The following is a 49328-nucleotide window of genomic DNA, read 5'->3' on the forward strand; positions in this document are numbered from 1 at the left end:
GCCGAGACGCCGGCGGCGGCGGCGATCTTGCGGACTCCGACCTGGAATCCGTGTTCCCCGAACACCTCGATCGCGGTATCACGAATGCGCGCCGCGGTGCTCAGATCGTCGGCGGATCCTTGCGGAACGGGCTGTTGGTTAAACACATGTTCAGTATATTAAACAGCCGTTCAACGGTCTAGCAAGACCCTGTCGCCGACTTGTCGCGCATCACGGTTTGCCGCCCGTGTACCGGGCTATCGTCGAGACATGACTAGCGGCACGGCAACGACGGCGGACCACCTACGCGCGGCACTCGACGGACCTTGGGCGGCCGTCCGGGACGAAGCCAGGACCCTGCTGGCCGGCGAGGAGTTCACCGCCGATCCCTACCTGGACTACAAGGCCGCCCGGGCGCGCGTGCTCGAGCAGATGAAGGCGATCTCCACGATGGGATTCGCCGAACGCGGCTTCCGCCGGGAGAACGGCGGTACCAGTGAGCCGGGCGCCGCGGTGGTCGGCCTGGAGATGCTCGCGTACGCGGACCTGTCGTTGTGGGTGAAATCGGGCGTGCAGTGGGGTCTTTTCGGCGGCGCCGTGGAGAATCTCGGCACCGAACGGCACCGGGAGTACATCGAGCGCTTGATCTCGCTGGATCTGCTCGGCTGCTTCGCCATGACCGAGTCCGGCCACGGCAGCGACGTCGCGAACCTGGAGACCACGGCGACCTACGACCCGCAGACCCAAGAGTTCGTGGTGCACTCGCCGACGCCGTCGGCGCGCAAGGACTACATCGGGGGCGCGGCCGAACACGCCAGGATGGCCGCGGTATTCGCGCAGCTGATCACGCAGGGCGAGAACAAGGGCGTGCACTGCCTGCTGGTGCCCATCCGCGACGAGAACGGCGCCGACCTGCCGGGCGTGACCACCTATGACGACGGCCTCAAGGGCGGCCTGCCCGGCGTGGACAACGGGCGCATCGTCTTCGACCACGTGCGCGTCCCCCGGGAGAACCTGCTCAACCGCTACGCCGACGTCGCCCCGGATGGCACCTACAGCTCCGAGATCGACAACCCCAGCCGCCGGTTCTTCACCACGCTCGGCACCCTGGTGCGCGGCCGGGTGAGCGTCGGCGGCGCCGCGGCGGCGGGCGCGCGGGTCGCCTTGAGCATCGCGGTGCGCTACGCGCTGCTGCGCCGCCAGTTCTCCGACCCGGACACCGGGGTGGAAACCGTGTTGCTGGACTACCGCAGCCACCAGCGCCGTCTGCTGCCGCTGGTCGCGAAGTCGTATGCGCTCGCGTTCGCGCAGAACGACCTGGTGCGGCGGATGCACCTGGTGCAGACCGGCCAGAATCTCGAGCCGGGCGCACAGCGCGCACTGGAGAAGCGCGCGGCAGGCCTCAAGGTCGCGCAGACCAACCACGCCACCCGCGCCATCCAGGAGTGCCGCGAAGCGTGCGGCGGCGCGGGTTATCTCACGGAGAACCGGCTGGTGACCTTGAAGGCCGACACCGACGTGTTCACCACCTTCGAAGGTGACAACGTGGTGCTCACCCAGTTGGTGGCCAAGGAACTGCTCACCGCCTACGCCGACGAGGTGCGCGACCTGGACGCTCTGGGCTGGGTGCGCTTCGCCGCGACCATGGCCGGTGACGTGGTACGCAAGCGTTCGGGCGTGCGCCAGCTGATCCAGACCCTCCGTGACCGCGGCGACGATTCCATCGATGAGGGCGATCTGTCCCGCCGGGCGGTGCAACTGCAATTGTTCGCCGACCGTGAGGACTACCTGGTCCGCACCGCGGCGCACCGGCTGCGCGCCAGGGCTGAGGAGACCGGCCCGTTCGAGGCGTTCAACAATGCCCAAGACCACATCCTGGCCGCGGGCTCGGCGCACATCGACCGGCTGGTGCTCGAGGCGTTCATCGAAGGGATCTCGGACATCGAGGACCCGGCCGCGCGTGAACTCGCCGACTGGATGTGCGACCTGTTCGTCTACTCCACCATCGAGGAGAACCAGGCCTGGTACATCATGCACCGGTTCATGTCGGTGGACCGGGCGAAGGCGGTGCGCCGCGGCGTCAACGAACTGGTCGACCGGCTGCGCCCGCACGCTTCGACCCTGGTCGAGGCCATGGGCGTGCCGGAGCGGATGCTGCGCGCGGCCATGCTCGACGACGCGAGCGTCTTCCAGCGGGACCAGCCGATCTCGGCGTCGTCCTAGCGGCCGGGCGGTCGCACCCGTCGGCGGCCGCTCAGCCCGGTCCGTACGCCGTGAGCGCGGTGACCACGAACCACACGACCCAGACGAAGGCGACGATCATGCCGATTGCCAGGACGGTACGCATCACCGCGCGCCCGAAGTCGAGGTCGCCGGACTCGCGTGGATACAACTTCCACGGGCTGTACCAGGGCGCCCGGATGACGAAGGCGGACGCCTGCGCTTCCCGCTCGGCCTGCGCGAGTTCCTCCGCGTAGGCCTCGGCCTGCGCCTGGTTGGGCCCACCGTGCCAGAGCGTGATGTCGATCGGGCCGAGGAAGCCCTCGTTGAGCAGTTCCTGCGGCGCGGGCAGGTAGGGCAGGATGCCGAGACCGCGGAACGCGACGGCGACGTCGTTGGCCGTCCAGAGGAACTTCTCCTCCGTGGCGAGCGAGTCGAAGTAGTGCCGCAGCCGACCTGGGTCGTCGCCGATGATCACGTCGAAACTCGGATCAGCCCACCGCTGTTCGAGTCGCAACTGGGCGCCTGACAACGGGACGACCAGCGCGACGCCGTGCACGACCCGCTGCCCGAGGCCGCGGGCGGCCAGCCATTCCTGCAACGCGAAAGTGTGCTCGCGGGATTTGTCCAGCGGCGTGCTGCGGTCGCGGCTCTCCGTCGCCACCGGCTCGCCGTTGATGGTCCACTCGCCGTTGAGCGGGACCTCGAGCACGCCGTCCTGGCGGGCGACCAGCGCGTCGGCCTCGATCACCACGCAGCTGGTCGGGGTCCAGATCACGGCATCGAATTGGTGCAGCCGATCCTTGTGGAACAAGCTGCAGGTGATCGTCGCGACACCATGCGGACTCCCGGGGTCCTTCCAGGTGCGCAGCCAATCGATCAGCACCCGCTCGGCATTGGTACCTGCGGCGTTCTGGACTCGCACGAGCATTGGCGGCCACCCTTCGCGTCGACACTCGACAGTGGACAGGATACGAGGTGCCGCAACGGATTCGCCGCGCCCGTGCCGACGAACGGCGTGTCGGGCGCGAAGCAGGGCGGCCGGGCTACTCCGGTTCCTCGGCGGCGATCCGGCCCGCCCGCACGGCCCCGGCCAGTTCGGCGTGGTCGGCTTCGGTGCGGTCGGCGTAGCGCACCGCGAACGCGGCGACCGCCTCGTCGAAGCGTTCGTCGCCGTCCAGATATCCCGACAGCAAGCGCGGGTCCAGCGATCGGGAATGGGCCCTGGCCAGCAGCGCGCCCGCCAGCCGCCCGTAGTCGTCGAGGTCGTCCGCGGGCAGCTCGGCGGGATCGATGCCACCCTTCATATTGCGGAATTGCCGGACGATGAACGGCATTTCGACGCCGTCGCCGACCGGGTCGAGGGACGTCCACCCGAGCAGGAGATCCGACTCGGATTGAACGAGCCTGGCTCCCCGCACGATTCGCTCACCCTCGTGTCGTACGGCGGCCGTCGGCAGGAACGGGGCGAGCGCCGCCGCCGCGGCCTGCTTCACTTGCAGGACCAGCGCCTCGCCGTCGTTGCCGTGCAGCAGCGCGAGATAGCTGCGCAGCCCGACACTGCCGGTCCCGACGATCCGGAACGCGATGTCGGACACGGCGAATCGGGCCAGGAGATTGCGCCGCGACTCGGGCAAGGTGTCGGCATAGCGCTCCAGCCCGTCGATCACCGCCTCGGCGACGCGCTCGTCCACCGCGGTCAGAATCGGCGGATCGCTGACGAAGCGGTGCTTGCGGATACCGGTCTGGTGATCCTCGAGGTGCTCGGTCCACTTGGCCACAACCTTGGCGCTGGTGTTCTTGCGCGCCTTCTTGGCCGCCTTCTTGAAGTCGTCGAGCAGGTCGTCGGCCTCGGCCCTGGCGAGCACCGACTCGTCGGGCAGTGCGGACCAGGACGCGATGAACGGCATCGCGGCCAGATCCGCCACGGCCAGCCGATAGGAACGGGCGGCGTCGCGCGCCGCGATGCGGCACTCGTCGTCGTCGGCGCCCGCCTCGCGCCCGGCCAGCACCAGGCCTGCCGCGAGGCGCTCCAGATCCCATTCCCACGGCCCGGGCACGGTCTCGTCGAAATCGTTGATGTCCATGATGATCTCGCCGCGTGCGGTGCCGTACAGACCGAAGTTCGCCGGGTGCGCGTCGCCGCACAACTGGGCCGTGAGGCCACTGTCCGGGCCACCCGCCAGATCTGCCGCCATCAAACCTGCCGCGCCCCGATAGAAGGTGAACGGCGAGGCGATCATCCGCCCGATCCGCAGCGGTACCAGGTGCGGCAGCCGGCCCGCGTTGCTCGCCTCGACGAAGTCGAGCACGCCCGGGCGCCGGGCGCCGGTGGCCGCCCGATCCCGTGCGCCGACCGGAACCCGCTCACGCAACGCGCGTCCGCGGGCGCGCACCTCCTCCGCGGGCACGTAGGAGCGCAGGTCGATACCACTGTCTGACACAACGGATCACGCTAGCCGCAGGCGACCGTGCATGCCGCGTGGTGTCGGCCTCACTTCACCTGGGTACGGGGCGACGCAGGCTCGATCGGCAACCGCAGCGCGCCCGGCGCCTCGGCGGGCACCGCCGGTCGCGCGGGCGGCACCGGAGCGATGCGCTGGTAGGCCGACCCCAGTTGCGGCCGCGGGTCGGGTTCGTCGCGGCTGGGCCAGAACGCCATCGCGCGCTCGGCTTGCGCGGTGATCGTCAGCGACGGGTTGACGCCGAGATTGGCGGTCACCGCCGAGCCGTCCGCCACGTGCAGGCCGGGATGACCGTAGACCCGCTGGTACGGGTCGATCACGCCGCTGCGCGGGCTCTCGCCGATCACGCATCCGCCGATGTAGTGGGCCGTGGCCGGGATGTCGAACACGTCCATGATCAGCCCGTGGGTGTCGCCGTCGACCTTGGCGCCGAACCGTCTGCCGATGTCGTGGGCCAGGGGGATCCAGGTCGGGTTCGGCTCGCCGGTGCCCTGCCTGGTGCGCAGCCGCCCGCGCCGGCGGAACGAGGTCAGCGAGTTGTCCAGCGACTGCATGATCAGCAGGATCACCGACTTCTCCGAGGCGTGCCGTGCGTTCAGGCTGCGCAGGAACACCAGCGGGTGCAGCAGGATCGCCAGCAGGAAGCGCAGGAAGCGGAACGCGCCACCGTCCACGATGGGCACCGACATCGGGAACAGCGCGTTCTGGCCCTTGCCGTAGTGACACACCTCGACGTGGGTGTCGGGCTCCGGGTGGATCGATGAGGTGATCGCGATGCCCTCGGCGAAGTCGCGGCGGGCGCGGCTGACCACGTTGAGGATGGCCTCGGAGTTGCTCCGGGTCAGTTCGCCGAGCCGGGGCGACAGGTGCGGCAGCACGCCGTCGTCCCGCATCTCGAGCAGCAGCTTCTGGGTGCCGAGCGCGGCGCCCGCGAAGACCACCTGCTCGGCGGTGAAGGTTCTGCGCTGCTTGCGGATCCAGCGGCCGGACCGCTCGGTGCCGACGGCGTATCCGCCGCCGGGCAGCGGCCGCACGGCGGTGGCCGTGGTCAGCGGGTGAACCTGCGCACCGGCCTGTTCGGCCAGGTAGAGATAGTTCGTGGTGGTGGTGTTCTTGGCATTGTGCGGGCACCCGGTGAAGCAGCGCGCGCAGTGCACGCAGCCGTTGCGGCGCGGGCCCGCGCCGCCGAAGTAGGGATCGTCGACCTCCGTGCCCGGATCGCTCTCGTTGAAGAACACGCCGACATCGGTCGGATGGTAGGTGTCGGCCACACCGAGGTCCTCGGCGATCTCCCGGATCACCTCGTCGGCCGGGGTCGTGCGCGGGTTGGGCGCGACGCCGAGCATGCGCTTGGCCTGGTCGTAGTACGGCGCCAGTTCCGCGCGCCAGTCGGTGATGTGCGCCCACTGCCGGTCGGTGTAGAAGTTCGGCAGGGGCTCGTACAGCGTGTTCCCGTAGATCAGCGAGCCGCCGCCGACACCGGCGCCGGAGAACACGGCGCACTTGCCGAGCAGGCTGATCCGCTGCGGACCGGTGAGGCCCAGGCGTGGCGCCCAGATCGATTTGCGCACATTCCAATTCGTGCGCGGGATGTCCTCGGCGTTCCATCGGCGGCCTGCCTCGAGCACCCCGACGCGGTAACCCTTCTCGGTGAGCCGCAGGGCGCTGACGCTGCCGCCGAAGCCGGAGCCGATCACCACTACGTCGTAGTCGAATGCGGACATGACTTCCTCTCGCTCACCGGCCACATGGTGAGAAATATTCCAAATCATTCTGTCACCGTCGCGCTATGGCGGAAACCATCCTCGCACGGGCACGCCGCGTCGATATCCGGAAAATTCGGCCCGCGGAGATGGCGAGGAACGGGGTCGGTGGGGTATGCACGGGGCGTGACAACCGAATCGGGCGCAGCCCAACCGGAGGAACGCGCCGCCGACGGCGGAGTGCGGGGAGTCTTCGCCGACCGCATCCTGACCGTGCCGAATGTGCTGAGCGTGCTGCGCCTGCTGGGCGTCCCGCTGTTCCTGTGGTTGCTGCTGATCGAGCGGGCCGATGGCTGGGCGTTCGCCCTGCTGGTCGTCAGCGGCGTCACCGACTTCCTGGACGGCAAGCTCGCTCGGCTGCTGGGGCAGTCCTCACGGCTGGGAGCACTGCTGGATCCGTTCGTCGACCGGCTCTATCTGGTCACCACGCTGGCGGCTTTCGTGATCCGCGGCCTGATCCCGTGGTGGGTCGCGGCGATCCTGGTCGGCCGCGACCTCGTGCTGACCGCGACGTTGTCGGTGTACAAGCGCCGCGACCTGCCCCCGCCGGAGGTGATCTACCTGGGCAAGGCGGCCACCTTCGCGCTGATGTCCGCGCTGCCCTGGCTGCTGGCGGGGCAGATGGACTGGGCCGGGGCCGGTTTCGGGCGAGCCTTCGGCGGGGCACTGTTGATCTGGGGCACCGCGGTCTACGTCTGGACCGGCGTGCTCTATACCGGCAAAGCCATCGCGGTCGCAAGAGCGATACCGGCTGTGGGGCACCGGACGGCGTAGCCGATAGAGTTTGCGTGCAACGTTCAAACGAAAGGACGGCCTGTGACCCAGACCCCCGAGGATCTGCGCTACACCGAGGAGCACGAGTGGGTACGCCGGATCGCCCCGACCCGGGTGCGGGTGGGCATCACCGACTACGCCCAGTCTCAACTCGGTGACGTTGTGTTCGTGCAGCTGCCCGAGGCGGACGCGGAGGTGGTCGCCGCGGACAGCATCGCGGAGGTGGAGTCGACCAAGAGCGTGTCCGACATCTACGCGCCGCTGAGCGCGAAAGTCGTTGCGGTGAACGACTTGTTGAACTCGGAGCCGGAGACGTTGAACGCCGATCCCTACGGTGACGGATGGCTGTTCGAGTTGGAGGTGGGCGATGCGGCGAGTCTCGACGCGACGCTCGGTGAACTGCTGGATGCCGCAGGTTATCAAGGAGTTATCGGGGGCTGAAGCAGCCTTCCCAGTTCTACCTGCACGGGTGCGGCCCGGCAGGGTACGGTCAATGCCAACAGATGCACCCGGCGGCTGTGCCGGGAATCTAGTGACTCGACGGCAGGTCGTGGTACCAGAGGTATCACCTGCTTGCAGGGATAATCAGGTTCGAGGAGGAGAGAAACGGTGAGCGAGAACAAAGACCCGGGTTACGGGGAGACCGCGGCCGAGACGACGTCGGTCTTCCGCGCGGATTTCCTGAACGAGGTCGACGCGTCGCGCTCCGGAGAGCCGACCGGCGAACAGCCGGTCCAAGGGGTCGAGGGTCTGCCCGTGGGCGCGGCCCTTCTGGTCGTCAAGCGCGGCCCGAACGCGGGCTCGCGGTTCCTGCTGGATCAGCCGACCACGTCGGCGGGGCGCCACCCCGACAGTGACATCTTTCTCGACGACGTCACCGTCAGCCGTCGGCACGCCGAGTTCCGTCAGGACGACGATTCCTTCCAGGTCGTCGACGTGGGCAGCCTGAACGGCACGTATGTGAACCGGGAGCCGGTGGACTCCTCCGAACTGCAGAACGGTGACGAGGTCCAGATCGGCAAGTTCCGGCTGGTGTTCCTCACCGGACCGCGCGCCCAGGTGACCGACTCGTCGGCGGGCGCGGGGAGTCTATGACGGCGTCGGTGCCGGGTCGCGCACTCATGAAAGGCTCGGAGTCATGAAGGACCTGGCGCTGTGACCGGTGCGGCGCAGTGGGCACGCGGAGGGATGTCGATCGGCTCCGTGCTCGACCTGCTGCGCCCCGACTTTCCCGACGTCACCATCTCCAAGATCCGCTTCCTGGAAGCGGAGGGCCTGATCCGGCCGGAGCGGACGCCTTCGGGCTACCGCAGGTTCTCCGTGGCGGATGTGGAACGGCTCCGGTTCGTATTGACCGCGCAGCGCGATCAATACCTGCCGCTGAAGGTGATCAAGGAGCAGCTCGAGGCAATCGATAGCGGTGCGGCGACGCTCGGTGTGCGGGAAGCCCGCGCCCGAGCGCACTCCGTCCGGCCCGGTGCGCCGGAGTCCGGGCGCGGCACGCCCGACGCGGAACCCGCCGTGCCGGGTTCCGAACGTGGCGCGCGCCCGGTGGCCGCGCCTCGTAGGCTCGGCGTCGTGCCGAGCGAGATCTCCCCGGATGATCTGCGGTTCGATCACGAAATCCGGGTCGCCCGGGCCGATCTGCTCGACCAGGCCGGGATCGAGGAGAAGTTCCTGGGCGACCTCATCCGGGCCAATCTGATCACACCCGGCCCGGCGGGGTACTTCGACGCGGACGCGGTCACGCTGGCCAAGACCGCGCGGGCGATGGCCGAATTCGGTTTGGAGGCACGGCATCTGCGTGCGTTCAAGCTCGCCGCCGACCGGGAGGCCGCGCTCGTGGCGCAGATCGTCGCCCCGATCGCGAAGAGCAGGGACGCGGGTGCGCGCGCCCGCGCGGAGGAGACGGTGCGTGAACTGGCCGCGCTGTCGCTGACCCTGCACACCTGTCTGGTCAAGTCCTCGGTCCGGGGCTCGCTCGGGGGCTGACCGCCGACGGGCCACGGTCCTGAGGTCGCGGCGAACCGACACCCTGATTTCTGCTGTGCAGACGGATCGCTGGACCGGTGCGGGTTCGCCTAGACTCGTGGTACGGCGAGCTCTGCGGCGGTCATGCCGGGCCGGCGGCGAGTATGGGAGGCAGTGCGATGAGCGAAATGCGCGTGATCGGCATCCGTGTCGAGCAGCCACAGAACCAGCCCGTGCTGTTGCTCCGCGAAGTGGCGGGCGACCGGTATCTGCCGATCTGGATCGGGCAAGCCGAGGCGACGGCGATCGTCCTCGAGCAGGAGGGGGTGACCCCGATCCGCCCGCTGACCCACGACCTGATCAAGATCCTGATCACCGAGCTGGGGCACACATTGAAGGAAGTGCGGATCGTCGATCTGCAGGAGGGCACCTTCTACGCGGATCTCGTCTTCGAGAACGATCTCCGGATTTCGGCGCGGCCGTCGGATTCGATTGCGATCGCCTTGCGGGTGGGTTGCCCGATCCATGCCGAGGAGTCGGTCCTCGAGGAAGCCGGCCTCGTCATGCCGGACGAGCGCGAGGACGAGGTGGAGAAGTTCAAGGAATTCCTGGAGTCGGTGTCTCCCGACGATTTCAAGGCGACCGATAGCTGAAGTAGAGGTCGAGACTTTCCCCGCGCGTCGCGTTTGGCTCGATGACGTCGCGGGCTGGACAATCGTGGGGAGTAATCTCGACAGTTGGGCCACGACCGTTTCGGCCGAATCCGCACCGATTCGGTCGGTGACGGCGCCGGGTCATCGATGAGGCTGGGAATGCGTCGGCGAAGCAAGGGAGTGGTCAGTGGCAGAGCAATCGCAGGACGTGGTACAGCCAGGACTGTTCCCCGACGACTCGGTACCTGACGACATGGTCGGCTATCGCGTTCCCAGTGCGTGCCAGGTGGCCGGAATCACCTACCGGCAGCTCGACTACTGGGCGCGCACCGGTTTGGTGGTGCCTTCCATCCGGAGCGCCGCGGGTTCGGGCAGTCAGCGGCTGTACTCGTTCAAGGACATCCTGGTCCTGAAGATCGTCAAGCGGCTGCTCGACGCGGGCATCTCGCTGCAGAACATCCGGATCGCCGTCGATCATCTGCGCAGCCGCGGCGTGCAGGACTTGGCGGGAATCACCCTCTTCTCCGATGGCACCTCGGTGTACGAGTGCACGTCGGCCGAGGAGGTCGTCGATTTACTGCAGGGCGGGCAGGGTGTGTTCGGGATCGCCGTGAGCGGCGCCATGCGCGAGCTGACCGGCGCTATCGCGAACTTCCCGGCGGAGCGCGCGTCGGCGATCACCGAGCGTCCGGAAGACGAGCTGTCGTTCCGTCGTAAGGCGCGGATGAACCGCAAGACGGGCTAGGATTCGCACAACGCTTTCACGGCCGGGCAAGGCGTGCAGCCTCCCCGGCCGTGGTGCGTGACAGCGCCGTCGGCGGCGGGCAAGGGCCGGGGCGGCAGCGAAAGGGGGGCGCCGTGCAAGCACGTGATATCACCGGGCTCGTCGGGCCGATCGACCGGATCGACGCGTTTCCGACCGTCGATGAACTGAATGCCTTCGCCGACGCCATCGCGGCCGCTCACCCGGATCGGATCTCGATCACCGAGCTCGGACGTTCGCGCGGCGGTGACCCGATCCGGGAGGTGACGGTCGGATCCGGCGACCGGCATATTCTGGTCTTCGGCAATCCGCATCCGAACGAGCCCATCGGCATGGCCACGATTCGTCATCTGCTCGGCCGGATGGCCGCGGACGAGACGGTGACCGTAGGCGCCACCTGGCATTTCCTGCTCTGCGTCGATCCGGACGGAACGCGGTTGAACGAGGGGTGGTTCGCCGGTCCGCACACCAGAACCGGCGTCGCCCGCGGCTTCTACCGGCCGCCCGCGGCCGAGCAACCGGAATGGTGTTTCCCGGCCGAATGGCGCGGCCGGCGCGTCGGGGTGCCGCTCCCGGAGACGAAGGCGATGATGGCGCTGATCGACCGCACGCGGCCCGCGCTGATCGCCTCTCTGCACAACGCGGAGTTCGGCGGCGGATTCTTCTACACCTCCGGCGGTGACCCCGGGTACTGGGCGGCGTTGACCGCAGGTCTCTCCGCCGCTGGCGTTCCGATCTACCAGGGCGAACCCGACGCGCCGGGCGCCCGCACGCTCGCTCCGGGAGTCTTCGAGCTGCCGCTGTTCGAGGCGATGGCGGATCTGCTCGCGGCCCAGGGCCTCGACTCGGTCACCGCGCTGGGCGGGGGCGGCTGCCGGGACTACGCGGCGCGCTACGGCACGGCGATCCTGGTCTGCGAATTGCCGCTCTGGGTGGACTCGCGGATCGGCGACGGTTCGGCGGGCGACCGAGTGCTGGGCGACCTGCTCGACGCTACCGCCGCCGACTACCGGGCCATGGCCGAAGTCGCCTCCGAGGTGCTCGCTCGAGTCGACGGCACATTGAGCGGTCGCAGCCCGTTCGAGCGGTCGGTGCGTGCGCTGGTCGCCGGGCTGCCGGGGCTCGCAGTGAGCAGACAGTCGGTGCCGCAACGAAATCGGATCGCGACCCGGGGCGAGATCTTCGTCGAGCAGTACGACTGGACCGCGATGCTGCGCCTGCGGCTGGGCGGCATGCTGCTGCGCCTGCTGGAGGACGAATACGCACTCGGCGGCGGTACGGCGCTGGCCGCCGAGCGCGACCGGTTCGCCGCGGTATTCGATCAATGGTGCACCGACGTGGAGCAGAACGCACCCGGTGTCGCGGTGCCGCTGGCCCGTCTGGTGGGCGTCCAAGCGGAGTCGATCGTGCTGGCGGCTGTGCGGCTGCGCGCCGGACTCGCCATCTGACGGGTGATGCTCGCTCGGTCCCCGAGTGACCAGAACGACACGGTGCGCGCCGGGTCCGGTGGCGCGCTCCGGCGTGTCGTCGGCTTAGACTGACGGTGCGTCGCCGCCGTGCGGGAGAGCCTCGGTCCGGAAACGAGTCCGAGCGCCGAAGGAGCAGCACCTCCCCGTCAATCTCTCAGGCAAAAGGACCGTGCGGGCTTCGACGCCTCTGGAAAGCGGCGGCTTCGAGCCGCCCGCCCATGGGGAAAGGGTCTCGGCCACTGGTCGCGGGACCCGAATCTCTCAGGCGCCACGACAGAGGGGGAGGGCCGGTACCCGTCGACCGCCTGGTCGACCCCGCCCGACCTTGGGAGCTGTTGTGACTCGCTCGTTCGCCGATCGCCATATCGGACCCGACCGGGAGGAGCTGGCCCGGATCCTGGACGTTGTCGGCGTGTCGTCGCTGGACGAGCTGGCTGCCGTCGCGCTGCCCGCGAGCATCCTGGACGGCGACGGCCTGGCCGGGCTGCCCGCGGCGGGCTCCGAGCACGAGGTGCTCGCCGAGCTCGCCGAACTCGCCGGGACCAACACCGTGGCCACCTCGATGATCGGGCTGGGTTACTACGACACGCTGACCCCACCGGTGCTGGTGCGCAACCTGCTGGAGAATCCGGCCTGGTACACCGCCTACACGCCCTATCAACCCGAGATCAGCCAGGGCAGGCTCGAGGCGCTGCTCAACTTCCAGACCATGGTGTCGGAGCTGACCGGCATGGACGTCGCCAACGCGTCGATGCTGGACGAGGCCACCGCGGCCGCCGAGGCCATGACACTGCTGCGCCGGGCGGGCCGATCGAAGTCTCCACGCCTGGTCATCGACCGCGACCTGTTCCCGCAGACCAGAACGGTGCTCTACACCCGGGCCGAGCCGCTGGGCCTGGAGATCGTGGAGGCGGATCTGTCCGCCGGAGAGCTGCCCGACGGAGAGTTCTTCGGTGTGCTGGCGCAGACTCCCGGGGCTTCCGGTCGCGTCGTGGACCTGACCGAATTGATCGCCGCGGCACACGATCGGGGCGCCTTGGTCGCGGTCGGGGCCGACCTGTTGGCGATGACGCTGATCACGCCGCCCGGTGAGCAGGGCGCCGACGTGTGCTTCGGCACCACCCAGCGCTTCGGTGTCCCGCTCGGTTTCGGCGGTCCGCACGCCGGATACCTCGCGGTGCGGCAAGCACAGGCCCGTCAGCTGCCCGGCCGCCTGGTCGGCGTCTCGGTGGACGCGGACGGCGCCGTCGCCTACCGGCTCGCCTTGCAGACCCGCGAGCAGCACATCCGCCGGGAGAAGGCGACCTCCAACATCTGCACCGCGCAGGTGCTGCTGGCCGTCGTGGCCGCGATGTACGCCTCCTACCACGGTGCCGACGGGCTGCGGGCGATCGCCCGCCGGGTGCACGGGCACGCCGCGGCGATCGCGGCCGGGCTGGACGGCGCGGTGGTGCACGACAGCTTCTTCGACACGGTGCTCGCGCACGTGCCCGGCGGCGCGGAAGCCGTTGTGGCGAAAGCGAAGTCGCGCGGCATCAATCTGCGCCTGGTGGACGCCGACCACGTCGGCATCGCCTGCGACGAGGCGACCACCGACGCGCATGTCGCGGCCGTGCTCGAATCCTTCTGCACCGCGGTGTCGTCCGAGCCGGGGGCGCCCGCTCCGGTCGCGGCGATCGAGAGCCGGACCTCGGAGTTCCTGGCTCACGCCGCGTTCACGAAGTACCGGACCGAGACGGCGATGCTGCGGTATCTGCGCGCACTGTCCGACAAGGACATCGCGTTGGACCGCAGCATGATTCCGCTCGGCTCCTGCACCATGAAGCTCAACGCCACCGCGGAGATGGAGGCCATCACCTGGCCCGGTTTCGCGCGCGTGCATCCCTACGCGCCGGTCGAGGACGCGCCGGGCCTGCTGCGGGTGGTCGCGGACCTGGAACGGTGGCTGTCGGACATCACCGGCTACGACTCGGTGAGCTTGCAGCCGAACGCGGGCAGCCAGGGCGAGTACGCGGGGCTGCTGGCGATCCGGCGCTACCACCTCGATCGGGGCGACACCCACCGCGACACCTGTCTCATCCCGTCCAGCGCGCACGGCACCAACGCGGCGTCGGCTGCCATGGCCGGCCTGCGCGTGGAGGTGGTGAAGTGTCGCGCCAACGGCGACGTCGACCTCGACGACCTGCGCGCCAAGATCGCCGATCACGCCGATCGCCTGGCCTGCATCATGATCACCTATCCGTCCACGCACGGCGTCTACGAGCACGAGGTCGCCGAGTTGTGCGCGCTGGTGCACGACGCGGGCGGTCAGGTCTACGTGGACGGCGCGAACCTGAACGCCCTGGTCGGCCTCGCCCGGCCGGGCCGCTTCGGCGGCGACGTGAGCCACCTGAATTTGCACAAGACGTTCTGCATCCCGCACGGCGGCGGCGGTCCTGGCGTCGGTCCGGTCGCGGTGCGCGCGCACCTGGCGCGGTATCTGCCCGGCGACCCGCTGGAAGCGGGGTCGCACGCGGTGTCGGCCGCGAAGTACGGCTCGGCCTCCATTCTGCCGATCACGTGGGCCTACATCCGCATGATGGGCGCCGATGGGCTGCGCCGCGCCACGCTGTCGGCGATCGCTTCGGCGAACTATATCGCACGGCGGCTGGACGAGTACTTCCCGGTGCTCTACACCGGCGAGCGCGGCATGGTGGCGCACGAGTGCATCCTGGACCTGCGCGAGATCACCAAGCGAACCGGCGTCACCGTCGACGATGTGGCAAAACGCTTGGCGGACTTTGGGTTCCATGCGCCGACCATGAGCTTTCCGGTGGCCGGTACGTTGATGGTGGAACCCACCGAGAGCGAGAACCTCGCCGAGCTGGACGATTTCATCGAGGCGATGATCGCGATCCGGGCGGAGATCGACCAGGTCGCCGCGGGCGTGTGGCCCGTGACCGACAACCCGCTGCGCGGGGCGCCGCACACCGCGGCGTCGCTGGTGGGGGAGTGGGAACACCCCTACAGCCGGGAAGTCGCCGTGTATCCCCGAGGTCTCGGGCACGCCAGGGCGAAGGTGTGGCCGCCGGTGCGCCGGATCGACGGCGCCTATGGCGACCGGAACCTGGTTTGTGCCTGTCCACCGCTGGAGGCGTACGCGGACTGACCGCAGGTCCGGTCGCGTCCTCACCGCGTGGCGGCCACCTTTGCGTAGGTGTTCGCCAGGCTCGGCCAACCGCCCGGACTGCCCACTGCGTCGTGCATGGACTCCCAGCCCGGTCCGTGCTTGTCGAAACCGGAGTGCACCAGCGTGACGGCGGTGCGGTCGGGAGCGACCGCCGAGAAGGTGACATCCACGCGGCTGGCCCGCTCCGGATCGGGTTCGTGCTTCCAGTCCAGGCCGATCGCCCAGGAGAACGCGAAGTGGGTCGGCGGCTGCCACACCAGCACGGTGCCCCATGGACATTCGGTGCCGTCGTCCTCGCGGCCGAGGCAGCGGCCGCCCACGCGCGGCTCGATCACCTCCTCGGCGAGCCGGCCCGCGCCGATGTGGTGCTCGCGCGGCCACCAGCTGTCGATGCCGGTGGTGAACACCTCGTAGGCGGTCTCGATGGATGCGTCGACGACGAGTTCGACGCGTACGTCCTTGTCGCTGGCCTGTTGTGTCATGACTGCTCCTGGTCGGTAGCTCGTCCTTCGGCGGCCCTCCGGCCTGCTTCGTCCTGGAAAGCCGACATCGCGGTGGTCCAGAACCGCGTGAAGTACACGCGCAGCGCGTCGATACCGGTGGGATTCAAGCGGTACACCCGGCGGGTGCCGACCGCCTCGTGGGTCACCAATCCGGCCTGTTCCAGCACCCTGAGGTGCTGCGATACCGCGGGCCTGCTCACCGGCAGATCCGCGGCCAGCTGCCCTACCGCGCACGGCCCCTTGCCGAGGCGCTCGAAGATCGCCCGCCTCGTCGGGTCACCCAGCGCGGCCAGCGCCGCATCTCGGTAAGTCCCCACGAACCGTAAGTCTAGACTTACCGATAGCGGCTGTCTATAGTGCGAAGCGGGAGTTCTGTCTTCGCGCGGGCGGCGGGCTACGGCGTGGTGAGCGCCTGGACGACGGCGGAGCCGAAGCCGATGTCGTCGGAGGTGGCCAGGCGGGTGTAGTGCCCGCCGGTCTGCTGCGCCAGGGCCTGGAGGGTCTGGGTGCCACTGCCGCCGACCACGATGACGTCGACGCGCACCGGCCGGGTGCGGTCGGTCGCCGCGGCGATGTCCGCGGCCAGTTGGGTGCCGGTGACCGTGGAATCGTCGTCGGGTCCGTCGGTGATCAGCAGCACCGAATTGGTGCGGCCCGGCGTGTACCCGGCGACGGCGCTCTTGTACGCCGCGATCAGGGATGGGTAGGCCTGATCCGACCGGCTCTCGCTCGGGCGCACCGCGGTCAGCGCGGTACCGATCTTCGTGCGCTGGTCGGTGGTCAGCGGGGCGGTGGCGGCGGCCACCCGGTACGGCGTGGTGCCGTCGAGGTTCTTGCCGAAGGTCCACACGCCGAGTCCGAAGTCCGGCGGCATGACCGTCATCGTGGAATTCAGCGCGGCCAGGACGTTCGCCAGACGTGTCGTGGCGCCCTCCGCGGTCCCCATCGACGCCGACACGTCGACCAGGACGGTGGAGCGCACGCCGAGTACCGGGTTCGCCAGCGTGGCGCGGACCTTGTCGAGCGCGCCACGGGGCGGCACGGCGGCCGCGGTCTGCGGCGCGGCGGCGAATCCCGCCGTGACGAAGGCCTGCGCCTGCTCGGGCTTGCGCAGATAGTCGGTGAACCGTCCGGCGATGAGGTTCTGCGTCTTGTCCACCCACGCGCCGGACATCAACGCGGCCGGGTAATCGGCCACGAGCGCGGCCCCGGCGGGGCGGAACGCCACGACGCCGGGCATCCCCTTCAGTTGCTGCTCGGTAGCGGCTATCGCGTGCATGGGCGCGTCCTGCGCCGTGAGCTCGGTCAGCGCGGCCGCGGCGTCGGACGCCTCGGGCGCGTCGGCGGCGAGCCCGGAGATCGCGGCGACCACCTGACCGGACTGCGCCGCCTGCTCGCTGAGCGGTTCCGCGCCCGAGACCGCGGAGCCGACCGCCGTGGCCGCGGCGAGCGTGGCGTCACCCGCGGGCAGGGCCATCCGTAGCCCGCCCCATCCGCTCAGGCCGACATCGGCGAGCGAGCCCTGCTGCAACCGCGGCAGGTCGGCCCAGGACACGTCGGCCTGCTCCAGCGCGCGACGCAGGTCCTCGGGCACCGCGAGCACGATCGGGCTGGTGGCGATGGGTACCGGCGTGCCCTCGATCAGGCCGGGCACCCGCATGGACTCGATGGAACGGGTCGAATCGGCGATCCACAGCGCCGGCTGCGGGCCGAGCGCCTTGTCCCATGGCTTGCCGCTGGTGAACGCGGCGACGACGGCCGCGGACGGCTGTGCGGTCACCTCGACCCGCGCGCAGTGGTCGCGTACTTTCGGCCGGGTGGCGTTGTAGCTGTCCGCGGCGGCCCGCACCTGCGCCGCGATGCCGGGATCGGCCGTCACGGAGAGTGTCGCGGGCCCCTCGACGCATTCGGCCGCCGCCGCGCTGTCCTGGTTCGCCGCGCGATCGCGCAACTGGAACCAGACGACGACGATCGCGGCCAGTAACGCAACGACGACCACTGCGATAACCGGACCTTTGCTGACGCCCCGGGATCTGGTTGCGCTGCGATGAGTGCCCACGCGGTCAGTGTATGGTCACCGGCGCCGAACGAAGTCGGCGAGGCTCCCCGATACCGGCGCGGTTGCGCGCCATCGGGTTGGCCCGCCGCCGTGCCGCACGGCACGACGGCGGGACCGCTCAATGGCGGATCACCCGTCCGCGGTCGAACTCGTGCCCGCCCCAGACGCCGGATTGCCCGGTGCGCGCGGCGAAGTCACCGCAGGCGTCCCGGATCGGGCAGCGCGCGCAGACTTCCCGGGCGTAGTCGAAGTCCTGTGACGGGTACGGGAACCAGGCTTCGTGGTTCGGGTCGCCGCGGCAGGCCGCCCGGTGCCACCCTCGGGAATCCGAGAGCGGGAGCAGGTCGGCCAGGGTCGGCTCCGCGACGGCGGTGGTCTCGGCGCTCGTCATCGCGATCTTCTCCTTTCTCGGGTCGTGGTCAAGTCGAGGCGAGTTGCTTCCAGATCCGGCGCTGCTGGCGTATCCGATGGGTGGGGGCCTTCGGCTCCCAGAGCAGGCGCATGCCCGCCTCCCCCGGGGTGCGGTCCGCCTTGGCCGTGTTGCACGGCGCGCAGCAGGCTACGAGGTTGCCCCAGGTGTTCGGGCCGCCCCTCGACCGCGGCCGGATGTGGTCCACGGTGTGCGCCCGCCCGGCGCAGTAGCCGCACCGGTTCCGGTCGCGACGCAGCACGCCCGCGAGGGTGGCCCTGCTCTCGTCGTGCACCAGCACGGCGTGCTCGAGGTAGACGTAGCGCAGCAACCGAATGGTCTGTGGCAGAGCGATTTTCACGTGCCGTGACCGAATCGGGAAATGCGGCTCGCGGTCGGCCACGGTCTCCGCGGCGCCGGCGACCAGCAGCACGACGGCCCGGTCGGCCTTGATCTCGTCGAGCGCCTCGTAGGAGGCGTTCAGGACGAGTACCCCGCTGTGTATCCAGTTGTCGGCGGTTGTCGCCGCCTGATCGGCGGCACGGCGGAACGTCATGGGAATCACCATGTTTCGTGCGAATTCGAGCGAAGGAGGAGAGCGAGCGGCGATCAGCCGAGGATCTGGAGGCGGCTGTCGACCGGTTCGCCGCGCCGTGCGCGCAACGGCCTGCCGATCGCGTCGCCCGCGGCCGACGATCGCGCCGCGAGGGTTTTCATTCGCTTCGTCGTCTCCGGAATCACTGCCGCCCCTCCTCTCCACTACTCGGGCGGCCACCTCGAGGTGGTGGCCGGTGTCGAAACACATGGTGGCACAGCGCACCCGCCGTTGTCGGGTCATTTTTCGGCGGTGCTACGGAGGGTGATTCCCGGAGTTCAGGCCGGTCGCAGTTCGGCGGCGCCGAAGGAGACGTTGAACCGGTCGCACCAGATCGCGACGCTGGTCAACCGGGCCAGGTCGGCGTCGGCGGGGATGGGGTAGTTCTGGTTGCCGCGGTTGCCTTTGAGCTTGCCCAGGTCGGTGTGGCTGCCGTCGTCGAAGACGAACCACCCGTCGCGGCCTTCGCGCACCGGCGCGTCGGTGAGCCAGACGTGCAGGTCGGGGCCGTCGGAGGTGTCGAGGTCTTCCAGTCTCAGCACTCTGCTGCCGTCGGCCAGGCGCAGGACCGCGACGGTGCCCGCGGTGGCGTGCTCATGTGAGATGAACGTGCCCCGGGCGATGGTGCGCGGCTGGGCTTCGGTCCCGCCCGGACCCGGCGCCGGGGAGGCCGACGGCGCGGCCTCCTGCACGGTGGTGTCGGTGAACAACCGCCATGGCTGGAACACGGCCAGTCCCGCGCCCAGCGCCACGATCAGCAACGCAACGACGGCCCAGGTGATCGGCGATCGAGCGATGCCCCGTGCGGACGCCATGGCTTCTCCTCGGAGTGTCAGGGAAACTCGCCCCCATCCGATTATGGGGGCGAGCGGGGGTGGCGTCGACGGAAAGAACGTCATCCGATCGGGGAGTGGCCGAGCAGGACGTGGCCCGTGAAGTGGGTCTGTTTGGCCCGCGGCAGCGGGTGGAAAAGGCAGCCGTGCACGTCGCGGGAGCGCATCTCCAGCTCGCAGTCGCGTGAATAGCCGATTCCGCCGACGGTTTCGATGGCCAGGCGCACGGTGTGCAGAAGTGCGTCCGCCGCGGCGGTCTTACGGCTGAGCGTCCGGCTCGCGTACTGATCGGTGTTGGCGAAGCGCAGGTTCTCCGATCCGGTGAACATGGCGTCGACGAGATCGCCCGCGGTGGTGTGCGCGGTGGCCATCTCGCCGGCCAATTGGACGGTCGGCGCGTCGGCCCGACCGGCGGCGAGCGTGGTCGCGATATCGACCGCGCCGTCGGCGATACCGAGGTAGGCCGCCATGACCAGCGGCATCGCCGCGCCGATCACGACGTTCAGCAACGGCGGCCACACCGATGCCGGGCGGGTCAGCGATACCGCCGCGTCGGGCACGAACACATCCTCGAGCACCACGGTGTGCGAACCGCTCGCCCGTAAACCCAAAGTGTCCCAAGTCTTCTCGATCCGTACGCCGTCGGCGGTGAACGGGATGGCGCAATGCAGCACCTGCGGGCCGCTGGGTGCGTCGTCCCAGCGCACGCTGGTCACCAGGACGGTGCCCGCCTCGCATCCGCTGGCCGGCGCTTTGCGCCCGTGCACCCGGTAGCCGCCGTCGACCCGCTCGGCGCGGCCGTTGGAGCCGACCCAGTCCGAGGCGCCCGTACTGACCAGGATCGCACCCGCGACCACCTTGGCGAACAGTGGTGCGGCGTCGATGCCGTGGTTGTGCCGCCACACCTGGGCGGCGACCAGGTGGGTGTGCATCGCGAAGGCGACCGCGGTGGAGGGGTCGTGGCGGCCCAGCTCGCGCAGGATCGCGCCCATCTCGCGATGGGTGACCCCGCCGCCGCCGAACTCGGCGGGGACGAGCGCCGCGGACAGTCCGCTCGCGCGCAGGAGATCGAACGCGGCGAGAGAGATCTCGCCGGAGTGGTCGCGGGCGGCGACCTCGGGATGAAGAGCCTCGCCGACGCGGCGTGCGCGGGCGACCCAGTCGGTGGTGGCGTCGGTGGGGGCAGGAGCTGTAGTGGTCATGTTTCGAAGTTAGGAACGGCCGCGATAACCGGATAGTGCAGAAAGTGGACCGCCCCGGTCCAGAACCCAGACCGCGTTCGCGAGGTGCCATGACGACTTCGACGCCGAGTTACGGCCAGTACTGCCCGATCTCCCGGGCGCTCGACGTGGTGGGCGAGCGCTGGTAGCTGCTGATCCTGCGCGACCTGCTGCTGGGCACCACCCGGTTCAACGATCTCGCGCGCGGCCTGCCCGGCCTGTCGCGCAGCCTGCTGGCCAAACGCCTGCGGCAGTTCGAGCGAGCCGGGCTCGTGGAGAAACTGGTCGGCGAGTACCTGCTCACCGACGCCGGGCGGGAACTGGAGCCCATCCTGTTCGGCCTCGGCGAATGGGGTGCGCGCTGGACCTTCGGCACGCCGCGCGAGGACGAGCGCGACCCCGCTCTGCTGGTGTGGTGGATGCACACCCGGGTCGACACCTCGTCGTTCCCGGGCCGTCGCCACGTGCTGCACGTGCGTTTCACCGACGACCTGCGCCGATTCTGGATCGTGATCGAGGCGGGAGTTCCCTCGGTCTGCGAATCCGATCCCGGCTATCCCGTGGACGTCGCGATCAGCTCCGATATCGCCTCGCTGTACCAGGTGTGGCTGGGGCGGCTGCCGCTGGCGCACGCGCTGCGGACGGGCCGGGTGACGTTCACCGGCCCGCCCGCGCTCACCCGCCGGATGCCCTCGGTGCTGCGGCTCAGCCCCGTGGCCGGGTACGCGGACATGTCGCACCCGGACGCCGCCACTCAGCGCGCATCCTGAACTCCGGCGGCCTGCTCAGAGATTCCCGACGATCGCTGGGCCATCAGCTCGCGGGCCTTCTCGCGCAGCGCGGCCGGTACCCGCTCGGGGTCGGTCTGGAAATCCCAAGCCCCGGTCAGCCTTTCGTATCCCGCGCGGTGCCGGTCACCACGCCGTCGAGCAAAGTGGTCGCGAGGATGTCGGCTATCTCGCCGGGGGAGCGGCCGCCGTGCGGGCGGTACCAGAACGACACCATGTTCAACATGCCGAGCACGCTGTTGGTGACCACGTGGTCGTCGGTGCGCAACAGCCCCTCGATGTGACCGGCGTCGATGACGCGTTGCCAGCACTGCTGCACCCGGTCGCGCAGGTCTTGCAGTTGTGCGGCGCGCTCGCCGGTGAGCGCGCCGACGTCGCGTAGCTGGATGGCCACCTCACGCTGATGCCGGACGATCAGCCGCACGTGACTGTCGATCATATTGCGCAGCTTGGCGACCGGATCACCGGGCCCGTCGGCGATCTGTTCGGCCTCGGTCAGCATGAGCTGCGTGTAGTCGCGCAGGATCTGCCAGAGCAGCTCTTCTTTGGAACCGATGTGGTAGTACAATGCGCCGCGCTGCACGTCGGCGCGCTCGCCGATCTCGGCCACACCGGTGCCGTGGAAGCCCCGTTCGGCGAACAGGTCGATCGCGGCCCGCACGATCCGTGCCCTGGTGTCGCTCGCGGTCGATTCGGCCGCGGGCGGACGGCCCCGCCTACGGGACGGGGCGGTCATTTCGACGGGTCCAGCACGATCTTGCCCACACCGTCGGCCCGCTCGGCGAACATCCGGTAGGCGGCGGGCCCGTCGGACATCGGAAGGTGGTGGGTGACCACCGCCTCGGGCCGCAGCCTGCCGCCCGCGGTGAGCTTCAGCAGCGCGGGCAGTTCGTACTGGACCGAACACAGCCCGATGTGGAATTCCAGGTCCTTCACCTGCGCCGCCATCATGTGGAACGGATAGGCGCGGTTGTGGCTCACGCCGATCACACTGACCCGGCCGCCGTGCCCGACGGCGCTGATCGCCAGCTTGATGGTTTCGTCGGCCCCGACCGCCTCGATCGCGACATCCGCTCCGCCGCGCAGCGTTTCGCGGATCGCCTGCTTCGGATCGTCCGATTCGACCGGCTCCGCGCCGAGGTCGGCGGCGCGCTTGCGGCGTTCGGCCAGCAGGTCGACGCCGAGTACCCGCGCCGCGCCCATCGCGAACGCGGACTGGACCGCCATGAGACCGACCGGGCCGAGCCCGATCACCACTACGGTGTCGCCCGGCGCGATCCGGGCGCGCCGGGCTCCGTACCACGCGGTGGGCGCGTTGTCGGTGAGCACGACGGCGGCGGTGTCGCTCACCTCGTCGGGCAACTTCGCCAGATTGCCCGCGGCGTGCGGGACGGCGAGCAACTCGGCCTGGCATCCGGCCAGTGCGCCGCCGAGCCCGTAGCAGGCATCCACCGGCAACGGGTGGCGAGCGCACGCGGTGACGATCCCGGCGCGGCACTGCGCGCAGCTGTCGCAACCGGCAGAGGCGGCGACCAGCACGCGGTCGCCGACGGAGAATCCTCGGGTGTACGGCCCCACTTCCACGATCTCGCCGACCGCTTCGTGCCCGACGCCGTAACCGGCGCCAGCGACGAATCCGTGTCCGGCGTAGATGTGCAGATCGCTGCCGCAGATGCCCGCCGCGGTGACCCGGACGATCGCGCCGTCGGGGCCGGGCAGCACGGGATCGGGCCGGTCGCCGTACGAGATCTGTTGCGGTCCGTCATAAGTCAGCGCCTTCATCGCCATCCTCCGTCGATCGGGAGGGTGGCGCCGGTGCAGAACGCCGAGGCCTCGGTGGCGAAGAACAGCGCCGCACCGACGATTTCCTCCGGCCTGCCGACTCGGCGGAGGGCATTGTGTCTGGTGAGCTCCGCGCGGAGCTCGTCCGGCCACGCCGTGGCGATGTCGGTTTCGAAAGGCCCGCACTGGATGGTGTTGACCCGCACGTTCGGCGCGAACGTCTGGGCCAGCCCTCCGGTCAGGGCGTTGAGACCGGCCTTGGCCGCCGAATAGGGGACCGCGAAGGGTTCCGGCCGGATCGCCTCGATCGAGGAGACGTTGATGATCGAGCCGCCGCCGTCGGCCGCCATCCGGCTGCCGATCAGGGCGGACAACCGGAACGGTCCTTTGAGGTTCACGCCGATGACCTTGTCGAACAGCGCCTCGGTGACCTGGTCCAGGCTGGGGTACAGCGGCGAGAGGCCGGCGTTGTTGACCAGCACGTCCACCCGGCCGAACGTGTCGTAGACGGTCTGCACCAGGGCGTCGCACTGCGACCAGTCGCTGACGTTGCAGGCCACGGGCAGGGCGCGGCGGCCGAACCGCCCGGTCACCTCATCGGCCAGCGCGGCGCAGCCGTCCAGCTTGCGGCTTGCGATCACCACGTCCGCGCCCGCCTCGGCGAACGCGAGCACCATCTGTTTGCCCAGCCCCCGGCTTCCCCCGGTGACGACAACGACCTTATCGGTGAGTGGCACCTTGACTCCTGCATCTCCGAAAATGTTCCGACCAGTACATTAAATCCGGCGGGCGTTACGATCAAGGGGCTGTCCGGCCGACCGCCGACGGCTCACGACCCGCCGGGCGCAACGACCAGCTCACCTCGGCGTGGCGGACGGATTCGGGCACAGGCATGGGCGACCCGGCGCGCGGTTACACCGCTACCCACGGGTAACATGACACTGTTTTCCCACTCGGTTTTCTCGGAAGTGAGGCAGTAGATGACAGAGCGGATTCAGGTCGGCGGGCTCCAGGTGGCACGCGTTCTCCACGAGTTCGTCGAGAACGAGGCGCTCCCCGGTTCCGGCGTGGATTCCGCCGCGTTCTGGGCCGGCGCCGAGCAGGTCATCAATGATCTCGCTCCGCGCAACCGCGCTCTGCTGGCCGAACGCGACGAGATCCAGGGCAAGATCGACGCCTGGCACGCGGAGCACCCCGGCGCGAACTACGACAAGGCCGCCTACAAGAACTTCCTGACCGACATCGGCTACCTGCGGCCCGCGCCCGCCGATTTCCAGATCACCACCCAGAACGTCGACGAGGAGATCGCCGCGACCGCGGGCCCGCAGCTGGTGGTGCCGGTGATGAACGCCCGTTTCGCGATCAACGCCGCCAACGCGCGTTGGGGCTCGCTCTACGACGCGCTCTACGGCACCGACGCCATCTCCGAGGCGGGCGGCGCGGAGAAGGGCACCGGCTACAACAAGGTGCGCGGCGACAAGGTCATCGAGTGGGCGCGCAACTTCCTCGACGACTCGGTCACCCTGATCACCGGTTCGCACATCGGCTCGACGTCCTACAAGATCGTCGACGGCGAGCTCGAGGTCGGCCTCGAGGACGGCACCAGCATCGGTCTGGCCGACGCCTCCCAGCTGGTCGGGTACCTCGGTGACCCGGAGGCGCCGAGTTCGGTGCTGCTGAAGCACAACGGTCTGCACATCGAGATCCAGATCGACCCGCAGTCCCCGATCGGCAGCACCGACACCGCGGGCGTCAAGGACGTCGTGCTGGAGTCCGCGGTCACCACGATCATGGACTTCGAGGACTCGGTCGCCGCCGTGGACGCCGAGGACAAGGTGCTCTGCTACCACAACTGGCTCGGCCTGATGAAGGGCGACCTCGCGGAGAAGGTCGCCAAGGGCGAGAAGACCTTCACCCGCACCATGAACCCCGACCGCGTGTACACCGCGCTGGACGGCGGCGAGCTGGTGCTGCACGGCCGTTCGTTGCTGTTCGTGCGCAACGTCGGTCACCTCATGACCTCGGACGCGATCCTGGACGCCGAGGGCAACGAGGTGCCCGAGGGCATCATGGACGGGCTGATCACCTCGCTGATCGCCAAGCACAGCCTGGCCGACGACGTGCAGCTGAAGAACAGCCGCACCGGCTCGGTCTACATCGTGAAGCCGAAGATGCACGGCCCGGACGAGGTCGCGTTCACCGACGAGCTGTTCGGCCGGATCGAGGACGTGCTCGGGCTGAGCCGCAACACGCTCAAGGTCGGCATCATGGACGAGGAGCGCCGCACCACGGTGAACCTCGCGGCCTGCATCCAGGCCGCCGCCGAGCGTGTGGTGTTCATCAACACCGGCTTCCTGGACCGCACCGGCGACGAGATCCACACCTCCATGGAGGCCGGGCCGATGGTCCGCAAGGCGGACATGAAGTCCCAGCAGTGGATCCTGTCCTACGAGGACTGGAACGTCGACACCGGTCTCGCTGCGGGCCTGCCCGGCAAGGCGCAGATCGGCAAGGGCATGTGGGCCATGCCGGACCTGATGGCCGACATGCTCACCCAGAAGATCGGTCACCCGCGCGCGGGCGCGAACACCGCGTGGGTGCCCTCGCCCACCGCCGCGACCTTGCACGCGACGCACTACCACCTGGTCGACGTGTTCAAGCGGCAGCAGGAGATCGCCAAGGGCGGTCGCCGCGCCACCGTCGACGAGATCTTGGAGATCCCGCTGGCCGCCGCGCCGAACTGGACCGACGAGGAGAAGCGCCAGGAGCTGGACAACAACTCGCAGTCCATCCTCGGCTACGTGGTGCGCTGGATCGACCAGGGCGTCGGCTGCTCCAAGGTGCCCGACATCAAGGACGTCGCGCTCATGGAAGACCGTGCGACGCTGCGCATCTCCAGCCAGCTGATGGCCAACTGGCTGCGCCACGGCATCGTCAGCGCCGATGAGGTGGTGGCCAGCCTGGAGCGGATGGCCCCGGTCGTCGACCGGCAGAACGCGGGCGACCGGAACTACCGGGCGATGGCGCCGGACTTCGCGGGCAGCATCGCGTTCCAGGCGGCCAAGGAACTGATCCTGGAGGGCACCAAGCAGCCCAACGGGTACACCGAGCCGATCCTGCACCGCCGTCGCCGTGAGGCGAAGGCGCTGGCCTGCGTGTAATCCGCACGCGCCGCCAGTCCCCCGGTCCCTTCGGCCGGGGGACTCGCGCTCTTGCGGGAGTTTCGACTCTTGTTTATCGGTCCGTTACCCTGGGTGCCGCACGAAATCGTCGATTTGTGAGGAAGATTCATGGGAAGCGTTGTGCTCGACATCGTGGCATTGGTCGTCAATCGCGCGGCGATGTTCTGGAATTGGATGGCCACCGGATCGGCGGGCTTCCCGCCGCTGTGAGCGTGCGGTGCGCGATGTGCTTCGAGTAGTGAAAATCCCCTGGCCAGGTGTGCTGGCCGGGGGATTTCTCGATTCCGGACCGAAATCGCGGAACGTTCTGAATTGTTGGTTTTCACATCGGGGGATCCCGCTGTCCGGTGCGGCGTGATCATCTGGCCGGAATTCGCCGGGCACGCGGTGCATCATGCGCACACGATTGCACGGTCTTCTCGAATTGGACCGGGCTTTCCGCCGCGCCCGCGGTGGCATCCGTGTCGAACGGGATCCTCGGTGCGCCGTGAGATTTCGCAACCGATCCCGCGCGCCGTGCTCATCCCCCTCGTATCTTGGACACGTGAACTCCGCAGGGTCCGTGCGCACACGGTCGCGTATTCCTCGTTGGTTCGTCCTGTGGATGGGGCTCGTGACCGCCTTGGTCGCACTGTGCTGCGCGGCGCTGTTCTGGCAACTCGCCGCGGCGGGCACGTTCCCGACCCTTGTCGTCCTCTGGGCGGTGCTCGGTGTGCTCGGCGGGATCGCCGTCCTGTTCGGACTGCTCGGGCTGCTGCGCTACCGTGCCGTGTTCCACAGCCTCGCCTCGCCCGTGCTCATCGCCGCTCTGGTGGCGCTGACGCTCTACGACGTCCCGGAGGACACCGGCTGGCGTCTCTCCCGCGGCATTCTCGAAGACCAAGCCGTGGACTGCGCGCACCCCGGCCACCACGCCCGCCTCGGCGTGTACACGATCACCTTCATCACGCCCCGCGACGGCGGCTGCCTGTTCTACACTCAATCGGGCGACTCTGATTCGGAAGGCTTCGCCTTCTTCCGCGACCCGGCCACCCCACCCCATCTCGGTCCGCCCGCCACCAACGGCATCGAATACTCCGCATTCGACGGCCAGTGGTACCGCTTCGTCGACACTCACTGAGCGCGGTCGCCGAATCTCCTGGAGAGTGTTCGCCGTTGAGGCGCGGGCGATCCGCATGGTCAGGCAAGCATCGTCGCCCCATGCTTTGATCTCGGCGGCCAGGGCCTTCGGTACGCGGATCGCCCGGGCCGGATCACCATTCGAACGGCAGTGGTCGGCGGGGTTCGATCCACAGTGCTTCGGCGAGTGCGCAGAGCGTTCCATCGGGCCGGGACAAGGCCACGCCGACGGTGTGTTTCCGGCCGTCCGAGGAGATCGGCCACCCGTAGGAGAGGTAGGACTCGCCGGTGCGGACCGGTTCGAACTGCGTTGCGGTGAGTGCGGCGGTGACCGCTCCGGGACGCAGATCGCGCAGCGACATCGCGGCCCAGCCGCCAGGGCAATCCAAGGCGGCCCAGACGTTCTCGGTGGAGAGGAAGCCATCAGGTCCGGCGAGCGTAGGATGCGGTGTCCAGGCGGAGATGACCATGTCCAGTGTGGGCACGGCCCACGGCGACAGACGCAGACCACGGCCGGGCGCGCAGGCCGCTCCGCAGCCGTAGCAGTGACTCATCTTGCGCAGCACGCCGGCGGTCGCACTCGCGGCTAGAGCCTGTTCCCAGGTGGGCGCGGGCCGCGGCGTGACCGTAATGGTCGACGCGGACGCTTCGGCGAGTACCGCACCGTCCAGGTCGGTGAGCGACGCGCCGCCGGACGCGTCGGCGGCCAGCACCACCGGAGCGTCCACGGACACTGCGCGGCGGAAGTCGACGCGCACCTGCGTGGCGCCGCTCGCAGCGGCCAGCAGTCCCGCGACGTACCCGCCGAACGCCACACCCGGATAACCGCGCACGTGCGCGGGCACCGTTGACGCATCGGTCCGAATCATCTGCTGCCCACCCTCTCCCGGCCGACGATCATGACTCGGTCCAGCCGACCATACCGGCGTGACGCCGGCGAGCCGTGGCCGGGCCGCCTGGCACCCCCGGACCTGCCGTTGTCGATGCCGATGATCTCGCCGGTCACCCACGGACGGGCTGGCCCGGCGAGCCGCGTGAGCGAGGACAGCGTGGGGCGGCCGGCCCACCACAACCCGCGGCGTCGGCCGTGCGCAGCTGCTCGATGTCCGGAGGTTGCCGCCGGCCATTCATGCCGTGGCGGCAGGCCCTATTCGACACGTGTCCGCGCAGGTCGAGCGGATGCCGGAATATCTATCGCTGCGAACGCTGTTGCGCCGACATGTGACGAACGCTGGAATGAACGTACTGATCGTGTACGCCCACCCGAAGCCGGACTCACTCACCGGCGCTCTCAAAGACGTTGCGGTGCGCCAGTTGCGGGCGGACGGGCACGAGGTGCGGATCACCGACCTCTACGCGATGGGGTGGAAGGCCGCCGCCGACACCGACGATTTCGGCGCGGTCGAGGAGCCCAACTTCATGCTGGCCTCGGGTGTGGCCTACCGCGACGGGACGCTGAGTCCCGACATCCGCGCCGAGCAGGAGAAACTGCTGTGGGCCGACGCCGTCGTCCTGCATTTCCCACTCTGGTGGTTCGGCATGCCCGCGATCATGAAGGGCTGGGTGGACCGGGTTCTCACCTGCGATTTCGCCTATGGAGCCGGGGGGAAGGCGGTGCCCAGATACGGGGCGGGCGTCCTGGCCGGGCGGCGCGCGATGCTGGTGGTCTCGGTCGGGGGCAAGCAGCCGTCCTACTCCGATCGCGGGATCAACGGCCCCGTCGAGGATCTGCTGTTCCCGATCCACCACGGCATCCTCTACTACACCGGCATGGACGTGCTGCCGCCGTTCGTGGTGCACGACACGATCCGCCTCGACGCCGCGCGCTTCGACGACGTCGCGTACGACCTGCGGCGGCGGATGTCGAAGCTCGCCGAACTGGAGCCGATCCGGTACCGCCCGCAGGGCGGCGACGACTACGACCGGAGCCTGCGTTTGGTAGCTGGTCGCGAAGCACGGGGAGCGGCCGGCTTCGGGTTGCATGTGGCGTCGTAGCGGCGCGGGTGATCAGGGCAGTGGGGTCGCTCCGCGCTGGGTGAGCAGCATGCCCATCATCCCGGCCTCCTGGCCCTGCCCATGGATCATGGAACGCGCGATCTCTTTGACGGGCCCGGAGCCCAGGAGACCGTCGGCGGCCTCGGCCATCGCGATACCGCCCTGGTGGTGGCGAAACATCAGTTGAAGGAACAGTATCTCCGCGTTCCGGCCATGTGCCGCTGCCAGATTGTCCAGTTCCGCCGTGCTCGCCATCCCGGGCATCAGGGGTGCCGTCTGCGCGACCGTCGCGTGATGGCCATGCGCCGTCGCATCCGGGCCCTGCATCCACGCCATCGGGTGTACGGAGCTGGGCGGCGCGTCCGCCAGACGCAGCCAGCCGAGCATGGTGCCGATCTCCAGGCGCTGTGTGCGGTCGAGCTGTTCGGCCAGCCGGGCGACCGCCGGATCGACCGAGCGATCCAGCCGCTGCACCATCAGCAGCGCTTGCTGGTGGTGGGTGGTCATGTCCTGCACGAAGCCGATCTCGACATCGGTGAGCACCGATGCGGCGGAATGACTTTCCGGAAACACCAGCGGCCGCACAGCGGCGCCGAGCACGAGCAGCGCGAAGGCCGCCGAGACCAGGGCGGCGGTCTCCATCCAGCGCCGCATCGCTACGACCCGACGATCGACCGCTGGTCCGCCGGTGGCGAGTACACGTCGTCGTCCAGTCGCAGCACCATGAACCCGTTGTCCGAGCACGCGACGTACAGCTGTGATCCGCGCCATTCCGGTGGTGAGAAGCACCAGTCGGTGGACACATCGCCGAAGGCGAGGCGGCCGGTGCGCGGGGTGGTGGCGTCCAGAGGGTTGAACTGTCCCTCCAGCACGGCGCGCACCGCGGGCGGGGTGCTCATGAGCGGAACACCGATGAGCGAGGCGAGCGCGTGCGGCGAGTTCCACAGGCTCAGGTTCTGCCCGGTGCGGGCGGGCGGGTTGTAGTAGGCGATCTCGCGGATGGCGTAGGGGTCGCGGATGTCGAACACCCGGATGCCGGAGGAGATCCATCCGCAGGCCAAGGCGGTGGGGTTGTCCTGCCGGTCGGCGGCGCAGTAGTGCGATTCGTAGGCGAAGGCGGAACCACCCATCGACGAACCGATATTGCTGTCGATGTGCTGTGGCAGGTTGATCTCGAGCTTGATCTTGTTGGCCACCCTGGGCGCGGTCTCGTCGGAGACATCGATGAGTTTGACGCCGCCGGAACCGCCTTCGTCGACGGTGTAGAGGTAGGGCTTGCCGTCGTAGAAGACCGGGATGCTGTGCTGGGTCGCCCAGCCGTCCGTCCAGAACACCCGGCCCAGATGGTGCACCTGCGGGTCGGGGTCGCGGCGCTGCACCGCGCTGATGTCGAGGACGGTGAATCCGCCGAGCGCGGAGATGTACATCCGATCGCCGTCCGGGCTGATGCCGAATCCGTGCGCTTCGATGCCGGTCACGCCCTGCCACACCACATGCGGGTCGGCGGGGTCGCTCAGGTCCACCGCGCTGACGAAACCGGGCGCGATTCCCGAGGCCCAATAGGTGTTGCCGTCGGGGGAGAAGCCGCCCTCGTGCGTGGTGATCGGCAGCGGCATCGCCAGATTCGTCCCCGGACCGGGATTGAGCAGCCGCGGATGCACGCAATCGGAGATGTCGTAGACCGACAGGTAGCCCACACCCTCGCCGACCGGCACGCCGGTGCCGACCAGCAACTTGCGCTCGGTGTTGACCTTGAGGCTCTCCCAGGTGCCCGCGAGCATCGCGGGCTCGGTCAAAGTCGCCGTCGGACGCGGATTCACCGGGTCGGACACGTCGAGCACCTGGACGCCACGGCCCTCGCTGATCAGGTCGCCGGGAAAGAACGAGCCCAGATAGGCGCAATGCTCGAAGCTGGTGGAGGTGATGCCCGCGCCGCGGCCCGCGTAGCCGCCGACGTAGGAGATGTTGCACCGGTAGCCCTGCGTGCTGCGCCCGCTGTCGCGGTCGGCGGCGGTGACATCGCCTTGCAGTCCGCTCTCGGGGGCGGCGTCGGGTCCGCAGTCGGCGCGGGGAACCGAGGTGCGTCCGACGTCGAGGAACTCCTCGACTACGTTACGAACGTCCGATGGCGGATCGGCCAAGCGCTCACGGGCAGCAGCACGGCTGTAACCATGCCGATGGTGAGCAGAGCCAGCGGTTCGGCACGGCACAGTCTGGCCAACGGGCGCATCGTCGCGGCCCCCCAACTTCGTCGTCGAGATTGGCTACCCGCGGTGACTGGGACAGTCACCGCTGAACTGACTGAATGGTAGTGATTTCCGTCGGTCCGAGGGTGGGTTTCGCCGAATCGCAGCCGGATTCGCGAAGTTTTCCGCTCTGCGTGGTCAGCGCGGCTGGGTCGGTCCGGTGCCGAGTGTGGCCGAATGCGGGTGGGCCGACAGGAGTTCGTCGCAGGCGCCCAGGAAGATGCGTCGTAGTCCGGCTGCGCGTTCCGTCAACTCGGCCTGGGCGCGGACGTACTCCGCCCGCCCCGAGGGTGTCTCGATGCGAACCGGCCGGTAGCCGAAGCCGGACAGGTCGTACGGGCTGGCGCGCATGTCGAGTTCCCTTGCTGCGCAAGCCAACTCGAAACAATCCAGGAGCAGATCCGACGAGATCAGCGGGACCAGCTTGAAGCCCCACTTGTACAGATCCATATTCGCGTGCAGACAGCCCGGCTGTTCGCGACGCAGCTGGTCGGCCCGGGTGAGCGGCTCGGCGTTGCGGCCGACGGCGTCCGGGGTGAAGAAGCGGTAGGCGTCGAAATGCGTGCAGCGCAGCGACATCGAGTCGAGCACGGCGTCGGTGCCCGCGCGTCCCAGTCGCAGCGGCACCCTCTGGTGGCGGATGTCGTCGGTGCGATACACCATCGCCCATTCGTGCAGCCCGAAGCAGGACAGATGCGCGGGCCGGGACGCGGTGGCCCGCAGCAAGTCTGCGACGAACGCGACGGTATCGCGGCGTTTGTCCAGGTATGCGGGATCGGCGGTGCAGAAGCCCGCAGCGCCGGAATCGGTGACGACGTGGTGATACCCCCGCGCATCGCGGTATTCGGCGGCATCGGCCATCCCGATGCCGTATCCCGGATGCCAGCGCCGCAACTGGGCGGGTTTGTGCCCGTAGTAGGTGAACAAGAAGTCGATCACCGGGTGCGACGAACCTTGCGCCCGCCGCTCGAGGTAGGGCCCGACCAGATCGTCCAACCGGGCCCGGTGCGCGGCGGCGGACTCCCGCCACTGCGCACCGGACAACACCCGCATGGTCATCGCACCCCGCGCGGGCACGCTGCCCGAATCGTCATTCGCCCACCCGATGCGTTCCGTCTCGGACGGTGCCGACGAATTCCTCCACCAAGTCCTCCAAGGCGACGATGCCGGTGGTGTTGCCCCGGTCGTCGACCACGCGGCCGAGATGGCTGTTGGTGCGCCGCAGCCGCGCCAGCGCCTCGTAGAGCGTGGCGCCCATGCCCACCGTCGGCAGCGGGCGGATATCGGTGCGCGGGATCGGCGTCCCCGGACCGGCGCTCTCGTCGGCGACCTTGTCGAGCACGTCCTTGACGTGCAGGTAGCCGACCAGCGATCCGTCGTTCGCCCGCACCGGGAAGCGGGAGAAACCCGTCTCGGCGACTGCGGATTCGATGTCGCCGAGTGTGGTCCCGTTGCCGCGCAGCGGAATCGATCGGGTCGCGTCCAGCGGCACCATCACGTCGGCGACCACCCGGTCACTGGTGCCGAGCGCCTGCGTGAGGCGGCGATGCTCCTCCTCGTCGAGCAGCCCCTCCGAGCGGGACTCGCCGATCATCTCGGCCAGTTCCACCGTCGACACTGTGGCCTCCAGCTCGTCCTTCGGCTCGACCCGCAGCAGGCGCAGCGACAGGTTGGCGGCCAGGTTGTACAGCGCGATGAGCGGGCGGGCCAGCCGCAGCCACATCAGGTGCACCGGCACCAGCAGCAGCGCGCTGCGCTCCGGCCCGGCCAGCGCGATGTTCTTCGGGATCATCTCGCCGAACAGGATGTGCAGGATCACCACGATGGTCAGCGCCAGGGCGAACGCCACCGGGTGCAGCAGTTGCTGCGGCAGGCCGAGTAGGTCGAACGGGCCTTCCAGCAGGTGCGCGACGGCGGGCTCGCCGACGCGGCCGAGCAGGATCGAGCAGATGGTGATGCCCAGCTGCGCGGCGGCGAGCATCATCGAAAGGTTCTCGCCCGCTCGGATGACGGTGTTCGCGTTGCGCTTGCCCTGCGCGGCCAGCGCTTCCAGCCGGTCGCGGCGGGCGGAGATGAGCGCGAACTCGGCGGCGACGAAGAACGCGTTTCCTGCCAACAGCACGACGGTGAGCAGGACGCCGAAGAGGTCACCCATGGCTGTGCTCCTTGGTCGCGAGGGCGTCGGCGTCCACCGGGATCAACCGGACCCGGTCGATGCGCCGTCCGTCCATGCGCTCCACCCGGGCGATCCAGCCGCCGGAGCCGTGGCTCTCCGGCGCCGTCCACTGCTGCGAGCGAGGATTGGGCAGTACGACTTCGTCGCCGGGCACCGGGATGCGGCCGAGCCGGGTCAGCACGAGGCCGCCCAGCGTCTCGTACTCGCCCTCCGGCGCGTCGTATCCGGTCGCCCGGGAGACCTCGTCGATGCGCAGCAGGCCCGAGCAGTCCCAGCCGTCGAAGACGCGCCGTACGTCGCGCTCCTCCTCGTCGTGCTCGTCACGGACGTCGCCGAGGATCTCCTCGATGATGTCCTCCATGGTGACCAGGCCCGCGGTGCCGCCGTACTCGTCCACGACGAGGGCGACCTGCATGCCGTCGGCGCGGACCCGTTCGAGCACCTCGTCGCCGTCCAAGCTGGCGGGCACGATCGGCACCGGCTGGGCGAGCCGGTACAGGGGGGTCGTCCGGCGCGCGTGCGCTGGGCGGGTGAAGGCCTGCTTGACGTGCACGAAGCCGAGGGTGTTGTCGAGATCGCCGTCGATCACCGGGAAGCGGGAGTAACCGGTGCGGCCCGCCGCGTCGATCAGATCGGCGATGGTGTCGTCCTTGTCGAGTGACTCGATCTTCACCCGCGGAGTCATCAGCTCCTCGGCGCTGCGCTCGCCGAACTGCAGCGAGCGGTCCATCACCTGGGCGGTGGGCTGGTCGAGCGCGCCGCGCAGCGCGGACGTGCGCACCAGGGAGCCGAGTTCCTGCGGCGAACGGGCCGAGCGCAACTCCTCGGCGGGCTCGACGCCGAGCCTGCGGACCACCCAGTTGGCGGTGCCGTTGAGGAAATGGATCATCCACTTGAACACCACCGAGAAGCCGATCATCGGTCCGGCCGTGACGCGGGCGGTGGCCAGTGGCTTGGCGATGGCGATGTTCTTGGGCACCAGCTCGCCGTAGATCATCGACAGCGAGGTGGCCAGGATCAGCGCGAGCGTGAGCGCGACGCCACTCGCGGCGGCTTCGCTCAGCCCGATGCCGGCGAACACCGGATGCAGCAGCCGGGCCAGTACCGGCTCGGCGATGTAACCGGTGATCAGCGTGGTGATGGTGATGCCGAGCTGGGCGCCGGACAGCTGGAACGACAGCGTGCGATGCGCCTTGCGGACCATGCGGGCGCGGACGTCACCGGTGCGGGCGTGCGCCTCGACGGTGCTGCGCTCCAGCGCGGTAAGGGAGAATTCCGCGGCGACGAACAGGGCCGTGCCTGCGGTGAGTGCGATGAATCCGATCAGGCTGAGCGCGGTGAGCGCGACGGACATGGTCAGCACCACCCGAACGGTGCTGCGTGACGGCCTGTGCGGAATGGGACTACTGCGGGGAGAGGGACGCCGGGTTGGTCACCCGGCTCGGTAGAGGAGCCCTCCTGTGCGGCGCCCTCGGACGCGGGTGACAACTGGATCCTTTCGCAAACGAGTCGTGGTGCCGGTGCCCGGCAACCACCATGCTACCGGCCCACGTGCCGAGTGGCGTGGGCCGGTGCCGGTGCGATGCGTGTGTCGGCGCTCACCAACCGCTGGGCAGCGGGCGGCCTTCGGCGAATCCGGCCGCGGACTGCACGCCGAGCACGGCCTTGTCGTGGAATTCGGCGAGCGTCCGTGCTCCCGCGTAGGTGCACGCGCTGCGCACACCGGAGCAGATGTGGTCGATGAGGTCCTCGACGCCGGGACGCTCGGGGTCCAGCCGCATCCGCGAGCTGGAGATGCCCTCTTCGAACAGTCCCTTGCGCGCTCGGTCGAATTCGCTGTCGGAGGCGGTGCGGGCGGCGACGGCCCGCTTGGAGGCCATGCCGAAGCTCTCCTTGTACGCGTTGCCGTCGCGATCGACCCGCAGGTCGCCGGGGGACTCGTAGGTACCGGCGAACCAGGAGCCGATCATCACGTTGGACGCGCCCGCGGCCAGCGCGAGCGCCACGTCGCGGGGATGGCGCACGCCGCCGTCGGCCCAGATGTGCACGCCGAGTTCCGCGGCGGCGGTAGCGCATTCGGCCACCGCGGAGAACTGTGGGCGGCCGACGCCGGTCATCATCCGGGTGGTGCACATGGCGCCGGGGCCGACACCGACCTTGACGATGTCGGCGCCCGCCGCCGCGAGATCCCTGGTGCCCTCCGCGGAGACGACGTTGCCCGCGACCAGCGGGACTCCGAGCCCGAGATCGCGCACGGCGGTGAGCGTTTCGAGCATCTTGGCCTGGTGTCCGTGCGCGGTGTCGATGACCAGCAAGTCGGCGCCCGAATCCACGAGGGACTTGGCCTTGGCGGCCACGTCGCCGTTGATGCCGACCGCGGCCGCGACGCGCAGCTTGCCGGCGGCGTCGACGGCGGGCTGGTAGATGCCCGCGCGCAGGGCGCCGGTGCGGGTGAGCACACCGGCCAAGGTGCCGTCCTCGGCGGTGAGCACGGCGAAGTCGGCGTGCTCGGCGTGCAGCAGATCGAACAGGTCACGCGGGGTGGTGGTCGCGGGGGCCCGCACGAAATCGGTGACCGCGACCTCGCGGAGCCGGGCGAAGCGGTCGACGTCGGCGCAGGCGGCCTCGGTCACCACACCGACCGGGCGTCCGTCGTCCACCACCACCACCGCGCCGTGCGCGCGCTTGTGCATCAGGGCGACCGCCTCGGAGACCGAACGGTCGGGGGCGAGGGTGACCGGAGTGTCGGCGGTGAGCGAGCGGCTCTTGACGAAGGCGATGGTGTCGGCGGCCGCGGTGATCGGCAGGTCTTGGGGGAGAACGACGATGCCGCCGCGGCGGGCCACCGTCTCGGCCATTCTGCGCCCGGCCACGGCGGTCATGTTCGCCACGACGATGGGGATGGTGGTGCCCGACCCGTCGGTCGTCGACAGATCGACGTCGAAGCGCGACGCGACGTCCGTCCGATTCGGGACGAGGAAGATGTCGTCGTAGGTCAGGTCGTACGGCGGCTGATGACCGGGGAGAAAGCGCACTCGACCGATGATATCCGTGCGCCGACCGGTGTGCGCTGTTCTGCTTCTTCGCCCGTGGGCTCAGGCGGTGGCTTGCGAGCGGGAAAGCATGATCGTCGCGGCGGCCATGACGAGCACCGCACCTCCGGTGATGACCAGTCCCGCGGTGTCCGTCCGCAACCGCTCGTCCAGCACGGCGATGCCGATGAACGCGGCGGCCAGTGGCTCTACGACCGTGACGGCGGGCAAGGAGGCGGTCAGCGGTCCCGCGTGATAGGCGCGCTGCTGCAGGTAGACGCCGGTGACACCGGCCCCGATGAGTGCCCAGGTCTGCCAGCCGCTGAGCACATCCCCGAGACCGTGGTCGAACAGGTCGGTGACGTAGTCGGTGAGCGCGGCGGCGAGTCCGTAGAGGGCGCCGCTCGCGGCGCCGATCAGCAGTGCGCGCCACGCCGGGTCGCGCGCGGCGATGCCACCGGCGGTAGCGGCGGCGATCAGGCCGAGCAGGATGCCCAGGGGCACGAGCCATCCCGCAGCGGTGCATCGGTATTGCCCTCGGTGGGATTGCCGACGAGCAGGAAGCAGGCCAGCGCGGCGGTGAGTGCGAGCGCGGTCGCCCAGGTGCGCGGCGCCACGCGGCGGTCGTTGAGCCGGGCGGACATCGGTAGCGCGAACACCAGCGCGCTCACCAGGAGCGGCTGCACCAGCAGCACCGCGCCCAAGGTGAGCGCGACGACCTGCATGGCGTATCCGCCCGCGTCGCCGACGACGCCCGCCCACCAGCGCGGGGTGCGGATCAGCGAGCGGATCAGCGACGCGCCCTCCGGCACCGCGGCCGCCGCGTGTTGTTGCGCGACCGCGGCGATCGCGAACAGCAGCGCGGCGAGCAGGGCGCAGAGGACGGCGGCTGCCGCGTGAGTCGACACGTTCTAGTTTGCTCCGCGATTGCCCCACTTCGGTGACTGCTGCGCGCGTACGGCGCGTCGCCGTGTCCGGCCCGGCGTGTCGCCGGAGGCGGACCCTGCGGCGCGTCCGGAGAATCCGCCCGCCGCGCCGGAACGGCGGGTGGACGCACCCTCGCCCGAACCCGCACTGTGCCCGGCGGAGTTGCCGGTGGCGGGCTTCCCGGCGACTTTCGCCTGGCCGCGACGACGCCCCGGCGCGGTGACCGATTCGCCACCACGGCTCGGCACCGAGCCCGACCGGGACTGCTTCGCCGCACCGGCGCCGCGGCCACCGGCCTGAGCCGTCTCCGCACGCCGGTTCGCTTGACGCCGTGCGGGTTTCGTCGCCGGGGTGGTCGCGGGCGCGGCGGAAGCCTGGACCACCGGAGTTCCGGGCGGGCGGCGGGCGCCGGTGATCTCGACCAGTGTGCGGTCGCCGGGACGGACCGCGACTCCGTCCACCTCGACACCCGCCTTACGGGCCATCGACTCGACGTCGCGGCGCTCTTCGTCCATCACCAGCGTGACGACCACGCCGTCCTCACCCGCGCGGGCGGTGCGCCCGGCCCGGTGCAGATAGGCCTTCGGCTCCGGCGGCGGATCGACGTGCACGACGAGGGAGATCCCGTCGACGTGGATGCCGCGCGCGGCGACGTCGGTCGTGACCAGCACCGGCACCGAGCCGTCGGCGAACGCGGCGAGGGTTCGGGTGCGGTTGTTCTGCGCCTTGCCGCCGTGCAGCGCGCCCGCGGCGATGCCCGCCCCGCGCAGCTGTTTGGCGAGCCGGTCGGCGCCGTGCTTGGTACGGACGAACATGATGGTCAGCCCGTCGCGGGCGGCGATCTCGGTGGCGACCGCCCGCTTGGTCACCTTGTCGCCGACGTAGAGCAGGTGATGCGACATCGTGGTGACCGAGGCCGACGGCGGCGCGGTGGAATGCGTGACGGGGGAGCGCAGGTAACGCTTGACCAACTTGTCGACCTCGCCGTCCAGCGTGGCCGAGAACAGCAGGCGCTGACCGTCGCGCGGCGTGCGGTCGAGCAACTTGGTCACCTGCGGCAGGAATCCCATGTCGGCCATGTGGTCGGCCTCGTCGAGCGCGGTGATGGTCACGTCGGACAGATCGGCGGATCCCTGGGTGAGAAGGTCGGCGAGCCGTCCGGGCGTGGCGATGAGCAGGTCGACGCCGCGGGCGAGCCGGTCGGCTTGGCGTTTGATCGGAGCGCCGCCGACCACCGAGGCCACGCGAAGGCCGAGCGAAAGCGCCGGTTCGTCCAGCGCCCGCTCGATCTGGGCGGCCAGCTCGCGGGTCGGCACGAGAACCAGCCCGCGCGGGCGGCCCGGCTTGGCCGCCGCGCCCGCCAGCCGCGTGAGCATCGGCAGGCCGAAGGCCAAGGTCTTCCCGGAACCGGTCGGCCCGCGGCCGAGCACGTCCTTGCCTGCCAGAACGTCGGGGGTCGTGGCGGCCTGGATCGGGAACGGCGTCTCGATGCCGTCGCGTCGCAGTGCCTGGACGAGCACGGCGGGCAGGCCCAGACCCGCGAAGGTCACGGGGGGCGCCGCGGCGACGGTGGTCGAGGGGGTCACGAGGAGGGTGTGCCTTTCGTCGCACGGCGCGTTCCACGCGGAACGCGCTGTTCGGTGGGATGGAGAGCGGCGCGCGATGCGGTTCACCGCGCGGTGGCGCGGGCGATGACGCGCGCCGGGTGGAGCGAGAGGATGCGGCCGACCGGAGGCGGGCCGAAGGTCCAGGATACGTGCCAGGGAGTCAGCCGTGGAACAGCCGACTCAGTTCCACCAGCCAGGGTACGGCCACGGCCTGCGTCGGCACCACCAGGATGGCTGCCGAGCCGAGGTAGGCGGCCGTCGCGATGCGGAGGTCCCCGATCCGGCCGCTCAGCCGTTGGATGCGGATGAGCGTGGTGGGACCGCCCGCGGCGAGCGCGCCTTGCGGCGCGGTGGACTTCGCGCAGGCGACGAGGGCGCGGGCCAGCGGCTTCGGTCCGGTGACCTTGACCGCCGAGTCGTCCGCGAGTAACTCGATGAGCAGTTTCACCGAGCCGAGCGCGGCCTTGCTGCGCACCACCCGGGGGAACGCCTCGTGCACGGCCGTGAACGCCTCCAGCACGAGATCGTGCCTGGCCCGCAGGTGCGAACGCTCGTGGCTGACGATGGCGGTGACCTCGGCGTCGGCGAGATTGGTCAGGGTGCCTTCGCTGAGCACGACGCGCTGGCGCAGGCCGGGCAGGCAGTAGGCGATGGGCTCGGTGGCGGCCAGCACCCGGATGTCGGCCGCGCGCCGGTGCGGACCGCTCTGGTCCAGCAGGTCGACGAGCATGCGGTGGCGCGACCGCCGCCTGCGGGTGTGCACGCCCACCCGGATGATCGCGTAGATCAACCGGGCGCCGATCAGTAGGGTGAGCGCGAAGACCAACACGTACGCCAGCCACAGCGGCAGGCCGAGCGCGTCGATCTCCCTGGTCGGCGCGGTGGTCGGGCGGCCGTCGGGGCCGGGCACGAGCAGCTCGGCGGCGATGGCCAACCCGGAGCCGAACGCGCTGAGCACGGCGGCGAGCGCGATGGCCTGCCAGAGCACCAGCGCTGCTCGGGGCGTCCGGTAGGTCCAGGTCGCCCGGCTGAGCAAGGCCGGGGCAGGCCCCGCGAGAAGCAATGCCAGTCCGGCGAATACCGGCGCGGTTGCGTTCATCGACTCAGCTCACTGCGTTGTGGGGCCAGGGCGCCCGAGGAGTCTACTGCGGCGGGGGCGCCGAGTCCTCGGTTGCTTCGAGCTTAGCGAGTGCTTCGCGCAGAGCGGCAGCCTCGTCCTTGCCGACCTGTTCCACGAAGTGCACCAGGGCCGCGGCACGGCTGCCCGCCGCGTCGGCCTGTTGCAGGGCGTCGACCATCAGGCTGGCCACGAGTTCGTCGCGGGTGTGCACCGGCGCGTAGCGGTGCGCGCGGTCGTCGCGCCGCTGGACCACGAGGTTCTTCTTCGCGAGGCGTTGCAGCACGGTCATCACCGTGGTGTACGCGAGCTCACGGCGTGCGGCGAGCGCCTCGTGCACCTGCCGGACCGTTTGTGGTTCGTCGGCCGACCACAACTGGTCCATGACCGCTTTCTCGAGTTCACCAAGACCTGCCATTCCCTAATTTTAGGTACTCAACGACGAGGATGCGTACTACAGGGTGTCGTAACTATGGAATAGCTGGTGTGTCATTTCTCATACGGCGCGGTCTCGGGCGTTGTGGCAGCGGGTCCGCCCACCTTTCCGCGCACGTGCCTGGCGCCGATCGGCACGATCATCGGGCGGCCCGACACCGGGTCCTCCAGCACCCTGGCATCCAGGTCGAACACTTCGCGCAGCAGCTCGACCGACACCACCTCGCCGGGGGCGCCCGCGGCGACGACGCGTCCGTCGCGCATGACGATCAGCTGGTCGCTGTAGCGGATCGCGAGATTGAGATCGTGCAGCACCATCACGACGGTGCGGCCGAGATCGGCGTGCAACCGGTCCACCAGGTCGAGCACCTCGATGGAGTGCGCCAGGTCCAGATAGGTGGTCGGCTCGTCGAGCAGCAGGATGTCGGTGCCCTGGGCCAGCACCATCGAGATCCAGGCGCGCTGGCGCTGGCCGCCGGACAGCTCATCGAGCGGGCGGCAGGCGAGGTCGGCGCTCCCGGTTTGTTCCAGCGCGGTCGTCACCTCGGATTCGTCGGTTCCCGACCACTGCCGGAACCAGGACTGGTGCGGGTGGCGTCCACGGGCGACCAGATCGGCGACGGTGAGCCCTTCCGGGGCGACCGGCGACTGCGGCAGCATGCCGACGATGCGGGCGACGTCCTTGGTCTTCATCGTCGAAATAGCCTTGCCGTCCAACAACACTCGGCCTTCTCGCGGGCGCAGCAGGCGGCCGAGCGAACGCAGCAGGGTGGACTTCCCGCAACCGTTCGGCCCGATGACGGTCGTGACGACGCCGGGAGTGACGGTCAAGCTCAGCCCGTCGACGATCACCCGGTCGCCGTAGCCGAGAGTGACCGCCTCGGCGCCGAGCCGGTGTGCAGGAGCGCTCGCCCGCTCCGTGGCGTCAGAGGTGGTGATGTCCGCGATCGTCATGACAGCGTCGCCTTCCGGTTCATACGCACGAGCAGGTACAGCAGGAACGGCCCGCCGAATGCCGCGGTCACGACGCCGAGGGGTAGGTCGACCGGAAACGCCGTGCGGGACGCGACATCCGCGCCGACCACCAGGATGGCGCCGGTCACCGCGGCGCCGACCAGCGGCTCGCCCGGTGTGCGCAGCAGGCGTCGTGCGATCTGCGGCGCGGCGAGGGCGACGAAACCGACCGGCCCGACAGCGGCGGTGGCCACCGAGGCGGTCACCACCGCCGCTCCGATCAAGACGGCATGCTGGGTCTGGATGCGCACCCCGAGCGCACGCGTGGTGTCGGAGCCCAGACGCAGCGCGGCGAGCGTGCGGGCGGAGGCGAGCGCGACGAGCGCGGCGATTCCCGCGGCGATCGCCGCGGGACCCAGGCGCGCGTTGTCGGCCGCGTTGAGAGATCCGTTCAGCCACAACTGCACGCGCTGGGCATCCGCCAGGCTGGCGCGGGTGAGCAGCCAGCTGATCCCCGCGGTCAGCAGGGCGTTCACGCCCACGCCGATCAGCACCAGTCGCAGCCCGGTGGCGCCGTACGCGCCGGTGGCGTTGCGTCCCCAGGCGAGCAGGTAGATGGCGACGGCGGTGAGCAGCCCGCCCACCAGGGCCGCCACCGGCGCGCCGACCGAAGCGGCCAGGCCGGTGCTCGCGCCCCCGGTGCCGACCAGCACCGCGACCGCCCCCAGGCTCGCGCCCGAGGTGATGCCGAGCATGTCCGGCGCGGCCAGCGGGTTGTGCAGGATGGACTGGGTGACGGCGCCCGCCAGCCCGAGCGCGAGGCCGACCACGAGCGCGGTGAGCGCGCGCGGCAGCCGGGACTCCAGCACGATGAACCGCTGAGCCCTGGTGCCGCCGCCGGTCAGGACGTCCAGCACGCGCCCGAGCGGTAGATGGGACTCGCCCACCGCGACGTCCAGGCACAACAGTGCGAGCGCCAGCGCGATCAGGACCGCGACGATCAGGATCATCCGCGGTCGCAGCACCGTCGACACCGGCCCGACGCGCAGCGCGGGGCGGGCACTCGGGGTTCGTAGCGAGATTGTCACGGGTTCACCAGCTTTCGTCTGCGCACGAACGCGAGGAAAAACGGCACGCCGAGCAGGGCCACCACTACGCCGACCTCCAGTTCGCCGGGGCGAGCCACCACCCGGCCCGCCACATCGGCGATCAGCAGTAGCAACGCGCCGAGCAGCCCGGCATAGGGAATCAGCCAGCGATGGTCGGGCCCGGTGATCGTCCGCGCCAGATGCGGGACGACCAGGCCGAGGAAGGCGATCGGCCCGACCGCCGCCGTCGCCGCGCCCGCCAGCAGCACGACGGCCGCCAGGCCGAGCGCGCGGCTGCGGCCGACACGCACGCCGAGTCCACGCGCGACGTCGTCGCCGAGGCCGATCAGATTCAGTCCGGGCGCCGCCAGCACCGCCAGCAACATGCCCACGGCCAGGAACGGCAGTACCTGCCAGAACACCGCGGCGTCGCGGCCGGCGACGGCGCCGATCACCCAGAACCGGTAGGTGTCCAGCGCGGCGGCGTCGAACAGCACGACGGCGTTGGTCATGGCCTGCAGGAACGCGGTGACCGCCGCACCCGCGAGCACGAGGGTCAGCGGGCTCGCCTTGCCGCCGCCCACGGAAGAGGTCGCGAACACCGCCACCCCCGCGATCAGCGCACCGGCCATCGCGAACCAGATGTATTGCTCCGGCGCGGCGAAGGCGAACAGGTACACGCTCAACGCGGCGAGGAACGCCGCACCCGCGTTCAGTCCGAGCAACCCGGCGTCGGCCAGCGGATTGCGGGTGTAGCCCTGGACGAGCGCGCCCGCGATCCCCAACGCCGCCCCGCAGACCAGTGCCAACGCGGTGCGCGGCAGCCGCAGCCCCCGCACGATCTCTTCCTCGGTGGAACCGGCTGCGCAGGTGAAGGGTCCGCCGGGGCAGGTGAGCGCATGATCCACGGCGTCGTAGACGGTCCCCGGCGCGAGCGAGCGGGCGCCCACCGCCACGCCGGCCAGCACGGCGAGCAGCAGCAGGACGGTCGAGACGAGAAGTCCGGAAAGACGTCGCCGCCTCACGGTGGCAAGAGAAGTCACGGCGACGAGCTGCTCCTGAAATCAGCGATACGGTTGCTAAGTCTGGTAAGCCTAACCTATCTTCGCTGCGGGCGGGCATGGCCGAATGTCCGCCGCGCCGCGCGACGGAGCCGATCCCTGAGGAGGTTCGATGACCGAGCTCATCACCACGCCACATCGCTCGACGACGGCGTTCGGACGCGCCTGTGCCCGGCTGCGCGCGCTGCAACCGGAGCACCCGCGGGTCTATGCCGTCGCCGCGATCGCCGAGCAGGGCAAACGACGCTGGTGGCAGCTGGCGGACGGAGTGCGCGAAGGGCGCGTCGAACTCATGTACCGGCGGCATGCCGCGGAGATGATCAGTGCGGGCATCGCCGCGGAAGTGGTTGCCACGGCGCTGATCCACGCGATAGCCGGACGGGTGGTCGCGCTGCTCGTCGCGGAAGGGCGCGCCTGGGATCCCGGCTTGGAGAACCTCTGGATCCACACCGACAACGACGGCGGAATCGACTGGGCGGGCTTGTCGGACACCACGATTCGCGTGATCGACGGTGATCCGCTGGCGGGCGGACCCGGTGTGGTCGCCTTGCCATGCCCGGAGGCGATGTACGTCTGGCTCGCGCATCGCTGCGAGCCCGCGCTGACCGTCGTCCAGCGGAACCTGACTCGCTGCTCCGGTCTGAGCGCCGGGCGGTTCTGGTCCCTCGTCGGTGAATCCGTCGCGGGCGCTTCGACTTACGTGCCCGATCTGGCGCGGACCGATTCCGTCGCCGGCGCGCGTCGTGGCCAAGCCTTGTTGGCGGCGATGGCCGAGCGCGGGCTGCCCGTGCGGCGGTCGAGCTCTTGCTTAGTTAGGTAAGCCTGACCTATACTTAGGTCCGGCGTACGGATCGCGCGAGAGTCCCGAGGGCTGCGGCGACCCCCGATCCCGTGCCGCGGCGGGCTCCACTTCCGGTGGGGCCCGCCGCTCTGTGCCGACCGTCCCCAGCTGGGCACCGCCCTGGCCTGCGGATGAGGCCGCGGCGTTGCGCGCCGGGTGCTGTGCGACAGTGAATACATGACACAGCAGGAGACTCGCCAGGTCGGCTCGCTGGCGGACGTCACGCCCGAGCAGATGAACGCCTACAGCGAAGGCACCTTCGCCGACCTGATCGGCCTGCGCTACACCGAGCTGAGCCCCGACCGCGTGCGCGGCGAGTGGGTCGTGAAACCGCATCTCTACCAGCCCGCGGGCATCCAAAACGGCGGCGTGTACTGCACCGTCGTCGAGACGCTCGCCAGCGTCGCCGGCGGCGTCTGGTTCGGTGACCAGGGCACGGTCGTCGGCGTGAACAACAACACCGATTTCCTGCGGGCGGTGCGCGAGGGCACCCTGACGGGCGAGGCGACGCCGCTGCATCGGGGCAGGCTGCAGCAGCTGTGGCAGGTCGTCATCACCGATGAGCAGGGCCGCACCGTGGCGCGCGGTCAGGTGCGACTGCAGAATCTGCCGCATCGGTCCTGACCGCTCGACCGGCGACGGCGGAACGGGCGTGCCAGAATGTGCGTCACCCGTCACTGTGAACCGGTGAGGAGCCCGGATGCGACTGTCACCGCACGAGCAGGAGCGCCTGCTGCTCAGCTACGCCGCCGAGCTGGCCCGGCGCAGGCAGGCGCGCGGACTCAAGCTGAACCATCCCGAGGCGGTCGCGCTGATCACCGACCATGTGCTGGAAGGCGCGCGGGACGGGCGCACCGTCGCGGACCTGATGTCCTCGGGACGGACGGTCCTCACCCGCGACGACGTGATGGAAGGTGTGCCGGAGATGATCCCCGACGTCCAGGTCGAGGCGACCTTCCCGGACGGCACCAAGCTCGTCACCGTGCACCACCCGATCGGATAGGCGGGCGTATGCGGTTTGCGAGCGCCCCCGAGCCGGACCGAGGCCCGGCGTGATCCCCGGCGAATACCTTTGCGCCGAGGGCGTCATCGAACTGAACGTGGGCGCGCGGCGCCTCGAACTCGACGTGGTCAACACCGGCGACCGGCCGGTGCAGGTCGGCAGCCATGTGCATTTCCCGCAGGCGAACGCGGCGCTGGAGTTCGACCGCGCGGCCGCGCACGGCCACCGCCTCGACATCCCGGCCGGGACCGCGGTGCGCTTCGAGCCCGGTCTCGGGCAACGGGTACTGCTGGTGCCGCTGGGCGGCGCCCGCGAGGTGCACGGAATCAGCCCGACCCCACCGGGCCGTCTCGATGGCTAGTGCGTGTGCGGACCCGGAACGGGGCTGCGCGGTGTACGCGGGCTCAGGAGGTAGGACGCGATGAGTGAGCTGAGCCGGGCGCGGTACGCCGAACTGTTCGGACCGACGACGGGCGACCGGATTCGTCTGGCGGACACCGATCTGCTGATCGAGATCACCGAGGACCGCAGCGGGGGACCGGGGCGCGCGGGCGACGAAGCCGTGTTCGGCGGCGGCAAGGTCCTGCGCGAATCCATGGGCCAGTCCCGAGCGACGCGCGCCGAGGGCGCTCCCGACACCGTGATCACGGGCGTGGTGATCATCGATCATTGGGGAATCATCAAGGCGGACGTCGGTATTCGCGACGGACGGATCAGCGCGATCGGCAAGGCGGGCAACCCCGACACCATGACCGGGGTGCACCCGGACCTGGTCGTCGGGCCGTCCACCGAGGTGATCTCCGGCAACGGCCGCATCCTCACCGCGGGCGGGATCGACTGTCACGTGCATTTCATCTGCCCGCAGCTGTTGGAGGAGGCGCTCGGCGGCGGTATCACCACCCTCATCGGCGGGGGCACCGGCCCGGCCGAGGGCAGCAAGGCGACCACCGTGACGCCCGGCGCGTGGCATCTGGCGCGCATGCTGGAGGCCACCGACGGCTGGCCGGTGAACATCGTGCTGCTCGGCAAGGGTAACACCGTCAGCGCCGAGGCCCTGTGGGAGCAATTGCGCGCGGGCGCATCCGGTTTCAAGCTGCACGAGGACTGGGGCTCCACGCCCGCCGCGATCGATGCCTGCCTCACCGTGGCCGAGGCGGCCGGGGTGCAGGTGGCGCTGCACTCGGACACGTTGAACGAGGCGGGTTTCGTCGAGGACACCCTCGCGGCGATCGCGGGCCGCGGCATCCACGCCTACCACACCGAGGGCGCGGGCGGCGGACACGCGCCCGACATCATCACCGTCGCCGCCCATCCCAACGTGCTGCCCAGCTCCACCAACCCGACTCGCCCGCACACGATCAACACCCTCGACGAGCACTTGGACATGCTCATGGTGTGCCACCACCTGAGCGCGTCGATCCCGGAGGATCTGGCCTTCGCCGAAAGCCGCATCCGCCCCTCCACCATCGCGGCCGAGGACCTGCTGCACGACCTCGGCGCCATCTCGATGATCGGCAGCGATTCGCAGGCCATGGGCCGCATCGGGGAGGTGGTGCTGCGCACCTGGCAGACCGCGCACGTGATGAAGCGCCGCCGCGGCGCGCTGCCGGGCGACGGCGCCGCCGACAACGCCCGGGTCCAGCGCTACGTCGCGAAATACACCATCTGCCCGGCCGTCGCGCATGGCCTGGACCACGAGATCGGGTCGGTCGAAGTGGGCAAGCTCGCCGATCTGGTGCTGTGGGAGCCCGCGTTCTTCGGTGTCCGCCCGCATGCCGTCCTCAAGGGCGGCGCGATCGCCTGGGCCGCGATGGGCGACGCCAACGCCTCCATCCCCACGCCGCAGCCGGTGCTGCCGCGCCCCATGTTCGGCGCCGCACCGGCGGCCGCCGCCGCGACCTCACTGCATTTCGTCTCCGAGCAGGCGATCGAGGACGGCCTCGCCGACCGGTTGCGGGTCCGGCGCAGACTGGTTCCGGTCCGCGACGTCCGTGGCGTGCGGAAGACCGATCTGCCGAACAACGACGCCATGCCGCGCATCGAAGTCGAGCCGGACACTTTCACCGTCCGCATCGACGGCGAGGTCTGGCGCGAACAACCCGCCACCGAATTGCCCATGGCCCAGCGCTATTTCCTGTTCTGACCGGCGCGGGTACGGGTCGGCGGGTTCGACCGATGGGTCAGTCCTCGCCGGGCTTGCCGAACTCCTCGATCAGCACGGGATACTGCTCCCCACCGTGTCCCGCGGCGATCGAGCGGTCGGCCATCGCCTTGATCAACTTCGGCAGTTCGGCGTTGATGCCGACCGCTTCGCTCTCCTCGATCAGATGCGCCATCGCCCGCGCGTCGGTTTCCAGGGCCGATACTTCGGCAGGGAAGGAGTTGGCGTCGATCAGCTCGGCATAGGCCCAGGGCCTGCTGGAACGGAACGCGGCGCGAACGGTTACCGCGAGTACGACGAGAGTGCCGTGCTGCGGGTGACGCAGAGCCGGCACTTGCTCGCCGCAGGCCTGTCCCCGGGCGTATAGTCCGCTGGATCTGGAGCAAGGGAGGGACGCATGCCTCGACCGGGCGAGCGTAAGGCGGCGCGTCGGGTGCTGACGGGTGTTGTCGGCGCGGGGACGTTTCTGGCTGCGATGTTCGTGACCTCCGCGGCCGCGCCGCTGCCGTCCGACGGCGGTGTCACGGTCGCCTTGAACGACTACTGCCAGGATCCCGGTGCGGTGGGCCGCCTCGCCGACGGCCGGACCGTCTACTGCACGCAGGTACAGAACACTGACGCGTCCGTGTGGTCCTTCAGCCGGAATCCGATCCCGCGCGACCCCAATACGCGCGGCTACACGTGCGACGGCGATGCCTGCCACTGGCCCGACGGCACCGCCGTCCCCAACTATCAGCGATGCGGTGTTCTCTGCGGCGAGCCGCCCACCAATGGCGACGTGCAGAGCGGACTCTACGACTGCCTCCGAAGCGGAGCCGATTTCGAGGAGTGCGAACGCCGGATCCGATGAGGGGCGTAGGAACGGGTCCGAGAACTAGGTGCAATGCCGCTCACATAAGGGTTTGACCTGGTCGTCAAATTTGCGAACCGGTCGGTGGGTGAGGCGGAGTCGGTTGTGTCGCTTCAGTT

Annotated in this window: 48 protein-coding genes, 1 pseudogene and 1 riboswitch; of the genes and pseudogenes, 19 read left to right on the forward strand and 30 right to left on the reverse strand. The window is 69.7% G+C overall.

What is annotated here, in order from left to right:
* Positions 1 to 146 (reverse strand): TetR family transcriptional regulator (locus ACWEO7_RS27645; protein ID WP_452427495.1); only part of this gene is annotated, 146 nt, incomplete at its 3' end.
* 103 nt (positions 147 to 249) lie between these two features.
* Between ACWEO7_RS27645 and ACWEO7_RS27650 the strand changes: the two genes are divergently transcribed.
* The gene (locus ACWEO7_RS27650) at positions 250 to 2202 is read left to right on the forward strand and encodes an acyl-CoA dehydrogenase family protein (protein WP_452427440.1); all 1953 of its coding nucleotides are present in this window, start codon (positions 250 to 252) and stop codon (positions 2200 to 2202) included.
* A 31-nt stretch (positions 2203 to 2233) separates the two neighbouring features.
* On the opposite strand, the gene ACWEO7_RS27655 is transcribed toward ACWEO7_RS27650, so the two are convergent.
* The 3 genes from ACWEO7_RS27655 to ACWEO7_RS27665 form a co-directional block, all read right to left on the reverse strand.
* A complete protein-coding gene (locus ACWEO7_RS27655) occupies positions 2234 to 3130 on the reverse strand; it encodes a nuclease-related domain-containing protein (protein WP_450025496.1) in 897 nt (298 codons plus the stop codon).
* 115 nt (positions 3131 to 3245) lie between these two features.
* Positions 3246 to 4643, reverse strand: coding sequence for a DUF2252 domain-containing protein (locus ACWEO7_RS27660; protein ID WP_452427442.1), 1398 nt, complete (start codon positions 4641 to 4643; stop codon positions 3246 to 3248).
* A 50-nt stretch (positions 4644 to 4693) separates the two neighbouring features.
* The gene (locus tag ACWEO7_RS27665; RefSeq protein WP_452427444.1) at positions 4694 to 6388 is read right to left on the reverse strand and encodes a GMC oxidoreductase; all 1695 of its coding nucleotides are present in this window, start codon (positions 6386 to 6388) and stop codon (positions 4694 to 4696) included.
* 219 nt (positions 6389 to 6607) lie between these two features.
* On the opposite strand from ACWEO7_RS27665, the gene ACWEO7_RS27670 reads away from it, so the two are divergent.
* The 8 genes from ACWEO7_RS27670 (at position 6608) to gcvP (ending at position 15205) form a co-directional block, all read left to right on the forward strand.
* Entirely contained in the window at positions 6608 to 7201 is a 594-nt protein-coding gene (locus tag ACWEO7_RS27670) for a CDP-alcohol phosphatidyltransferase family protein (protein WP_452427497.1), read from the forward strand.
* Positions 7202 to 7243: 42 nt separating this feature from the next.
* On the forward strand, positions 7244 to 7642 hold the full coding sequence (gcvH, locus tag ACWEO7_RS27675; RefSeq protein ID WP_355078501.1) for a glycine cleavage system protein GcvH: 399 nt from the start codon (positions 7244 to 7246) through the stop codon (positions 7640 to 7642).
* 168 nt (positions 7643 to 7810) lie between these two features.
* On the forward strand, positions 7811 to 8296 hold the full coding sequence (gene odhI, locus ACWEO7_RS27680) for an oxoglutarate dehydrogenase inhibitor Odhl (protein ID WP_043690204.1): 486 nt from the start codon (positions 7811 to 7813) through the stop codon (positions 8294 to 8296).
* A gap of 93 nt (positions 8297 to 8389) precedes the next feature.
* Entirely contained in the window at positions 8390 to 9193 is an 804-nt protein-coding gene (gene ftsR / locus ACWEO7_RS27685; RefSeq protein WP_452427499.1) for a transcriptional regulator FtsR, read from the forward strand.
* Positions 9194 to 9351: 158 nt separating this feature from the next.
* Complete coding sequence (locus tag ACWEO7_RS27690) at positions 9352 to 9825, forward strand: bifunctional nuclease family protein (RefSeq protein WP_039797829.1); 474 nt, start codon at positions 9352 to 9354, stop codon at positions 9823 to 9825.
* 187 nt (positions 9826 to 10012) lie between these two features.
* A complete protein-coding gene (locus ACWEO7_RS27695) occupies positions 10013 to 10570 on the forward strand; it encodes a MerR family transcriptional regulator (protein ID WP_067811025.1) in 558 nt (185 codons plus the stop codon).
* Positions 10571 to 10683: 113 nt separating this feature from the next.
* Positions 10684 to 12036 carry a M14 family zinc carboxypeptidase gene (locus ACWEO7_RS27700; RefSeq protein WP_452427446.1) on the forward strand — a complete coding sequence of 451 codons (1353 nt, stop codon included), beginning with the start codon at positions 10684 to 10686 and terminating at the stop codon, positions 12034 to 12036.
* A gap of 101 nt (positions 12037 to 12137) precedes the next feature.
* A riboswitch (glycine riboswitch) is annotated at positions 12138 to 12237 on the forward strand.
* A 157-nt stretch (positions 12238 to 12394) separates the two neighbouring features.
* Positions 12395 to 15205, forward strand: a complete 2811-nt coding sequence (gene gcvP / locus ACWEO7_RS27705) for an aminomethyl-transferring glycine dehydrogenase (RefSeq protein WP_452427447.1) — start codon at positions 12395 to 12397, stop codon at positions 15203 to 15205.
* A 20-nt stretch (positions 15206 to 15225) separates the two neighbouring features.
* On the opposite strand, the gene ACWEO7_RS27710 is transcribed toward gcvP, so the two are convergent.
* The 8 genes from ACWEO7_RS27710 to ACWEO7_RS27745 form a co-directional block, all read right to left on the reverse strand.
* Positions 15226 to 15708, reverse strand: a complete 483-nt coding sequence (locus ACWEO7_RS27710) for an SRPBCC family protein (RefSeq protein ID WP_452427449.1) — start codon at positions 15706 to 15708, stop codon at positions 15226 to 15228.
* Positions 15705 to 16046, reverse strand: coding sequence for an ArsR/SmtB family transcription factor (locus tag ACWEO7_RS27715; protein WP_450025512.1), 342 nt, complete (start codon positions 16044 to 16046; stop codon positions 15705 to 15707). The genes ACWEO7_RS27710 and ACWEO7_RS27715 overlap by 4 nt, the downstream gene beginning before the upstream one ends.
* Before the next feature lie 77 nt (positions 16047 to 16123).
* On the reverse strand, positions 16124 to 17728 hold the full coding sequence (locus ACWEO7_RS27720) for a VWA domain-containing protein (RefSeq protein WP_452427451.1): 1605 nt from the start codon (positions 17726 to 17728) through the stop codon (positions 16124 to 16126).
* 178 nt (positions 17729 to 17906) lie between these two features.
* Positions 17907 to 18179 (reverse strand): WhiB family transcriptional regulator, encoded by a 273-nt coding sequence (locus ACWEO7_RS27725; RefSeq protein WP_355078495.1) that lies wholly within the window; start codon positions 18177 to 18179, stop codon positions 17907 to 17909.
* Between the two features lie 28 nt (positions 18180 to 18207).
* Positions 18208 to 18753: an HNH endonuclease gene (locus ACWEO7_RS27730; RefSeq protein WP_452427453.1), complete on the reverse strand. Its 546-nt coding sequence runs from the start codon at positions 18751 to 18753 to the stop codon at positions 18208 to 18210.
* A gap of 53 nt (positions 18754 to 18806) precedes the next feature.
* Positions 18807 to 18938 carry a hypothetical protein gene (locus ACWEO7_RS27735; RefSeq protein WP_452427455.1) on the reverse strand — a complete coding sequence of 44 codons (132 nt, stop codon included), beginning with the start codon at positions 18936 to 18938 and terminating at the stop codon, positions 18807 to 18809.
* 132 nt (positions 18939 to 19070) lie between these two features.
* Positions 19071 to 19607 (reverse strand): DM13 domain-containing protein, encoded by a 537-nt coding sequence (locus ACWEO7_RS27740; protein ID WP_452427456.1) that lies wholly within the window; start codon positions 19605 to 19607, stop codon positions 19071 to 19073.
* An 80-nt stretch (positions 19608 to 19687) separates the two neighbouring features.
* The gene (locus ACWEO7_RS27745) at positions 19688 to 20827 is read right to left on the reverse strand and encodes an acyl-CoA dehydrogenase family protein (protein ID WP_452427458.1); all 1140 of its coding nucleotides are present in this window, start codon (positions 20825 to 20827) and stop codon (positions 19688 to 19690) included.
* A gap of 176 nt (positions 20828 to 21003) precedes the next feature.
* Here ACWEO7_RS27745 and ACWEO7_RS27750 point away from each other — a divergent pair, with 176 nt between their 5' ends.
* On the forward strand, positions 21004 to 21615 hold the full coding sequence (locus ACWEO7_RS27750; RefSeq protein ID WP_452427501.1) for a winged helix-turn-helix transcriptional regulator: 612 nt from the start codon (positions 21004 to 21006) through the stop codon (positions 21613 to 21615).
* Positions 21616 to 21730: 115 nt separating this feature from the next.
* Here the strand turns inward: ACWEO7_RS27750 and ACWEO7_RS27755 are convergent, their stop codons facing one another.
* From ACWEO7_RS27755 to ACWEO7_RS27765, 3 genes are read right to left on the reverse strand one after another with little or no spacing between them, the layout of a single operon-like run.
* Complete coding sequence (locus ACWEO7_RS27755; protein ID WP_452427460.1) at positions 21731 to 22369, reverse strand: TetR/AcrR family transcriptional regulator; 639 nt, start codon at positions 22367 to 22369, stop codon at positions 21731 to 21733.
* A complete protein-coding gene (locus tag ACWEO7_RS27760) occupies positions 22366 to 23415 on the reverse strand; it encodes a zinc-binding dehydrogenase (RefSeq protein WP_452427462.1) in 1050 nt (349 codons plus the stop codon). The genes ACWEO7_RS27755 and ACWEO7_RS27760 overlap by 4 nt, the downstream gene beginning before the upstream one ends.
* A complete protein-coding gene (locus ACWEO7_RS27765; protein ID WP_452427464.1) occupies positions 23412 to 24152 on the reverse strand; it encodes an SDR family NAD(P)-dependent oxidoreductase in 741 nt (246 codons plus the stop codon). Before ACWEO7_RS27765 ends, ACWEO7_RS27760 begins: the two co-directional genes overlap by 4 nt.
* A gap of 243 nt (positions 24153 to 24395) precedes the next feature.
* Here ACWEO7_RS27765 and ACWEO7_RS27770 point away from each other — a divergent pair, with 243 nt between their 5' ends.
* Positions 24396 to 26576: a malate synthase G gene (locus tag ACWEO7_RS27770; RefSeq protein WP_452427466.1), complete on the forward strand. Its 2181-nt coding sequence runs from the start codon at positions 24396 to 24398 to the stop codon at positions 26574 to 26576.
* A 634-nt stretch (positions 26577 to 27210) separates the two neighbouring features.
* Positions 27211 to 27717: a hypothetical protein gene (locus tag ACWEO7_RS27775; protein WP_452427468.1), complete on the forward strand. Its 507-nt coding sequence runs from the start codon at positions 27211 to 27213 to the stop codon at positions 27715 to 27717.
* 133 nt (positions 27718 to 27850) lie between these two features.
* Here ACWEO7_RS27775 and ACWEO7_RS27780 read toward each other — a convergent pair whose 3' ends face one another.
* The gene (locus tag ACWEO7_RS27780) at positions 27851 to 28585 is read right to left on the reverse strand and encodes a PaaI family thioesterase (protein WP_452427470.1); all 735 of its coding nucleotides are present in this window, start codon (positions 28583 to 28585) and stop codon (positions 27851 to 27853) included.
* A 367-nt stretch (positions 28586 to 28952) separates the two neighbouring features.
* Between ACWEO7_RS27780 and ACWEO7_RS27785 the strand changes: the two genes are divergently transcribed.
* Positions 28953 to 29711, forward strand: a complete 759-nt coding sequence (locus tag ACWEO7_RS27785; RefSeq protein WP_452427472.1) for an NAD(P)H-dependent oxidoreductase — start codon at positions 28953 to 28955, stop codon at positions 29709 to 29711.
* Positions 29712 to 29723: 12 nt separating this feature from the next.
* On the opposite strand, the gene ACWEO7_RS27790 is transcribed toward ACWEO7_RS27785, so the two are convergent.
* The 13 genes and pseudogenes from ACWEO7_RS27790 to ACWEO7_RS27850 all read right to left on the reverse strand — a co-directional run bounded on the left by ACWEO7_RS27790 (position 29724) and on the right by ACWEO7_RS27850 (position 44318).
* A complete protein-coding gene (locus ACWEO7_RS27790) occupies positions 29724 to 30365 on the reverse strand; it encodes a DUF305 domain-containing protein (RefSeq protein WP_452427474.1) in 642 nt (213 codons plus the stop codon).
* A 2-nt stretch (positions 30366 to 30367) separates the two neighbouring features.
* Positions 30368 to 31852 carry an LVIVD repeat-containing protein gene (locus ACWEO7_RS27795; protein ID WP_452427475.1) on the reverse strand — a complete coding sequence of 495 codons (1485 nt, stop codon included), beginning with the start codon at positions 31850 to 31852 and terminating at the stop codon, positions 30368 to 30370.
* A gap of 243 nt (positions 31853 to 32095) precedes the next feature.
* Positions 32096 to 33010, reverse strand: coding sequence for a 3-methyladenine DNA glycosylase (locus tag ACWEO7_RS27800; protein WP_452427503.1), 915 nt, complete (start codon positions 33008 to 33010; stop codon positions 32096 to 32098).
* Positions 33011 to 33047: 37 nt separating this feature from the next.
* Positions 33048 to 34112, reverse strand: coding sequence for a hemolysin family protein (locus ACWEO7_RS27805; protein WP_355078479.1), 1065 nt, complete (start codon positions 34110 to 34112; stop codon positions 33048 to 33050).
* Positions 34105 to 35487, reverse strand: coding sequence for a hemolysin family protein (locus ACWEO7_RS27810; protein ID WP_452427505.1), 1383 nt, complete (start codon positions 35485 to 35487; stop codon positions 34105 to 34107). Before ACWEO7_RS27810 ends, ACWEO7_RS27805 begins: the two co-directional genes overlap by 8 nt.
* Positions 35488 to 35731: 244 nt before the next feature.
* Positions 35732 to 37168 carry a GuaB1 family IMP dehydrogenase-related protein gene (locus tag ACWEO7_RS27815; protein WP_450024656.1) on the reverse strand — a complete coding sequence of 479 codons (1437 nt, stop codon included), beginning with the start codon at positions 37166 to 37168 and terminating at the stop codon, positions 35732 to 35734.
* Positions 37169 to 37228: 60 nt separating this feature from the next.
* Positions 37229 to 38073 (reverse strand): annotated as a pseudogene (locus ACWEO7_RS27820) (DMT family transporter).
* Between the two features lie 3 nt (positions 38074 to 38076).
* On the reverse strand, positions 38077 to 39678 hold the full coding sequence (locus ACWEO7_RS27825) for a DEAD/DEAH box helicase (protein WP_452427477.1): 1602 nt from the start codon (positions 39676 to 39678) through the stop codon (positions 38077 to 38079).
* Positions 39679 to 39859: 181 nt separating this feature from the next.
* Positions 39860 to 40798, reverse strand: a complete 939-nt coding sequence (locus ACWEO7_RS27830) for a M56 family metallopeptidase (protein ID WP_450024650.1) — start codon at positions 40796 to 40798, stop codon at positions 39860 to 39862.
* 43 nt (positions 40799 to 40841) lie between these two features.
* The gene (locus ACWEO7_RS27835) at positions 40842 to 41234 is read right to left on the reverse strand and encodes a BlaI/MecI/CopY family transcriptional regulator (protein ID WP_039797864.1); all 393 of its coding nucleotides are present in this window, start codon (positions 41232 to 41234) and stop codon (positions 40842 to 40844) included.
* 71 nt (positions 41235 to 41305) lie between these two features.
* Positions 41306 to 42205, reverse strand: a complete 900-nt coding sequence (locus ACWEO7_RS27840; protein ID WP_452427479.1) for an ABC transporter ATP-binding protein — start codon at positions 42203 to 42205, stop codon at positions 41306 to 41308.
* A complete protein-coding gene (locus ACWEO7_RS27845) occupies positions 42202 to 43293 on the reverse strand; it encodes a FecCD family ABC transporter permease (RefSeq protein ID WP_452427481.1) in 1092 nt (363 codons plus the stop codon). Before ACWEO7_RS27845 ends, ACWEO7_RS27840 begins: the two co-directional genes overlap by 4 nt.
* Entirely contained in the window at positions 43290 to 44318 is a 1029-nt protein-coding gene (locus ACWEO7_RS27850; protein WP_452427483.1) for a FecCD family ABC transporter permease, read from the reverse strand. The genes ACWEO7_RS27845 and ACWEO7_RS27850 overlap by 4 nt, the downstream gene beginning before the upstream one ends.
* A gap of 148 nt (positions 44319 to 44466) precedes the next feature.
* Here ACWEO7_RS27850 and ACWEO7_RS27855 point away from each other — a divergent pair, with 148 nt between their 5' ends.
* From ACWEO7_RS27855 to ACWEO7_RS27875, 5 genes are all read left to right on the forward strand, one after another.
* A complete protein-coding gene (locus ACWEO7_RS27855) occupies positions 44467 to 45174 on the forward strand; it encodes a hypothetical protein (RefSeq protein WP_452427485.1) in 708 nt (235 codons plus the stop codon).
* 255 nt (positions 45175 to 45429) lie between these two features.
* Positions 45430 to 45819, forward strand: a complete 390-nt coding sequence (locus ACWEO7_RS27860; RefSeq protein ID WP_450024665.1) for a PaaI family thioesterase — start codon at positions 45430 to 45432, stop codon at positions 45817 to 45819.
* A gap of 76 nt (positions 45820 to 45895) precedes the next feature.
* Positions 45896 to 46198: an urease subunit gamma gene (locus ACWEO7_RS27865; RefSeq protein ID WP_039797870.1), complete on the forward strand. Its 303-nt coding sequence runs from the start codon at positions 45896 to 45898 to the stop codon at positions 46196 to 46198.
* Between the two features lie 49 nt (positions 46199 to 46247).
* The gene (locus tag ACWEO7_RS27870; protein WP_452427487.1) at positions 46248 to 46559 is read left to right on the forward strand and encodes an urease subunit beta; all 312 of its coding nucleotides are present in this window, start codon (positions 46248 to 46250) and stop codon (positions 46557 to 46559) included.
* A gap of 60 nt (positions 46560 to 46619) precedes the next feature.
* On the forward strand, positions 46620 to 48341 hold the full coding sequence (locus tag ACWEO7_RS27875) for an urease subunit alpha (RefSeq protein ID WP_452427489.1): 1722 nt from the start codon (positions 46620 to 46622) through the stop codon (positions 48339 to 48341).
* Between the two features lie 37 nt (positions 48342 to 48378).
* On the opposite strand, the gene ACWEO7_RS27880 is transcribed toward ACWEO7_RS27875, so the two are convergent.
* Positions 48379 to 48693 (reverse strand): imine reductase family protein, encoded by a 315-nt coding sequence (locus ACWEO7_RS27880; RefSeq protein ID WP_452427491.1) that lies wholly within the window; start codon positions 48691 to 48693, stop codon positions 48379 to 48381.
* A gap of 63 nt (positions 48694 to 48756) precedes the next feature.
* Here ACWEO7_RS27880 and ACWEO7_RS27885 point away from each other — a divergent pair, with 63 nt between their 5' ends.
* The gene (locus tag ACWEO7_RS27885; protein ID WP_452427493.1) at positions 48757 to 49209 is read left to right on the forward strand and encodes a hypothetical protein; all 453 of its coding nucleotides are present in this window, start codon (positions 48757 to 48759) and stop codon (positions 49207 to 49209) included.
* The last annotated feature ends 119 nt before the right edge of the window (positions 49210 to 49328 follow it).

It is taken from the genome of Nocardia sp. NPDC004260 (assembly GCF_053603155.1).

Coding starts and splice junctions, on each gene's coding strand:
- ACWEO7_RS27690 (WP_039797829.1), top strand. CDS start 9,352: ATGAGCGAAATGCGCGTGATCGGCATCCGTGTCGAGCAGCCACAGAAC.
- ACWEO7_RS27885 (WP_452427493.1), top strand. CDS start 48,757: ATGCCTCGACCGGGCGAGCGTAAGGCGGCGCGTCGGGTGCTGACGGGT.
- ACWEO7_RS27810 (WP_452427505.1), bottom strand. CDS start 35,487: ATGTCCGTCGCGCTCACCGCGCTCAGCCTGATCGGATTCATCGCACTC.
- ACWEO7_RS27790 (WP_452427474.1), bottom strand. CDS start 30,365: ATGCGGCGCTGGATGGAGACCGCCGCCCTGGTCTCGGCGGCCTTCGCG.
- ACWEO7_RS27760 (WP_452427462.1), bottom strand. CDS start 23,415: ATGAAGGCGCTGACTTATGACGGACCGCAACAGATCTCGTACGGCGAC.
- ACWEO7_RS27655 (WP_450025496.1), bottom strand. CDS start 3,130: ATGCTCGTGCGAGTCCAGAACGCCGCAGGTACCAATGCCGAGCGGGTG.
- ACWEO7_RS27730 (WP_452427453.1), bottom strand. CDS start 18,753: ATGACGTTCCGCCGTGCCGCCGATCAGGCGGCGACAACCGCCGACAAC.
- ACWEO7_RS27755 (WP_452427460.1), bottom strand. CDS start 22,369: ATGACCGCCCCGTCCCGTAGGCGGGGCCGTCCGCCCGCGGCCGAATCG.
- ACWEO7_RS27835 (WP_039797864.1), bottom strand. CDS start 41,234: ATGGCAGGTCTTGGTGAACTCGAGAAAGCGGTCATGGACCAGTTGTGG.
- ACWEO7_RS27710 (WP_452427449.1), bottom strand. CDS start 15,708: ATGACACAACAGGCCAGCGACAAGGACGTACGCGTCGAACTCGTCGTC.
- ACWEO7_RS27840 (WP_452427479.1), bottom strand. CDS start 42,205: ATGACGATCGCGGACATCACCACCTCTGACGCCACGGAGCGGGCGAGC.
- ACWEO7_RS27770 (WP_452427466.1), top strand. CDS start 24,396: ATGACAGAGCGGATTCAGGTCGGCGGGCTCCAGGTGGCACGCGTTCTC.
- ACWEO7_RS27805 (WP_355078479.1), bottom strand. CDS start 34,112: ATGGGTGACCTCTTCGGCGTCCTGCTCACCGTCGTGCTGTTGGCAGGA.
- ACWEO7_RS27740 (WP_452427456.1), bottom strand. CDS start 19,607: ATGGCGTCCGCACGGGGCATCGCTCGATCGCCGATCACCTGGGCCGTC.
- ACWEO7_RS27830 (WP_450024650.1), bottom strand. CDS start 40,798: ATGAACGCAACCGCGCCGGTATTCGCCGGACTGGCATTGCTTCTCGCG.
- ACWEO7_RS27875 (WP_452427489.1), top strand. CDS start 46,620: ATGAGTGAGCTGAGCCGGGCGCGGTACGCCGAACTGTTCGGACCGACG.
- ACWEO7_RS27860 (WP_450024665.1), top strand. CDS start 45,430: ATGAACGCCTACAGCGAAGGCACCTTCGCCGACCTGATCGGCCTGCGC.
- ACWEO7_RS27745 (WP_452427458.1), bottom strand. CDS start 20,827: ATGACCACTACAGCTCCTGCCCCCACCGACGCCACCACCGACTGGGTC.
- ACWEO7_RS27800 (WP_452427503.1), bottom strand. CDS start 33,010: ATGCGGGTGTTGTCCGGTGCGCAGTGGCGGGAGTCCGCCGCCGCGCAC.
- ACWEO7_RS27665 (WP_452427444.1), bottom strand. CDS start 6,388: ATGTCCGCATTCGACTACGACGTAGTGGTGATCGGCTCCGGCTTCGGC.
- ACWEO7_RS27780 (WP_452427470.1), bottom strand. CDS start 28,585: ATGATTCGGACCGATGCGTCAACGGTGCCCGCGCACGTGCGCGGTTAT.
- ACWEO7_RS27865 (WP_039797870.1), top strand. CDS start 45,896: ATGCGACTGTCACCGCACGAGCAGGAGCGCCTGCTGCTCAGCTACGCC.
- ACWEO7_RS27855 (WP_452427485.1), top strand. CDS start 44,467: ATGACCGAGCTCATCACCACGCCACATCGCTCGACGACGGCGTTCGGA.
- ACWEO7_RS27650 (WP_452427440.1), top strand. CDS start 250: ATGACTAGCGGCACGGCAACGACGGCGGACCACCTACGCGCGGCACTC.
- ACWEO7_RS27785 (WP_452427472.1), top strand. CDS start 28,953: ATGAACGTACTGATCGTGTACGCCCACCCGAAGCCGGACTCACTCACC.
- ftsR (WP_452427499.1), top strand. CDS start 8,390: ATGTCGATCGGCTCCGTGCTCGACCTGCTGCGCCCCGACTTTCCCGAC.
- ACWEO7_RS27725 (WP_355078495.1), bottom strand. CDS start 18,179: ATGACGAGCGCCGAGACCACCGCCGTCGCGGAGCCGACCCTGGCCGAC.